Consider the following 55395-nt stretch of genomic DNA (forward strand, 5'->3'; position numbering starts at 1 on the left):
CCGCCTTCTCGGTCGGCCCGTACACCTGCCCCAACGTCTTCGTCGACGCCTGGGCGGTGCGCACCAACAACCCGCCGGCCGGCCGGATGCGCGGCGAGGGCGCCCTGCAGACCTGCTTCGCCTACGAGTCGCAGCTCGACCAGCTGGCCAAGCAGGTCGGCGTCGACCCGCTGGAGATCCGCCGCCGCAACGCCATGACCACCGGCGACCCGCTGCCCACCGGCCAGGCCGTCACCTGCCCGGCCCCGGTCGAGGCCCTGCTCGACGCCGTCACCGAACTCCCGCTGCCCGCCCTCCCGGTCGACGACCCCGAGGCCGACTGGCTGCTGCCCGGCGGGCCCGGCGGCGCCGGCGACCCGGCGGCCGTCCGCCGCGGCATCGGCTACGCCGTCGGCATGGTGCACATGCTCGGCGCCGAGGGCGAGGACGAGGTCTCCACCGCGACCGTCCGGGTCAGCGGCGACCACGCCACCGTCATCTGCGCCGCCGTCGACGCCGGCCAGGGCTTCGCCACCCTCGCCCGGCAGATCGTGCAGACCGCCCTCGGCGTCTCCGAGGTGTACGTCGCCCCCGTCGACAGCGACCAGCCGGCAGCCGGCCCCTCCGCCCGCGGCCGGCACACCTGGGTGTCCGGCGGCGCCGTGGAGAAGGCCGCGCTGATGGTCCGCCACCAGCTGCTGCAGCCGATCGCGGCCAACTTCGGCATGTCCGTCGAGCTGCTGTCCATCGCCGACGGCAAGATCACCTCCTACGACGGCGTGCTCGGCATGCCCGTCGCCGAGGCGCTGGAGGGCAAGGAGCTCTGGGCCACCGCCCAGTGCCGCCCGCACCCCACCGAGGCGCTCGACGAGAACGGGCACGGCGACGCCTTCGTCTCCATCGCCTTCTGCGCCATGCGGGCGGTCGTCGACGTGGACATCGAGCTCGGCGCCGTCCGGGTCGTCGACGTCACCGTCGCCCAGGACGTCGGCCGCGCCCTGAACCCCCGCCAGATCGAGGACCGCATCGAGGGCGCCGTCGCCCAGGGCGTCGGCCTCGCCCTGATGGAGAACCTGCGCACCGAGGGCGGCCGGCCCGCCAACGCCTCGCTCACCGGCTACCGCCTCCCCACCGCGCTCGACACCCCCGACATCCGGATCGCCGCCCTGGTCGAGGAACGCGACGTGGTCGCCACCTTCGGCGCCAAGGCGGTCAGCGCCGTCCCCGCGGTGGTCGCCCCCGCCGCGATCGCGGCCGCCGTCCGCGCCGCCACCGGCCTGCCGGTCGGCCGCCTGCCGATCCTCCCCGAGGACGCCATCGCCGCCGGCTGACGCCCGGACACCCCGACGGCTGAGGCCGAGTCAGTACACCTCCGGCCAGACGATACGATCGAAAGCGCCCTGTGCGTGCACGCGGGGGCGTTGCGACAACGTACGGGCAGCAGAAGACGACTGACGGGGTAGTGATGACGCTGACCAGGGCCATGCGGGTGCTCGGGGCCACGACATTGGCAGGGGCACTGCTACTGACGGCCGCCCCCGGGGCGTCCGCGGACCAGGTCCGGGACGGACAGTGGGCCAACCAGTACTTCAAGCTGGACAAGGTCTGGTCCGTCAGCAAGGGCGACGGCGTGATCGTCGCCGTCATCGACAGCGGCGTCGACGCCACCCACCCCGACCTCACCGGTCAGGTCCTCCCGGGGTACGACGAGAGCGGGCAGAACCTCAACACCAAGCCGACGGACGCGCACGGCACGGGTATGGCGAGCCTGATCGCCGGTCACGGCCACGGCCCGGGCAACACGTCGGGCGTGGTGGGCCTCGCGCCGGGCGCGAAGATCCTGCCGCTGTACAAAGACGACGCCACCGGTGGGGACGCCCTGCCGCAGGACATCAAGTGGGCGGTGGACAAGGGCGCGAAGGTGATCAACGTCTCGCTCGCCGGCCACTCGGGTGACAGCGACGAGCTGAAGCAGGCCATCGCCTACGCGGCGAGCCACGACGTGCTGATCGTCGCGGGCTCCGGCAACGACGGTTCGTCGGTCGCGAGCCCGGCCAGTGCCGCCGGAGTGATGGCCGTAGGCGCGGTCGACAAGGACCTGAAGCTCTGGAGCAAGTCCAACTCCGGCCCGCAGATGATGCTGACCGCGCCCGGCGTGGACATCGTGAGCGCGGGCCCGAACATGGGCACCAAGTACCGCATCGCACAGGGAACCTCGGACGCGACCGCGTACGTGTCGGCCGCTGCTGCGCTCGTCCGGGCCAAGTTCCCGAAGCTGACCGCGGGCCAGGTGGCCAACCGCCTCGTGAAGTCGGCGCAGCTGCCCGCATCGGCCGGCGGCGCAGGCCTGCCGGATTCCGGCTTCGGGTACGGCGTGATCCGGCCCTACGAGGCGCTCACCATGGATATCCCGGCGGGCAGCCCGGAGGGGCCGCTGGCCAAGCCGGCTGGCGCGGCCGCGCCGAGCGCCGCCTCGAATGCCCCGGTGTCGCAGCCCGCGGGCAAGTCCGCGGTCGGCGGCATCACCCCGCTGATGGTGTTCGGCGGCGGTGCCGTCCTGGTGGTGCTGCTCGTGATCGTGATCGCCGTGGCGACCCGCAGCCGCCGTCAGGCGCCGGCTGCCCCGGTGCCGCCGCAGGGCCAGGCGCCGTACGGTGCCGCCCCGGGTTGGCCGCCCGCGCAGCAGCCCTACGGCGGCCAGCAGCCGTACGGCACGCAGCCGCCGCCCCCCGGGCACCCCCAGCAGCAGCCGTACCAGAACCCCTACCAGGGCGGTAACCCGCCGCGATGACAGTGTGTCAGTACACGGCCTAGAGACGATACGATCGAACGCCCTGTCAGGGCGCCATGGCCCCGTGCGCGCACGGGGCGCAGCAGCAACGGGGAAGTACGGACTCCAGGGGGAGGAGTGAGATGGCCGACGGATACCGCGTCAACACGGACGAGTTGGAAGCCGTCGTGAAGCGACTGCGGGCTCTCCAGCAGGGCCTGAGCGAGTGCGGCAACAAGGCGAAGTACAACACCGTCCTCGTCAGCGACGACTTCGGCGCCAACTTCGACGAGGCGAAGCAGCTCTTCGCCGCGCACTCGCAGATGCAGCAGTTCCTGAGCCAGCACATCCAGGAACTCGACTCGCTGATCAACGACTTCGGCGACAAGACGCACTCGGTGAACACCGCCTACCGGACGCGCGAGGAAGAGTTCGTCGCGAGCACACGGTCGATGCAGTCCGGGAAGGCGTGAGATGAGCACGTTCGAACACGAGGACCTCATCCCGCTGAAGCGGATGCTGGAGCACTCCAAGCCGGAGCGCATCCACGAGGTCAGCCAGCACTGGACCAACGTCCACCAGGAGCTGGAGCAGGCCATTGCCGACCTGCAGCGGGCGGTGCAGCACGCCACCGCCAACTGGGAGGGCGCGGCCGCCGACGGCTTCACCAAGCGGGCGACCGTCCTGCAGACCAGCATGACCAACACGGCCGCGCACGCGCAGAACACCTCCGCGGCGATGAAGTTCGCCGGCGACGCCCTGCAGCAGAGCAAGGCCACCATGGCGCAGATCAAGGTGCCGAGCACCTTCGAGCGCGGCGTGAAGCTGGTCGGCGACGGCTTCGACCGCTCGGACGCCCAGTTCAAGGCGGACGTCGCGGGCGGCATGGACCGGATCAGCGCGGTCAACAAGAACTACGGCGACCTCTCCGCGACGGAGATCTCCCACCAGTACGCCATCGGCGTCATGGAGCACCTGTCGCCGCAGTACAAGCAGGCGGCGGCGTACCTGAAGGCACCTGACCGTCGCAACGTGGTGGACGATGGGCAGGAGTACCCGCCCAAGCCCGAGAACCCCATCCCGCCGAACACCCCCAGCCACCCGCCGGTCGCGCCCAAGTACCCGAACGGGGTGCCGGACGACCCGTCGGGCAAGCCGGGGCAGGTCGACCCGCAGGGGCCGAAGCAGACCGTTCCGGGTTCGCCGCACGTGCCGACCCCGCTGCCGGGCGACGTACCGCCGGGCACCATCCCGACGCCGACCCATCCCCTGGTCCCGCCCAGCACGGGGATCGACAGCCTGCCGCCGGTCGGGACGCACCCGACCCCGGGCGGCGGTGGCCTCGGCACGCTGCCGACCACCCCCGGTGGGGGCGGCGGTCTCGGCGGCGGCGGGAACCTGGGTGGTGGCGGCGGTCTCGGGGGAGGCGGCGGCTTCATCCCGGGTGGCCTCGGCGGCGGGAGCCTGCCCGGCCGGGGCGGCACGTCCGGCGCGGGCCGCGGCGGTGCCACGGGCCCGGGCGGCGGTGCCGGCGGTCGGACCGGAGGCAGCGGCGCCGGTGGCACCGGTGCCACGGGCACCGGCCGTCAGGGCGTTCCCGGCATGGGCGGCATGCCCGGCGCGGGCGGTGCCGGCGCCGGTGGCAAGGGTGCCGGCGGCAAGGGCGGCAGCGGCCTGGTCCGGCGCGGCGGCGGTGCGGTCGGCAGCGCCAAGGGCGGTACCGGCGGCCGGACCTTCACCGAGGGCGGCTCCGGGATCGGCAAGGGCCGGGCCGGCCAGAACGGCGCCCCGGGCGGCGGCCTCCACGGCGGTCCCGGTGCGGCGGGCAAGAAGAAGGACAAGAACGCCAACGGCCAGCGTCCCGACTACCTGGTCGAGGACGAGGAGACCTGGCGCGGTGGCACCGCGAACCCGCCGGTGATCGACTGACCGGCACAGAACCGGCACGCCACGGCGCGGGCCGTCCCGGACCTCCGGGGCGGCCCGCGCCTTTTCGACCGCCGAACGGGCATGGAAATGCTCTCGGCGGCGGAAATGGAAACGCCGAATTCCCGGGCGGCGGAATTTGCCGTCCGGGAATTCGGGGTGGAGGCCGTGGCGGGAATTGAACCCACGTAAACCGCTTTGCAGGCGGTCCCCTGAACCACTCGGGCACACGGCCGTGAGGTGACGGAGAAGCCCGTACGGGCCCGTCATGAGAGGGGTGGTGCGGCGCGCGGTCAGGCGCGGCGGGAACAGCGACAGCCGGGACAACAGGCGGCACAGGTGCGGGGCGTTGCGATCGCCGCCGTCTTCCTGTTCATGGCCGACTCCTGTCGTCACTGTCGTGGGCGGCGGGCCCGGTATTCGACCCCGCCGTGCTGTTGAATTCATCTTAGGGGGAGCGGGGAGGGGTGCGTCAATATTCGAGTATGAATTCCGTGTGTCGTGGTGTGTTACGTTCGAGGGGTGGCGCGACCGTGCGCCCCGGACGAGGTGCGTCGTACCCGGCAGGACAAGACGGCGCGGTACTGCGGCGGCAGCGACAGAGCTGCCGCCCTCTACTGCGGAGGTGCCGTCGTGGCGTGGCTGGTGTTGATCGTGGCGGGCGTGCTGGAGACCGTCTGGGCGGTGTCGCTGGAGGCGACCAAGGGGTTCTCGCGTCCGGTGCCGAGCGTGGTGTTCGCGGTGGCGCTGGTGCTGTCGATGGGCGGGCTGGCGTACGCGCTGCGGGCCATCCCGCTGGGGACCGGCTACGCGGTCTGGGTGGGCATCGGCGCGGTCGGGACGGCGCTGTACGGAATGGCGGCGCTGGGGGACGCGCTGACGGCCGCCCGGGTGACCTGCCTGCTGCTGATCCTCGGCGGCGTGCTCGGACTGAAGGTGCTGCACTGAGCCCCGGGTGTCATAAGGCCTAGGCCGGAGGTCGTAGCCGATCACCGACTTCGGTCAGGAGTCACCGGGCCAAGAGCGCCTTACGATGGCAGGCATGGCCACCACCTCCTCCTCGACTCCGGTCGACCGCGCTGCTCCCGTGCCCGACGCCGCCCCCGACACCGGGGGCGTGATGAGCGGCCCGTACCGCGCGCTGACGCTGGGGATCGTCTCGGTGGTGCTGCTGCTGGCCTTCGAGGCGACCGCGGTGAACACGGCGATGCCGGTCGCCGCCCGCGAGCTCGACGGGCTGGGCCTGTACGCCTTCGCCTTCTCCGGCTACTTCACGACGACGCTGTTCGCGCTGGTGGTGTCCGGCCAGTGGTGCGACCGGCGGGGGCCGCTGGCGCCGCTGTTCACCGGCATAGCGGTCTTCGGCGCGGGCCTGGTGGTGGCCGGCACCGCGGTCGGCATGTGGCCGTTCGTGGCGGGCCGGGCGATCCAGGGGCTGGGCGGCGGCCTGGTGATCGTCGCACTGTACGTGGTGGTGGGCCGGGCCTTCCCGGAGCGGCTGCGGCCCTCGGTGTTCGCCGCGTTCTCGGCGGCCTGGGTGCTGCCCTCGATCGTCGGTCCGCTGGTCTCCGGCGCGGTGACCCAGCACCTGGGCTGGCGCTGGGTGTTCCTCGCCGTGCCGGCGCTGGTCCTGCTGCCGCTCGTGGTGATGGGCCCGGCGCTGCGCCGGGCGGAGCGGGCGCAGCCGCCGCTGCGGCCGGCCCCCTTCGACCGGCGGCGGACCTGGTGCGCGGCGCTCGCGGCGCTCGGCGCCGGGCTGCTGCAGTACGCGGGCCAGCGCCTCGACCTGCTCGGTCTGGTGCCGGCCGTGCTGGGCGCGGGGCTGCTGGTGCCGGCCGTGGTGCGGCTGCTGCCGCCGGGCACGCTGCGGGCGGCGCGCGGCCTGCCGACGGTGATCCTGCTGCGCGGGGTCGCGGCGGGCGCGTTCTTCGCGGCGGAGGCCTTCGTGCCGCTCATGATGGTGACCCAGCGGGACCTGTCGCCGACCCTGGCGGGGCTGACGCTGACCAGTGGCGGCCTGTCCTGGGCGCTCGGCTCCTGGCTGCAGGGCCGGCCGTGGGCGGACCGGCACCGCGGTGCGCTGATCCGGCTGGGCTTCGTGCTGACGGCGGTGGCGATCGCGGGGGCCGCGCTGGTGCTGGTGCCGGCGGTGCCGGCCTGGACGGCGGCGGTGGCCTGGTCGGTCGGCGGCGTCGGGATGGGCCTGGCGGTGGCGAGCATCAGCGTGCTGATGATGAACCTGTCGGCGCCGGAGGACACCGGCGCCAACTCGGCGGCGATCCAGCTGAGCGACGCGCTGGGCAATGTGCTGCTGATCGGCCTGGCGGGCGTACTGTTCGCGGGCCTCGGCGGCGGCTCGGTCGCGGCCGCCGAGGGCGCCACCGCCCCGGCGGGACCGTTCGCGGTGATCTTCCTGGTGATGACCGGGGTGGCGTTGCTGGGAGCCCTCGTCTCGGGCCGCACCGGCGCCGCACGGAAGGCCGCCGGGCCGGCGGAGGCCCCGGCGCTCGCCGAGGGCTGACGCGCCGGGGCCGCGGTGCGGCGGCTCAGGAGGAGGGCGCCGCCTGCGCGGGCCCGCCGAGGAAGGACTGCCAGCCACCGGCGGGGGACTCGCCGGGCCCGAGCGACTGCAGCTTCCGCAGCACGGCCGGGTCCTGCGCCTCCAGCCACTCGATCAGCTGTCGGAAGGACACCATCCGGACCTCCGGCTTGCCGGCGATCCCCTTGAGCGCCTCCTCGACGGCGTTCATGTAGATGCCGCCGTTCCACTGCTCGAAGTGGTTGCCGATGATCAGCGGCGCCCGGTTGGTGCTGTACGCGCGCTCGAAGCCCGCCAGGTAGGAGTCGCGGGCCTGGGTCTCCCAGGCGCCGTACCGGGCGGTGTCGCCCTTGGTGCTGTTGCCGGACTGGTTGTACATGATGTTGTAGTCCATCGAGAGCACCTGGAAGCTGTGCCCGGGGAAGGGGACGGACTGCAGCGGCATGTCCCAGAGCGCGCCGCCCTGGAACTTCTGCGGCCACACCTGGAGCCCGCCGGGGCCGCTGCTGTCGTACTTCCAGCCGCGCTTGGCGGCGGTGGGCAGCAGGCCGCGCTGGCCCTCCAGGCAGGGGGTGCGGCCGCCGATCAGTTCCTTGCGGTAGTCGAAGGGCAGCGGCGGCAGGTCGGTGAAGCCGGTGTTGGTCCGCCAGTTCATGACGAAGTCCATCGCCTGCTGGATCTCGCTGTCCCACTCCTCGGGGGACCAGCGGCCGCCACCGGTCGGGCCGCAGAAGTGCCCGTTGAAGTGGGTGCCGATCTCGTGGCCCTCCAGCCAGGCGTCGCCGACCTGGCGGATCGTCTCGCGGATGTGCTCGTCGCTCAGGTAGCCGATGTCGGACGCGCCGACCGGGTGCTGCGGCGGCCGGTACATCTCCCGCTTGGACTCCGGCAGGGTGTAGATGCCGCTGAGGAAGAACGTCATCTTGGCGTCGTGGTCCCGGGCGAGTCGGCGGAACCGTGAGAACAGCCCGTTGTCGAGCTCGCCGGCGCCGTCCCAGGAGAAGACCACGAACTGCGGCGGGCGCTCGCCGAGCTCCAGCGGCACCGCCTCCGGCTGGTGCGGCTGCGGCCCGGAGTCGGAGGTCGAGCCGTCGCCGATCAGCGAGGCGGGCGGCTTGGGGGTGCCCGAGCCGCTGCCGTCGGCCGCTCCCGAGGCCTGGACGGGCGGCCCCGCCTGCTCGCCGTTCTGGCCGCGGCCGCCCGCGCAGCCGGCGGCGAGCGCGGCCGCGGTGGCGGCACCGCCGGCCAGCAGTGTCCTGCGGGAGAGAGCGTCCATGGTCGTCTCCGTTCGGGGGGTGTCTGTTCGCAACGGGACCGCATGGACTGACAGTCCGACAGTCGGATGGACGGTCCGGGGTGGGGTGCGGCCCACAGCATGGCATGTCGGAGCGTCGCCGCCGGGGAACGCCGAGTGAACCCGGCGGGGTCGGCCGAAACGCTCGCCCGTTCGGACCATCGAACCCGTCATCGAGTGGCGGGGTCCCGCTGAGCCGTCGTCAGATGAGTGGAACCGTCCCCGACGAGCCGCCTCCCGGAGGTCCCGTACGCCATGTGGCAGTCGCTGCTCGACGCGTACCGGGAGCGGATCGTCGACACCGGACGCGAGCCGCTGTTCCTGCTGCTCCTGGGACTGCTGGCCTCCTTCCTCTTCATCCGCTTCAGCGTCCGGATGATCCGCCGCGGCACCAGCTGGTGGCCCGGGAACGTCACCCCCGGCGGCATGCACATCCACCACGTGGTGTTCGGCCAGGCCCTGGTGCTGATCTGCGGCGTGGGCGCCTTCACCGTCCGCGGCAACGGCGGGCAGCTGTGGAACGTCCTCGCCGTCGGCTTCGGCATCGGCGCCGGCCTGGTGCTCGACGAGTTCGCGCTCGTCCTGCACCTGCAGGACGTCTACTGGAGCGAGCAGGGGCGCAAGTCCGTGGACGCGGTGATCCTCGCGGTCGCCGTCATCGCCCTGCTGCTGATCGGCGAGCTGCCGCTCGGCGGCTTCAGCTCCCGGGTGACGGCCGGACAGCTCGTCGGCGCCGGCATCCTGCTGCTGCTGGTCGCGATCAGCCTCTTCAAGGGCAAGATCTGGACCGGCCTGATCGGGGTGATGCTGCCGCCGCTCGCCATGGTCGGCGCCGTCAGGCTGGCCCGGCCGCAGAGCCCCTGGGCGCGCTGGCGCTACCGCACCCGGCCCAAGCGGATGGCCCGCGCGGAACGGCGGGACGCCCGGATCCACGCGCGGATCGTCGCCGCCAAGACCTCCTTCTACAACGTGCTGGCCGGCGCCCCCGACGCCGCGGCCGCGCCCGCGGGAGCCGCACCGGCCGACCCGGCCCGGCCCGCGGAGCCCGCCACCGCACCGGCTTCCGCGACGACCCCTGCCCCGATTCCCGCCCCGCCCCCGGCGCCCGCTGCGCCCGCAACCCCGCCCGCCGTGGCCCCGCCCAAGGCCCGCCAGGCCGCCCGCGACAGCGGAAAGGCACCCGCACCGGCCGCCGCCGAGCGCAGGCCCGCCCCGGCGGTGCCCGCCTGGCGCCGCCGCTTCGCCATCGGCGCCGAGTGGTACGTCCGGGTCGTCGCCCTGCTCAACCTGGTCGCCGGACTGATCGAACCCTTCCGCCAGCAGGTCCAACGGGCCAACCGAGGCGACTTCTTCACCCCCGTCCTGGTCGCCCCGGGCTTCACCGGCGCGCTCTTCGCCGGGCTGCTCGCCGTCATGCTCCGCCGCCGCAAGCGGGCCGCCTGGATCGTCACCACCGTCCTGGCGGCGCTGTACACCGCACTGTTCGCCTGGGCGCTCGCCTACCCCGAGTACAGCGAACACCCCTTCAACTGGATCTCCGCCCTCGTCACCGTCGCCCTGCTCGCCGCCCTGCTGATCGGCCGGCCCGTCTTCGCCGCCCGCGGCACCCGCGGCAACGTGGTGCTGGCCGCCATCGTCCTGGTGGCCGGCGGCGCCCTGCTCACCGTCCTCGGCGCCGCGGTCGTCCGGGCCACCTACCCCGACACCCCGCCCTCCTGGGGCGACGCCTCGCTGTACGTGCTGCTGCGCCTGCTCACCCTCTCCGGCGTCGTCCAGGTCGCCGACGTCGACGTGCCCGGCTGGGTCGACCTCGGGATCAACCTGCTCGGCGCCGCCCTGCTGCTGGTCGCCCTGCGGGTGCTGTTCCGCTCCCCGCGCGGGCACGTCGAGCAGCGCCCCGAGGACGAGCAGCGGCTGCGCGAACTGCTCACCAGGCACGGCGCCCGCGACTCGCTCGGCTACTTCGCCCTCCGCCCCGACAAGGCGGTCTGCTGGTCGCCCTCCGGCAAGGCCGCCGTGCTGCACCGGGTGGTCAACGGGGTCGCCCTCGCCTCCGGCGACCCGATCGGCGACCCGGAGGCCTGGCCGCAGGCGATCGAGGTCTGGCAGCGGCAGCTGCGCGAGCAGGGCTGGATCCCGGCCGTCACCGGCGCAGGCGAGGCCGCCGCCACCGCCTACACCCGGGTCGCCGGGCTCCGCGCCCTGGAGTTCGGCGACGAGGCGCTCGTCGAGACCGCCGGCTTCACCCTGGAGGGGCGCGCCATGCGGCCACTGCGGCAGGCCCACAGCCGAGTCCGCAAGGCCGGGTACCGCGCCGTCGTCCGCTACCACCGCGACATCCCCGACGGGCAGATGGCCGACCTGATCCGGCTCGCCGACGCCTGGCGGCACGGCCGTACCGAACGCGGCTTCTCGATGGCCCTCGGCCGACTCGGCGACCCCGCCGACGGCGACTGCCTGATGATCGAGTGCCGGGACGAGAACGACCGCACCTGCGCCCTGCTCAGCTTCGTGCCCTGGGGCGAACACGGACTCTCCCTCGACCTGATGCGCCGTGACCGGGAGTCCGACAACGGCCTGGTCGAGTTCATGGTCACCGAGCTGCTGCTGCGCGGAGCCGCCGGAGAACTGCAGGTCAGCCGGGTGTCGCTGAACTTCGCCATGTTCCGGGCGGTCTTCGAGGAGGGCGGCCGGCTCGGCGCCGGGCCCGTGCTGCGGCTGTGGCGCGCCGTGCTGCGCTTCCTCTCCCGCTGGTGGCAGCTGGAGTCGCTCTACCGGGCCAACGCCAAGTACCGGCCGGACTGGCAGCCCCGCTACCTGCTCTACGAGAAGTCCACCGAGCTGTTCGCGATCGGCCTGGCCAACGCCATGGCGGAGGGCTTCATCACCCGCCCGCGGCTGCCCGCCGTCCGCCGCCGCCGGCCGGCCGCTCACCCGGGCGGGGCAGCGGCGGATGCCCCGGGCGGCTGACGGCCCTTCACTTGAGACGGGCCGCCGACTGCGGCCCGACGGACGGGAGCACGGGTTGGGCGGACAGCACAGAAGTCCCTGGCCGGGCACCCTGGCGGCCGGCGCCGCCCTCGTGCTCGGCGCCTGGATGCTGCACGGTGGCGGCCTCGTCCTGCCCCCGCTGCCCACCGCCCAGCAGGGCGTCGACGCGCTCGGCCTGCCCATCGTCGTCGCCCCGCCGATGCCCCGCGCCGCGCCCACCCGGATCCGGATCCGCAGCGCCGGCGTCGACGCCCCCGTCACCGGCCTCGCCCTCGACGACGACGGCCGACTGCAGCCGCCGCCCGAGGACGACGCCAACCTGGCCGGCTGGTACGCGGCCGGCGCCGCCCCCGGCGAGAGCGGCACCGCCGTACTGGCCGGCCACGTCGACACCAGCAGCGGCCCCGCCGTCTTCTACCGGCTCGGCACCCTGCACCGCGGCGACCAGGTGGAGATCGTCCGGGCCGACCGCTCCACCGCGTACTTCGCCGTCGACGGCGTCGAGGTCTACCCCAAGAAGGAGTTCCCCGACCGGAAGGTCTACGCCGCCGCGCCCAACGCCCAGCTGCGGCTGATCACCTGCGGCGGCGGATTCACCCGGCAGACGGGCTACGACGGCAACGTCGTCGTCTACGCCCACCTCGTCCGCGCCGACGCGGCCTGACCGGCGGGGGGCAGCCCGATGAACCGCAGCCTCGCCGCCTGGAACCCGCTCGACTGGCCGATCACCACCGGCGTCGTCCCCTACACCTTGCTGGTCGCCGGCAGCGCCGCGCTGCTGCTGCTCGTCCTCGTCCCTGCGCCGCGCTGGTGGCCGCTGCGGCTGCCGGCCGCCGCCCTCGGGGCGGCCGCGGCGGGCGTGCTGGTCGCCCTCACCGTCAACACCTGGTGGCAGCCCTTCGCCGGCGGGCTGCCGGACGAGGTCACCGGGTGGATCGCGCTCGCCCTGTTCGGCCTCGCCCTCGCCGTCGCCCGCTTCGTCCCCACCGCCCCGCCGCGCACCGTCGGCAAGGTGCTCGTCCCGGCCGCCGCCGTCCTGGTCGCCGTCATGGCCGCCTCCCAGGTCAACCGCTTCTACGACGAGTACGGGACGCTGCGCGCGATGCTCGCCCCGGCCACCCAGGCGCTGCCCACCGGCCGCGACCCGCACACCGTCGCCGCCCCGTCCGGCGGCACGCTCGCGCAGGTCTGGCACCCGCCGCCCGGCCTGCCCGCCCGCGGCACCCTCGCCCGGACCCCGATCCCCGGCACGAAGTCCGGCTTCAAGGCCCGCGACGCCTACGTCTGGCTGCCGCCCGCCTACCGGGCCAGCCCACGCCCGCTGCTGCCCGTCCTGGTACTGATGGCCGGCCAGCCCGGCAGCCCCTCCGACTGGGTCTCCTCCGGGCAGCTGGAGACCACCATGAACGCCTTCGCCGCCGCCCACGGCGGCCTCGCGCCGATCGTGCTGATGGTCGACCAGACCGGCTCCACCTGGGGCAACAGCCTCTGCATGGACTCGCGGATCGCCCGCGCCCAGACCTACCTCGCCGAGGACGTGCCCGACTGGGCCCGCCACCACCTGCAGACCGCCGAGGGCCGCCGCGCGTGGGCCATCGGCGGCCTCTCGCTCGGCGGCACGTGCGCCCTCCAACTCGCCGTCAACGCCCCCCGCGTCTACGGCACCCTCCTCGACATCTCGGGCCAGCGGGAACCCACCCTCGGCAGCCACCAGAAGACGGTGGACACCGCCTTCGGCGGCGACGAGGCCGCCTTCGACGCCGTCGACCCGCTGCACGTGATGGCCCGGGAGAGGTTCCCGGACACCGCCGCGACCTTCGTGGTCGGCGACGCCGACGGCGAGTACGGGCCCCAGCAGCGCGAGGTGCACACCGCCGCCGTCGCCGCCGGGATGAAGGCCCGGTTCATGACCGTGCCGGGCGGCCACGACTGGAACACCTTCCGCGCCGGACTCGCCGACAACGTGACCTGGCTCGCCCAGCAGACGGGACTGATCACATGACCGAACCCACCGCCGAGACCGCTGACAAGGCCCCCGTCCGACCGCAACCGGAGTACGGCAGCCGCCCGGTGCGACTGGCCGCGGCCGCCCTCGCCCAGCTGCGCCGGGCACCGCTCAGCCTCGCCCTGATCGCCGCCCTGTGGGTGGTCGGCGCGGCCACCGGAAGCCTCGGCACCGGGCCGTCCGACGCCCTGCTGCCGTACGTCGGCGTCGGCATCCCCAGCCTCGCCGACGGCCACTGGTGGACCCCGGCGAGTTCGCTGTTCTGGTGCTCCGGCATCGGCTCGTACGTCGTCACCAGCCTGCTGCTGGCGGTGTTCGGGCCGTTCGCCGAACTGCGGCTCGGCACCGCCCTCGCCGGGGCCGTGCTGCTCGGCGGGCAGATCGCCGGCACCCTGCTCGGCACCGCCGCCGTCCGGATCGGGGTCTCCGCCGACCTCGGCTGGACGAAGGCGATCCAGGACCAGATCGCGGTCGGCCCGACCATCGGGGTGTTCGCGCTCGGCGCGGTCGTCAGCTTCCGGCTCACCGCGCTCTGGCGGCGCCGGCTGCGGCTGGTGGTCGTCCTGGTGCCGCTGGTGCTGATGCTCTACGTCGGCCACCTGCAGGGCGTGCAGCGGGTCGCCGCGGTGCTCGCCGGGCTCGCCGCCGGCACCCTGATGCACCGCCACCGCGGCCACCGCCCGCACCGCGCCTCGCACACCGAGACCCGGGTGCTGGTGGCGCTCACCCTGGCGGCCGCCGCGATCGGGCCGCTCGTCGCCTCGCTCTACCGGGACGCCATCGGCCCGTTCAACACCCTCGCCGACCTGTACTTCTCGCACGTGCCCTCCGGCGCGGAGGTCGCCGACGCCTGCGCCGAGTCGGCCAGAGCGTGCGCGCACGCCCACTCCGCCGTCCGCTACTTCGACTCGCCGGGCCGACTGATGGCCGCCCTGGTGCCCGTCCTGCTGCTGGTCCTCGCCGAGGGGCTGCGCCGCGGACTACGGCTCGCCTGGTGGATCACCGTGCTGACCGAGCTCGCCTGGGTCGGGGTGCTCTGGTGGCTGCTGGCGATCAACTACGACGAGTTCGCCAAGGACGGCGGCACCGGCCTGCTGTTCGAGCTCATCGGCGAGGCCCTGCTGCTGCCGGTGGCGATGCTGGTGCTTCAGGTGGTGACCCGGCTCAGCTTCGACCAGCGGATGGCGCCCCGGGTGCGGAACCGGCTCGCCGCGGTGGTCGGCACCGCGCTGCTGGTGTGCTGCGGCGCGTACGTCGGCATCGGCTGGCTGCTGCGCGACCAGTACGAGCCGGACGCCACCGCCGCGGGGCTGGCCGCCGGACTGCCCTCGGTGCTGCTGCCGCCCGCCTACGACGAACTGCTGCCGGACCGCCCGATCGCCTCCGGCGGCGGCGCGCAGGCGCTGGAGATCGCGGTCGGCCTGGTGTTCTGGGCGGTCGCGCTGACCGCCCTGCTGACGGCCTTCCGGCGGCCGGTCGTGCACGCGGACGCCGAGGACACGGCCCGGGCCCGCGCCCTGCTCACCGAGTACGGCGGCTCCACCCTCTCCTTCATCTCCACCTGGGACGGCAACCACTACTGGTTCGACGCGGAGGGCCGGGCCGCGGTGCCCTACCGGGTGATCGCCACGGTGGCGCTCACCACCGGCGACCCGTTCGGCGAACCGGAGGCCCGGCAGCGGGCGGTGGCCGGCTTCGCCCGGTACTGCGACACCCGCGGCTGGACGCCGTGCTTCTACAGCGTCACCGCGGACGCCCGGCAGGCCGCCGAGCGGCTCGGCTGGCGCTCACTCCAGGTGGCCGAGGACACCGTGGTGCCGCTGCCCGACCTGGCCTTCACCGGCAAGAAGTGGCAGGACATCCGCACCTCGCTCAACAAGGCCGGCAAGCAGGGCATCACCGCCGAGTGGTGGACCTACCGGGAGGCGCCGACCGGCATCCGCGACCAGATCCGATCGATCTCCGAGGAGTGGGTCTCCGACAAGGGGCTGCCGGAGATGGGATTCACCCTCGGCGGGCTGGCCGAGCTCGACGACCCGGCGGTGCGGATGCTCGTCGCGGTGGACGGCGACCGCACCGTGCACGGGCTGACCAGCTGGATGCCGGTCTACGAGGCCGGGCAGCCGGTCGGCTGGACGCTGGACTTCATGCGCCGCCGCTCGGAGGGCTTCCGCGGGGTGATGGAGTTCCTGATCGCCTCGGCCGCGCTCGGCTTCAAGGAGGAGGGCGCGCGCTGGCTCAGCCTCTCCGGGGCGCCGCTGGCCCGCTCCGACCGCGGCGAGCCGCCGACCGCGCTGCAGCGGATGCTCGACTGGATGGGCCGGGTACTTGAGCCGGTGTACGGCTTCCGCTCGCTGCTCGCCTTCAAGGCGAAGTTCCAGCCCGAGTACCGGCCCATGTACATGGTCTATCCGGACCCGGCGGCGCTGCCCGCGATCACCCGGGCGATCGGCAAGGCCTACCTGCCGCACATGACCCCGGGGCAGGGGGTGCGGCTGATGCGCAGGCTCTCCGCCTGACGGCCGTGTCAGCCCAGCAGTTCGGCGAGCGCCCGGTCGGCGTCCAGCAACAGCGCCTCCTCGCCCTCCGGCACGGCGAGGAAGGTCTCCCACAGGAAGTGCCGCAGCTTGTCGCCGTCGAACTGGAGCAGGGCAACGCCCTCGGCGGAGCGCAGCTCCAGCATGGTGCGTCCGGCCGCGGCCGGACGCAGGTGCACGTCGCCGAGGCCGCTGGGCGCGTCCAGGCCGGCCGCCAGCAGCCACCGGGCGAAGACCCACTCGACCTCAGGCGGGGCCTCGGGCAGCGGGGTGCCGTCCAGGGAGAACTCGGCGGGGAAGGCCATCCGGACGGCCAGCGGGTCGTCCGACCGGTAGCGCAGGGCGACCCGCAGTACGGCGGTGCGGTGGGTGGTGACGAAGAGGCGGGCCTGGACGATCTGTTCGACGACGATGGGCGCTGCAGTCATGGCGATTCCTCCCGATGTCGTCCTGCCCCGGAGTTCGCGGGCGGAACGTGTGACGTGTGTGGGTTCTGTGACGGCCGGGGTGCGGCCGGTCGGACGGGGAGAGCGGGGGAGGGGCCGCTTCTTACCCGGCCTGCGGTGTGAGTCCGGTCACCGTCGGAGTCGGAAGCCGCCGGCCGCCGCATCCGGGAAAGCGGCCGGTGGCAGGGTGATCACCGGGCCGGCCGTGGGGGCCGTGCGACGGCCGAGCCTGAGTGGGCCCGGTGGCGCGGGCCGGTAGGCTGGGCTGGTTGTCCGACCACTGCCCGACTGCCGGCCGGGGCCGTGAAAACCGCCCCTGACCTGCGACGATCCCCTCCGGAGCCCGTGAGTACCGCCGCCGCTTCCCCGATGTCGCCGCTGTTCTCCGACGTTGCCGCGCCGCACGCGCCCGTCCGCCCGGCCGGCACGTCGAACGCCTCGCACCACCTGTCGCCGGCCTTCCCAGGCCGCGCCCCCTGGGGCACCGCCGGAAAGCTGCGGGCCTGGCAGCAGGGCGCTCTGGACACGTACATCGAGAAGCAGCCGCGGGACTTCCTGGCGGTCGCCACCCCGGGCGCAGGCAAGACCACCTTCGCCCTCACCCTGGCCTCCTACCTGCTGCACAACCACCTGGTGCAGCAGGTGACGGTCGTCGCGCCGACCGAGCACCTGAAGAAGCAGTGGGCGGAGGCCGCGGCCCGGATAGGCATCCGGCTCGACCCCGCCTACTCCTCGGGTCCGCTCTCCAAGGACTACCAGGGCATCGTGGTCACCTACGCGGGCGTCGGCGTCAACCCGATGCTGCACCGCAACCGCACGGAGGCCCGCAAGACCCTCGTCATCATGGACGAGATCCACCACGCCGGTGACTCGAAGTCCTGGGGCGAGGCCTGCTTCGAGGCCTTCGAGCCGGCCACCCGGCGGCTCGCCCTCACCGGTACGCCGTTCCGCTCGGACACCAACCCGATCCCGTTCGTCCAGTACGAGCCGGACTCCGACGGCCTGCGCAAGTCGATCGCCGACTACACCTACGGCTACGGGCACGCCCTCGCCGACCACGTCGTCCGCCCGGTGATCTTCCTCTCGTACAGCGGCAACATGCGGTGGCGCACCAAGGCCGGCGACGAGTTGGAGGCCCGGCTCGGCGAGCCGATGACGAAGGACCTGATCGCCCAGGCCTGGCGCACCGCGCTCGCTCCGCAGGGTGAGTGGATCCCGAGCGTGCTGCAGGCCGCCGACCGGCGGCTCACCGAGGTGCGCAAGGCGATCCCGGACGCCGGCGGTCTGGTCATCGCGACCGACCAGAACGTGGCCCGCGCCTACGCCAAGCTGCTGCGCGAGATCAGCGGCGAGAAGGTCACCCTCGTCCTCTCCGACGAGGCGGAGGCCTCCAAGCGGATCTCCGACTACTCGGCGGGCACCTCGCGCTGGATGGTGGCCGTCCGCATGGTGTCCGAGGGCGTCGACGTGCCCCGGCTGTGCGTCGGCGTGTACGCCACCTCGATCTCCACCCCCCTGTTCTTCGCGCAGGCCGTCGGCCGCTTCGTGCGCGCCCGCAAGCGCGGCGAGACCGCCTCGGTCTTCCTGCCGACCATCCCGATGCTGCTCGGCTTCGCCAACGAGATGGAGCTGCAGCGGGACCACGTCCTCGACCGACCGAAGAAGGAGGGCGACGGTCTCTTCGACGAGGAGGACCGGCTGCTCGCCGAGGCCGAGAAGGCCAACGACGGTCCGGACACCGCGGGCGGCGAGGAGTTCTCCTACGAGGCGCTGGGCAGCGATGCGGTCTTCGACCGGGTGCTGTACAACGCCATGGAGTTCGGCATGCAGGCGCACCCGGGCAGCGAGGAGGAGGAGGACTACCTCGGCATTCCGGGCCTGCTGGAGCCGGACCAGGTGCAGATGCTGCTGCAGAAGCGCCAGCACCGGCAGATCCAGCGCTCCAAGGCCAAGCCGGCCGAGGAGGCCGACCTGATCGAACTGCCCGCCGAGCAGCGGCCGGTGGTCACCCACCAGGAGCTGCGCGAGCTGCGCAAGGAGCTGAACGCGCTGGTCGCCGCCTGGCACCACCGCACCAGCCAGCCGCACGGCACCATCCACAACGAGTTGCGCCGCCAGTGCGGCGGGCCGCTGACCGCGCAGGCGACGGCCAATCAGCTGAAGGCGCGGATCGAGCGGATCCGGGAGTGGGCCAAGGGCTGACGCCCGTTCGGGCGGCGGCGATTCGGCGGCGGCGATTCGGGCCGGCGGTGGTGTGCTGACGGCGGTTCGGGAGGAGTCTCCCGACTTGGCAAAGAAACTGTGGAGACACGCGGTCCGATGATCGGTTAATCTTCCGCGTGCCCGCGTCGGGACGGACCTTCACACCGTGTCGACCCGACGCATGTCCCACATGCCGAGACACCGCCGTCCCGCACGGCGGGCCGGTCATGCACCCGAACGAGGAGCCCACGTGGCGTACACCGCCAACAACCCCGAGCTGTCCGACAAGTCCAAGGTCGTCGCAGGTCTCCTGCAGATCTTCCTCGGCGGCTTCGGCATCGGCCGTTTCTACACCGGCCACGTCGGCATGGGTGTCGCCCAGCTGCTCACCTGCGGCGGTCTCGGCGTCTGGGCCCTGATCGACGGCATCATCTTCCTGGTCAGCGACACCCGCACCGACGCCCAGGGCCGCAAGCTGCGCGCCTGACCGTGCGTCCGGTCCTGACCCGGCAGCACCCCCGCCCCGCGAGCAGTAGGGGCGGGGGTGTCCGCCGTTGTGCCTCGGCCCTGCGGCACCCCGCGGCCGCTCCGCTCGGCCTGCTCGCGGCCGGCCTGGTCGGCGCCGCCTGGCTGTGGACCCGCGACCCGCACCTGCCCGGGCAGGCGCTGCCCTTCTGTCCCTGGTACCGGCTGACCGGCCTGCGCTGCCCCGGCTGCGGCGGCACCCGGATGGCCTGGGACCTGCTGCACGGCGACCTGCTCGCCGCCTGGCACGACAACGCCGCCCTGCTGCTCGCACTGCCCTTCGTCGCCGCGTGGTGGCTGACCCGCCTGCGGCACGGCCTGGCCGGCCGGACCTGGCGGCTGCGCCTCGGCCCGCGGACCGTCGCCGCGCTGCTGGCCGCGGCCGCGCTCTGGACGGTCGGCCGAAACCTGCTCTGAGGCCGCACCCCGAGTGTCCGGAGTCCGGTCAGATATCGAACATGAGATCGGTTTGCCCCGGAATTATGGGCTTAATGCCCCATTTTACGCCACGACTTTGCATCGATGCTGACCGAATTTTGGACAACTACTTCCGCAGCGCGCCGAGCGGCCACTACTTTCTCCCCACGCTCGCTCGAACGACCACCCCCCACCCGAGTCGAGTACCGCGGAGCCGTTCCCTCGTCGATGGTGCCGAGACCTGCTCCAGCGCGGACACCCACCTGCGCGTGACACCTCCGTCCCGGCCCGTGCCCCCACGCCCGGCGCCGGTACCCGCCGCGGAAAGGACTTGCGCGTCATGACTGCAGAAACCTCCCAAACCCTGGACCGCGGTGTCCGGGTCCTCAAGCTCCTCGCCGACTCCGAGCGCGGGCTCACCGTGACCGAGCTCGCCGCCCGGCTCGCCGTCAACCGCACCGTCGTCTACCGCCTGCTGGCCACCCTCGAACAGCACGGACTCGTCCGCCGCGACATCGGCGGCCGCGCCAGGGTCGGCCTCGGCGTGCTGCGCCTCGCCCACCGCGTCCACCCGCTGCTCCGCGAGGCCGCACTGCCCGCCCTGCGCAGCCTCGCCGAGGACCTCGGCGCCACCGCCCACCTCACCCTGGTGGACGGCAACGAGGCGCTCGCCGTCGCCGTGGTCGAGCCGAGCTGGACCGACTTCCACGTTGCCTACCGCACCGGCCTGCGCCACCCGCTCGACGAGAGCGCCGCCGGCCGCGCCATCCTGGAGGCCCGCGGCTTCCCCAGCCAGCGCCGCCCCGAGCAGGGTTTCGTGATCACCCGCGCGGAGGAGCAGTCCGGTGCGAGCGGCGCGGCCGCCGCCCTGGTCGGCCTCAGCGGCATCGAGGGCAGCGTCGGCGTGGTGATGCTCAACGGCCTGGTGCCCGAACGGGTCGGCCCGCGGGTCGTCGAGGCCGCCACCGAGGTCGCCGACGCGCTGCGCTGACCCGCCGCCCGGCCACGCCCCGGGCCACGGGTGTGGTTCGATGCGGGATGTGTCCTCTGCGAAGCTGTCCACGGCCCTGACCGCCCCCAAGACCCGCGCCCTGGCGCTGTGCGCCGCCCTGGTGCTCGCGCTGTTCGGGGTCACGGCGTTCGTCCCGCTGCCGTTCACGCTCACCCAGCCCGGCGTCACCGCGGACACCCTCGGCAGTTACAACGGGGTGCCGGTCATCACCATCACCGGCAGCCCCGTGCGGACCACCAGCGGGCAGCTGCTCGCCACCACCATCTCCGCCACCAACGCCGGAGAGAAGATCAGCTTCCGTACCGCCCTGCAGGCGTGGGTCCGCGAGGACGAGGCGGTGCTGCCGACCGAGGCCGTCTACCCCGAGGACAACCCCGGCAAGGCCGAGCAGGAGACCGCCCAGCAGATGGCCGAGTCGCAGGACAGCGCCACCGCCGCCGCCCTCTCCTATCTCCACCTGTCGCCCTCTCAGGTCACCGTGAAGATCGACCTGGGCGACATCGGCGGGCCCAGCGCCGGCCAGATGCTCAGCCTCGGCATCATCGACAAGATCGCCGGGAACGGCCGCGGCGGCGACCTCACCGGCGGCCGGGTGGTGGCCGGCACCGGCACCATCGACGACCAGGGCGTGATCGGCGCCGTCGGCGGCGTCGCCCTCAAGACCCGGGCGGCCGCCCGGGACGGCGCCACCGTCTTCCTCGTCCCGGCCTCGGAGTGCTCGGACGCCAAGGTCGACACCCCGAAGGGGCTGCGGCTGATCCCGGTCGCCACCCTCGCCTCGGCGGTCGCGGCGCTCGACGCCCTCGACACCGGCGGTGCCGTGCCCACCTGCTGATCCCCCCCACGCGCCGGCCGCTCGGAGCCGGCCGGGCCTCACTCCCGGGCGGCCTGCTCCACCAGCGGCAGGATCCGGTACGGCACCGGGTTCTCCAGGGCGATCGCCGTGGACGCCCGGACGATCCCGTCGAAGCCCACCACCCGGTCGATCACCCGCTGCAGGTCCGCGTTCGACCGGGCGACGATCCGCACCAGCATGTCGCCCTGCCCGGTGATCGTGTGCAGCTCCAACACCTCCGGCACCGCCGCCAGATGGGCCCGCACATCACTGCCCTGGCCCTGCGAGATCTCCAGCGTCGCGAAGGCCGTCACCGGGTAGCCGAGCGCCGCCGGGTCGACCTGCGGCCCGAAACCGCCGATCACCCCGCGCGCCTGCAGCCGGTCCAGCCGGGCCTGCACCGTGCCGCGCGCCACCTGCAGCCGGCGCGAACACTCCAGCACGCCGATCCGCGGCTCCTCGCTCAGCAGCCGGATCAGCTTTCCGTCGAGGGCGTCGATCGAGTCGTTGGGGGAGTGCACGGCCGCTCCGTCCGCCGGCCGGTCCGACGGTCGGTCGTTCCGGTGGGCAATCTGTCCAGTGGGTGCCGCCATTGTCCGGCCGCCGGGGGCACCTTGCCCAGGAGGAAACGGAACAGTTGCGCGGCCCCGTCGGCCGGGCCACCCTCCTGCACACCCCGGCGGGCGGCTCCGCACCACCCCCGCACCGTCCCCGGGGCGACCCGGGGAGGCCATGCCATGACCGTGCACACCGCCAACACCCGCTACGCCGCCCATCCCGGCGAATCGCCGGACGCCACGCCGCAGGCCGGCGCGGGCCCGGTCGCCGCCACCGACGCCCTCGTCCTCGCCGTCCGCGACGCCCGCCGGGCCGCCCACCACTACCGCTCCGCCCTCGGCATGCGCTGCACCGCCTACACCGGACCGGAGACCGGCAACCCCCACCTGCGCTCCTACGTCCTGGAGGCGGCCGGCGCCCGGTACGTGCTCAGCTCCGCCGCCCACGCCCGCGGCCGGCTCGCCCGCCACCTCGCCGAACACGGCGAGGGCGTCCTCGAAGTCGCGCTGCGGGTGCCCGACGTGCACTGGGCCTTCGACTACGCCGTCGACCGCGGCGCCCTCGCCGTCACCGAGCCCTACGAACTGAGCGACCGTCACGGCACCGTCGTGCTCGCCGTCATCGGCACCGCCGGACCCGTCCGCCACACCCTGGTCGACCGGACCGGCTACACCGGCCCCTACCTCCCCGGGTACGTCGTACCGCCGGCCCCGGTCCTCGCACCGGAACGGCCGGCCGGGCCCGAGGTCAGCGGACCACGGTCTGGACGTCCGGCGGATGGCCGTTCCAGGTGACGAACACCGAGTTCGCCTTGTCGTCCTTGGAGAAGTCGATCCGCATCCAGTGGTCGCCGTTCCAGACCTGCATCTGCCAGCCCGCGTCCGGTGTCGCCGAGACCAACTCGGCCCGGTCCGGGTGGATGTCCAGCGCCACCCGGCCGCCCGGCACCAGATAGCTGCGCACCGAGGACGGCGAGGCCGACTTCACCGGCGAGGCCGTCCGGATCGGGCTCGGCAGCGTCGGCGCCGCCGAGGGGGAGGGCGGCGCCGACGACGGGGAAGGAGAGGGGGAGAGCGGCTCGCCGGTCGCCGCCGCGGAGGTCGCCGCCGGCAGGCTCGCCGGCGCCTCCGCGGTCGCGGACGGCAGCGGCACCGCCTGCGGCCGCTCGAAACCCGCCTCGGTCAGCACCGTGTGCACGCCGTACCAGGACAGCGCCACCGCCGCTCCGGTGGCCACCGCCCAGGCGCCGATCTGTACCAGTCCGCTCCGCATCGTCCGCACATCCTGCCGCATCCGGAGCGACCGCAGCGCCCCGGGCCCGGCAATCCTGTGAAAGGTTGCGGCAACGCTGTGAAACGTGCCCGCCGGAGCCCGGTCAAACAGCGCATAACGCCCGAGGTACAGACCAATAGGGGGCCCATGCCGTACCCTGCAGGGCCATGGCAACAGTGCTCGTGGTCGAGGACGACCCCTTCGTACGCTCCGCGCTGATCCGACACCTCGCCGACACCGGCCATGCGGTGCGCAGCGTCGGTACCGCGTTGGAGGCGCTGCGCGAGGTCGCCCAGGTCGGCTGCGACCTGGTGATCCTCGACCTCGGCCTGCCGGACCTCGACGGCAGCGAGGCGCTGAAGATGATCCGCGGCCTCACCAACGTGCCGGTCATCATCTCCACCGCCCGCGACGACGAGGCCGAGATCGTCCGCCTGCTCAACGCCGGCGCCGACGACTACCTCGTCAAACCGTTCTCCCCCGAACACCTGACGGCCCGGATGGCCGCCGTGCTGCGCCGGCTCGGCGGCGGCAGCGCCCCCGCCCCGCAGGTGCTCCGGGTCGGCGGCCTCGCCATCGACGTGCAGCGCCGCGAGGCCGCGCTCGACGGCCGGCCCCTCGACCTGACCCGCCGTGAGTTCGACCTGCTCGCCTTCCTAGCCGCCCGGCCCGGCGTCGTCGTACCGCGCAAGGAGATACTCGCCGAGGTCTGGCGCCAGACCTACGGCGGCGACCAGACCATCGACGTGCACCTGTCCTGGCTGCGCCGCAAGCTCGGCGAGACCGCGTCCCGGCCCCGCTACCTGCACACCGTCCGCGGCGTCGGGGTCCGGCTGGAGGCCCCGAGCGGCACGGTCGCCGACCCGGTGGGCCGCCTGACATGAGGCCCTCCGGCACCGGTCCGGCCCCGGGGGACGCGCCCGCCGCGGACAGACCCCCCGGCCGGCGGCCCCGCTTCACCCGCTCGCTGCGCTGGGCCCTCGTCAAAGCCGCGGTCGCGGGCACCACGATGGTCGCGCTGGCCTTCCTCATCCCGCTCGGCCTGATGGTCCAGCAGACCGCCAGCGACCGCGCCTTCACCGCCGCCGAACGGCAGGCCGCCGCCCTCGGCCCGGCCCTCGCCATCACCACCGACCAGGACCCGATCGCCCGCGCCGTCGCCTCCACCGACGCCGGCGCGCACGACCGGATCGCCGTCCACCTGCCCTCCGGCGTGCTGGTCGGCGAGGGCCGCGCCACCCCCTCCGACCTCGCCACCGCGGGCGGCGACGGCGGCGACGGCAGCGTCCGCTCCTTCACCGTCCGGGTCGCCGGAGGCTTCGCCCTCCTCCAGCCGGTCGCCGTCGAGGGCGGCCGGATCGCCGTCGTCGAGGTGTACGTCGCCGAGGCCGACCTCAGCCGCGGCGTCGGCACCGCCTGGTTCGTGCTCTCACTCGTCGCCCTCGCACTGGTGACGATCGCCGTCCTGGTCGCCGACCGGCTCGGCGCCCGGATCGTCGGCTCGGCCCGCAGGCTCGCCGCCGCCGCCCGTTCGCTCGGCACCGGCAACCTCACCGTCCGGGTTCCCGTCGACGGCGCCCGGGCCAAGGGCGCCCCCGAAGAACTCCGCGAGGCCGGCCAGGCCTTCAACGCGATGGCCGACCGGGTCGTCCACCTGCTCGCCGCCGAACGCGAACTCGCCGCCGACCTCTCGCACCGGCTGCGGACCCCGCTCACCGTGCTGCGCCTCAACGCCGCCTCCCTCGGCGACGGGGACGCCGCCGACGCCACCCGGCACGCCGTCGCCCAGCTGGAACGCGAGGTCGACCAGATCATCCGCTCCGCCCGGCGCGGCCGCGAGGAGACGCCCGCCGTCCACTTCGGGTGCGACGCCGCCGAAGTGATCCGCGAACGGGTCGGCTTCTGGTCCGCGCTCGCCGAGGACGAGGGACGGCCCTGGCAGCTCGCCGGCGCCGACGCGCCCGTCCTCGTCCCGGTGCAGCGCGGCGACCTCGCGGCCGCCGTCGACGCCCTGCTCGGCAACGTCTTCCGGCACACCGCCATGGGCACCGCCTTCTCCGTCGACGTCCTCGCCACGGACAGCTCCGTCATCGTGCTCGTCGGCGACGCCGGGCCCGGCTTCACCGACCCCGAGGCCGCCATCGAACGCGGCTCCGGCCACGGCGGCGAGGGCTCCACCGGCCTCGGCCTCGACATCGCCCGCAAACTCACCGAGGCCACCGGCGGCGACCTCGCCCTCGGCCGCTCGGCCGGCCTCGGCGGCGCCGAGATCCGGCTGCGCCTGCAGACCCGCCCGGCCGACGACACCCGGCGGACCGGCCGGCGCCGTCGGGTGCGGCCCGGCCGCCGCCGCACCGCCGACGTCGACTGACGGGCCGGCAAGCCGCGGGGACCCGCGTCTCCTTAAGAGCTCCCTAAGAGAGGCTCACCCCTTCCTGAGCAGCGGGTTTGCCGCTGTTACGGGCCGGTAGCGTCGGCGGCGCCCGGGTCGGCAGGACCCGGCCCGACCCTCTCAGCGGAGGTACCCGACCATGCCGAGCCAGCCCGCCCGCCGCCAGGGCCACCGCCGTCGCAGCCGCAAGGGCGCGATCCTCGGGGCCTCCGCGATCGCCACCGTGATCGTCGCGGGCGGCGTGGTCGCCCTCGCCTCGTCCGCCAGCGCCGCCTCGCTCGGCGCCGTGTACAGCCGCAGCAGCACCTGGGACAGCGGCTACACCGGCCAGTACGTCGTCAGCAACCCCACCTCCACCGCGATCGACGGCTGGACGCTCAGCTTCGACCTCCCGGCGGGCGCCAAGATCTCCTCGTTGTGGAACGCCAGCTACACCGCGTCCGGGCAGCACGTCACCGTCAAGCCCGAGTCCTGGAACAAGCGGATCGAGCCCGGCCGCACGGTCGACGTCGGGTTCGTCGTCCAGGGCTCCGGCGGCGCCCAGGCCGAACCCGGGCACTGCCTGATCAACGACGTCTCCTGCAGCAGCGGCACCGGACCAGCCCCCACCCCCTCCGGCCGGCCCACCGGCACCGCCACCCCGAAGCCGACCCCGACCCCCACCGCGACCAGGACCACCGCGTCCCCGACCCCCACCGCGACGAAGACGACCGCCTCGCCGACCCCCACCAGCACCGGCACCCCCGGCGGCGGCCGCTTCGCCCCCTACGTCGACACCTCGCTCTACCCGGCATTCGACCTGGTCGGCACCGCCAAGGCCAGCGGCGTGAAGCACTACACCCTCGCCTTCATCGTCTCCGGCGGCGGCTGCACCCCGAAGTGGGGCGGCGTCAGCGACCTCTCCAACGACGCCGTGGCCGCCCAGATCGGCGCGCTCCGCGCCGCCGGCGGCGACGTCCGGGTCTCCTTCGGCGGCGCCAACGGCAGCGAGCTCGCCACCGCCTGCTCCTCCGCCGCGGACCTCGCCGCCGCCTACCAGAAGGCCGTCGACGCCTACGGCCTCACCAAGGTCGACTTCGACGTCGAGGGCGGCGCGCTCGCCAACACCGCAGCCAACACCCGGCGCGCCCAGGCCGTCGCCCAGCTCCAGCGCACCGCCGCCGGCAAGGGCAAGGCCCTGGACGTCTCCTTCACCCTGCCGGCCCTGCCCAGCGGCCTCACCCAGGACGGCATCAACCTGGTCGCCAACGCCAAGGACAACGGCGTGCAGGTCGGCGCCGTCAACATCATGGCCATGGACTACGGCGACGGCGCCGCCCCCAACCCGCAGGGCCGCATGGGCAAGTACGCCATCGACGCCGCCACCGCCACCCAGGCCCAGATCAAGAGCGTCCTCGGCCTCTCCGACAGCGCCGCCTGGGCCAAGACCGCCGTCACCCCGATGATCGGCGTCAACGACGTCGCCAGCGAGGTCTTCACCGTCGCCGACGCCACCCAGCTCGCCGACTTCGCCAAGACCAAGCACCTCGCCTGGCTCGCCATGTGGTCCGGCACCCGCGACAAGGCCTGCCCCGGCGGCGCCAAGGCCTTCGCCGACGCCACCTGCAGCAGCATCGACCAGCAGCCGCTCGCCTTCACCCGCGCCTTCGGCGCCTACACCGGCTGACCCGACCCCGCGGCAGCGCGCGGCGCCCGTCCGCCCGCGCACGGCCGCGGAGCACGGCGGCACCCTCCGGAGCACGGGGCCGGAGGGCGCCGCCGTCCTGCTGCGTCGGCTGCACCACCGGCCGCTGCTCCGACCTGTGGAGCGGCGGCCGTCCGACGTCGTGGCCCGGGGGTGCGCGCCGCACGTCGGGTAGTGTCGCTAGCTGGTTCACCGGCGGACGGAGCGGAATGTGACAGCGGTGCGAGAGGCCGACCGGACGGCCGGCCGGCAGCCCGAACGGCCGTCGCGGCCCACCCCCGACCCCGGACGGCGGCAGCTCCCGGCCCCGCTGCGGGCCCCGATCGACGCCCTGCGCGCCGCACCGCGCGGCCCGCTCACCGCGGCCGCCGCCCTCGCCGTCGTCTCACTGCTCGCCTACGCCACCGTCCGGCACTTCGTCGGCACCTCGATGGTCGACATGATCGTCTACCGGGCGGAGGGCGGCGCCGTCGCCCACGGCGGCGACCTCTACGCGCTGCGGGTCACCGAGTGGAACCTGCCCGCCACGTACCCACCGTTCGCCGCGATGCTCTTCGTCCCGACCACCTGGTTCGGCATCGGCGTGCTGCGGGTGGCCGTCACCGCCGGCAACATCGCCCTGCTCGGCCTGCTCGCGCACCTCTCCTTCCGGCTCGTCGGCTGGCCCCGCCGGGAGCTGCGCCCGATCGGCATCCTGCTGGTCACCGGCCTCGGCGTCTGGCTCGAACCGGTCTTCACCACCCTGCGCTACGGCCAGATCAACCTGGTCCTCGCCTGCCTGATCCTCTGGGACCTCAACCGGCCCGACGCCCCCGCCGCGCACGGCCTGCTGCGGCGCCTCCCCAAGGGCGTCGCCATCGGCATCGCCGCCGGCATCAAGCTCACCCCCGGCCTCTTCGCCGTCTACCTGATGATCACCGGGCGGGTCCGCTCCTCCCTCACCGCCGGCCTCACCTTCCTCGGCACCGTCGCCCTCGGCGCCCTGCTGCTCCCCGACGCCACCTGGGGCTTCTGGACGAAGTACCTGTACGACTCGACCCGGGTCGGCAAGACCGAGATCGTCGACAACCAGTCCGTCCGCGGCGCCGTCGCCCGCCTGCTGCACACCGCCGACCCCGGCACCCTGGCCACCCTCGCCGGAGCCGCCGTCGCCGTCGCCGGACTCGCCACCGCCGCCTGGGTCCACCGCAGCGCCCGCTGGCTGCCCCGCGGCGAGGCCTGGGGCATCTGCTGCGCCGCGGTCACCGCCGTCCTCATCTCGCCGATCAGCTGGACCCACCACTGGGTGTGGTGCGTGCCGGTGCTCGTCCTGCTCGCCGCCGAGGCCGCGCACGAGCGCTCCCGGCCCGCCGAGGTCCGGCGGCTGCGCTGGCGGCCGATCTTCGGCGCCACACTGCTCGCCTTCCTCTCCTTCGCGATGTGGGTCGTGCCGCACAAGGGCGACCTCGACCTGCACCTCGCCCCGCTCGCCCTGATCCCCGCCGCCGTCTACCCCCTCGTCGGGGTGGGCTTCCTGGCCGCCGCCGCGGCCCGGGTCGCGGCGCGCCGCCGGGCCGCCGGGGAGCCGCTGCTGCGCCTGCCCGAACAGCGCCTCGGCTCCTGGGCCGAGTCCCGGCGCTCCGAGGGACGCGTCCGCGCGTAGCCGCCCGGCCGGGCGGCGTCGGCGGGCCCCCGCGGCGCGCCGAAGCCGTCCTTGCAGTCCCGGCCGTTCCGATCGTTCGGGCCGTTCCGATCGTTCGGGCCGCCCGGGCGGGCCGGTTCGCCCGGGAACGATCGGCCGCGTTCACGCGGGCGTGAAGCACGGCGGCCGGGTGCCCGTTCACTCGGGGGTGGAACCGCTTGCGCCCGCCGCTCACGCCAGCAACTCGGCCAGGCAGTGATCCATGTCCAGCGCCGCCAGCTCACCACCCGGCGGCACCAGCCGGTGCGCCCGCTCCAGCCACCCCGCGACCGGCGCCAGCGGCGCCTCCAGCAGTGCGTCCCCCGCCGGCGAACTCAGCGCCAGGCACAGCACAGCGCGCCGCCCCGACCGCTTCGGCCAGATCCGCACATCGCCCTGCCCGCACGGCCGGAACGTCCCCTCCACCAGCAGTTCGCGCGAGAACACCCAGGTCACCGGGTTGCCCGTGTCCAGGTGGAAGGCCACGTGCACCGCCAGCGGGTCGTGGCTCCCGTACGACAGCCGGGCCGGCACCGGCACGCTCCGCTCCGGCGACAGCACCAGCTCCATGTCCAGCTCCAGCTCCACCACGCTCGGGGACTGCTCCATGACCGGATCCTCTCCGCTCGACCGGGCCGCCGTCCGGCCCCTCCGGGAGAAGAGAGCGACCTCCCCGCGTGCTCTTACACGGGTTCGGGAAGGAGTGTTTTCCCGAGAACGCACGGGAAGGGCGGGGCGGAAGTACTACCCTTTGTGACTGCCTGGCGACTGTACGCCTGCGCTCCAAGCGCCATCGGCGCTGCCACGAAAGAAGAACCGCATGACGGACCGACCCAACGGCGGCACTGCGGACACCGCCGTCGGCCCCATGCCGGGCTACTACCCAGACCCGTCCATTCCGGGCTTCGTCCGCTACTGGGGTGGCACCGGGTGGGTCCCCGGCACCACCCGCCCCGCACCGGCCGAGGGCGAGATCCTGGAGCCGCCGCGCATCGTCAGCCGGCAGGTCCCGCCACTCGTGCCGCCCACCGCGGCGCCGCCGCCGGCGGGTCCCGGCCCGTCCGCAGGCCCGTCCGCCGGGTCGTCCGCAGGCCAGCCCGCAGGGCCGTCCGCAGGTTCGTCCGGCGGGATGGCCGCCGGGACTCCGGTTCCCACGCCCGAGGTGCCGTCCCTGCCGGACTGGCCCTCGCCGCCGCCGTCGGCCTCGGAGACCCAGACCGGACCGGTGTACTTCGACGAGACGTCCGCCGGGGCCTCGTTCGTGATGGCCGCCCACGCGGAGGTCGAGCTGCGCCCGCGCGCGGACGTCGAGCCGCTGCGGGTCGAGCAGCCCGCGCTGCGCCCCGTGCCGCCGACCTCGGTGCCCCCGGTGCCCCCGGTGGGTTCCGTCGCCGTCCCGCCGGCCCGGTCGGCGGCGCCCGGGGCGGAGCCGCTCGTGGAGCCGGTCGCGGTCGCCGCACCCGCGGAGCGCGTCCTCGCCGCCCGGGCGGGCGGATCCGGATGGCAGGCGGACCCGCTCGCGCAGCACGGCCTGCTGGAGACCGGATCGGCGCCGCGCTGGGTGTCCTGGGGTGTCCTGCCGGCCGGTGCCGAGGCGGCCCCCGACACGGTCGGCCGGGCGCACCCGGCGGCACCCCCGTCCTTCCCGGCGCCGGCCCCCGTGCGGGCCGCGCAGCAGGCCCACGCCGCGACCGCCGTCCGGGAGGCCGGGGCGCTGTCCGCGGCGCCGTCCGAGTCGTCGACGGCCGAACCGGCTGCCGTCGAGCCGGTTGCTCTGGAACCGGCTGCCGGCGAGTCGACTGGTGACGAGCCGGGTGCTCTCGAGTCGCTTGCTGTCGAGGGGGTTGCTGCCGGGCCGGTTGCCGGTGGGCCGGTGCCGGTCGCGGAGGAGTCCTCGGCAGTGGCCGGGCGGGAGCCCGCCGAGGCTCGGCCGGTCGAGTCGAACCGTCCCGACCGTACGGTCGAGGCGAAGCCCGAGGTGCCCGCCCCGGCGCCGGAGGCCGCCTCATCCGCGGCCCCGTCCGGCCGGTCGGCCCCCCGGAGTGCAGAACCGCCGCGCGCGGCGGCCCCGGCGGACCGCGGCCGGTCCCAGAGGTCGCCCGCGGCGGCGCGCCCGTCCGGCCCCCGTACCGTCGAGCAGCCCCGACCGGGTACCCGGACCGCGGCGCCCAAGCCGCCCGCGCCGCGCGGTGCGGAGCCCGCCGCATCGACCCGGCGCTCCTCCGAGCAGCGCCCGGCCGCGGCGCGCAAGGCGGTGCCGAAGCCGACGCCGCCCGCCGGGCTGGGGCGGCGGCTGGCCGCGCGGATCGTGGACTCGCTGGCCGTGCTCGTGGTGGCGGCCGCCGCCGGGGTGCCGCTGGGTACGGCGGTCGTGGCACACATCCGGGAGAAGCTCGACCAGGCGCGGACGGTCTCCGCACTGGCCGGCCACGAGGTCCGGGTCTGGCTGGTCGACGGCGTCGTCCTCGGCAAGGTGGGCGTGCTGCTGGGTGTCCTGGTGGTGTTCGGCCTGCTGTACGAGGTGCTGCCGACGGCCCGGACCGGCCAGACCTTCGGCAAGCGGCTGGCCCGGGTCCGGGTGGTCGACGCCCGCGGGGTGGCCGGTGGGCGCCGGACGCCGCCGTCCTTCGGTCGGTCGCTGGTGCGATGGATCGTCAGGCAGGCGGCCGTGCTGATGCCGGTCGGCCTGCTGTGGCCGCTGTTCGACCGGCGGACCCGCCGCGGCTGGCAGGACAGGGCGGCCGCCACCCGCGTCGTCAAGGGTTGATCCGCAGTCACCGTGGGGGCTCACGCCGTTGCGGGCCCGTCCGGTCGCCGCGGACCGGCTCCGCCACCGTGGGCCGGGTGGTCCCGCAACCCTGCCAAAACGAACTGGATATGCCGATTTCGTGGCATTTGCGATGTTCTACTCGGTGCATGAGCACCAGTGACCCCTCAGAGCAGGAGCCGGAAGGGGGCGGCAAGCCCTCCTTCGACAAGCAGCCCCCGCAGGAGGGCACGCCGTCGGGTGCGCCGTCCGACCCGTACGGTGCGCCTCCACCGCCCCCGCCGCCGGCGGGCAGCCCGTACGACACCCCCGGCGAGTTCACCGGGACGTACGGCGCCCCGCCGCCCAGCTTCGGCAAGGGCCCAGGCCCAGGCCCAGGAGCCGGTCCCGGCGCGGCACCGCCCCCGTCGCCCGGCACCCAGCCCAGTGGCGGCCCGGTGCCCGGCATGCCCCCGCTCGGCACGTGGCCGAACCGGATCCTCGCCCGGCTGGTGGACTTCGTGCTGGTCGAGGCGGTCGCGGTGGCCCTGGTCGTCCCGTTCGCCAGCTTCGGCAAGCAGGACGGTTGGGTCGGCGCCACCTGGCTCGGCTACCTGCTCTGGCTGGTCTACGACGGCCTGATGCTCAGCCGGGACGGCCAGACGTTCGGCAAGAAGCTGATGAAGGTGCGGGTCGCGATGCTCTCCGACGGGAGCGTCCCCAACGCCGCCGCCGCCTGGACCAGGTCCGCGGTCTTCATCGTCCCCGCGCTGATCTGCTGCGGCGGACTCTGGTGGCCGATCGACGGCCTGTTCGGCGTCTTCGACAAGCCGTACCGGCAGTGCATCCACGACAAGGCGGCCAAGACCGTCGTCGTGTCCAGCGCCGCCTGACGCCCGCTCGGATCGGCGGAAGCGGCGGCGCCCGGAAACGATCCGCGGGCCGCCGCCGGCGTCAGGCACGGCCACGGCCCGCGGAGCCCAATGGTCAGGACCGGCCGGCGTACTCCGGCCGCGGCCCCGGCACGGTCGAGGCCGCGGCGACCGCGGCCGCAGGAAGTTCGCGCCCCCGATCGGCGCGCCGCTGCGCGGAGAGCGTCATCAGCAGCGCCGTGGCGAGCGTCCCCAGTGCCACGGCGAAGGCCACGAGCACCGCGACCTCGAACACGCCGGTGGACCCTGAGACGGCCAGCAGCGCGACGGCCGACGCGACGACAGTGAAGGTGCCGGTGCAGATCTGGGGGAGAGTCGGGCGCGGCATGGCGGTCAGTCCTTCACACGAAGTCGGCGGGGAAATCCGGTCGGTGGGGCCCTGGGAAGGTCTACCCAGCGCGGCGGGCTGCTACGTCCAGCGTAATCCCGCATATGCCGGGCATGAGGGGCGCACGGGTTCACGCCGGGCCGCCCGCGAGGCCACGGCGCTGCGCCCCTGCCCGGACGCGGTCGGTACGGTGATCGTCCGACCACCGTCACAACACCTGGGGGAGACTGTGAGCGTTCCCGCCGACTGGCCCGTGGACGAGACCGAGGCACTCGCCGTCCAACAGCGCCTGCGGCCACTCGTCTCCATCACCGGACCGGCGCCCGCGACCGGCGCACTGGTCGCCGGGGTCGACGTCGCCTACGACGACGAGCGCGACGTGGTCGCCGCCGCGGCCGTCCTGCTCGACTACGCCACCCTCACGGTCGTCGACGAGACCACCGCGGTCGGGCCGGTCGCCTTCCCCTACCTCCCCGGCCTCCTGGCGTTCCGTGAACTCCCCGCCGTCCTGGAGGCGCTCGCCGGACTCGACCACGAGCCCGACCTGGTGGTCTGCGACGGCTACGGAATCGCCCACCCGCGACGGCTCGGCCTCGCCAGCCACCTCGGCGTCCACACCGGCCTGCGGACCATAGGCGTCGCCAAGACCCCCTTCACCTTCACCTACGAATCGCCCGGCCCGCAGCGCGGCGCCTGGTCGCCCCTGATGGACGCCGGCGAGGAGGTCGGCCGTGCCGTCCGCACCCGCCAGGGCGTCAAACCGGTGTTCGTCTCCGCCGGCCACCGCATCGGCCTGGCCGAGGCGGTCGAGACCACGCTCGCCCTGACCCCGTCCTTCCGGCTCCCCGAGACCACCCGCCGCGCCGACTCCCTCTGCCGCCGCGCACTCGCCGCCGCCACCGCCTGACGAACCGCCAGTTCGCATACCGGGGAGCCACCGCAGGTCAGGCCCGAGACCGTGCCCACCCTGCGAGGGGCAGGTTTTGGCCTGCCGCGCCATGTGTTAGACATAAGGGTCAGGCCCGGGTCATGACAGCAGGATGTACGGGGGAGGCACGAAAGACGTGAGCACGGGGAGCGGTTCCGGCTACCGCGTGGAAGTGGACAGCCTGCGCGCATTCGCGTCGCAGGTTCGGGGACTGTTGAGCGAATTCGAGAGCGCCGCCGGCGGCTCTCGGGTGCACGGTCAGAGCGGGGTCAGTCGCTCCGCGTTCGGCACCTTCCCGGAGGCCGAGGCGCTGCACGCCAAGTACGAGGACATGCGAAATAGCCTGCGCGAGGTTCTCGACGCGCTGCAGCAGGCGATCGACGAAGCCCAGCACAAGGCCGAGCTGACGGCGCGGAACTACGAGGAGCAGGAGCAGGAGACCTCCCACTCCTTGAGGGTCAACTCCGACGGCTGGTCGGTGGGCAGCACCGCCACACCGATGACCGCGTCGTACCGGTCGAACAGCGCCGCCGGTCCGGCGGTGGGGCCGAAGGGGCCCACCGGCAGTTCGCCCGCAGGAAGCGGAGACCCGCAACCGTCGTGGTAGTGAACGATGTCCTGAACAGGGACAGCCAGCTTGAGGCCGATTTCGGGACGGGGACGGAAGGCGTCCGAGCATGAGCGGATACACCAACTTCAACGGCTACAGCCACGGCGACATGCGGGGCATGGTCCAGTCGATGGACAGCGGCGGAGTCATGGCGGCCAGCGACCCCTGGCGCAAGGCCTCCGACACGCTCAAGCAGATCCGCACTGCGCTGAACACCGCGTCGGCGGATGCGACCTCTTCGTGGGAGGGCGAGACCAGTGACGCCTTCTACACGAAGATGACCAAGCTCGCCAACGCCGTCAACAACGCGGCGGCGTACGCCAACGATGCTGCACAGACCATGCAGATGATGTCCGAGGCGATCGACACGGCGAAGCGGGACATGCCCGAGGAGCCGAGCTTCTGGGACAAGGCGGGCGACGCGCTCAGCGACACCGCCAAGTCCACGGTCGGTGTCGACGACGAGGACACCCGCACCGCCGTCACGGACGAGAAGAAGGCCCAGGCGGTGGCCGTCATGCAGACGCTGGCTGCCAAGTACCGAACGGCGACGGCCAACCTGAAGCCGCCGCCGCGCGGACAGGAAGACATCGAGGACCTTCCGGCGCCGGATTCATCCGCGGCGTCTGCGATCAGCGGAATGCTGGTCGGCGGCGGCCTGGGGCTTGCAGGCAGCACCGGCTCCGGCACGGGATCGGGCAGTTCGGCCCCGCGCCGCTCCTCCTCGACGGCTTCGCCGCAGTCGCCCAAGACCTCCACTGCCCGCATCACCGACAGTGGCATCAGCGGTGGCACGGCCAACCCCACGCCCAAGCCCAAGACTCCGACCCCGGTCGGACCCGGCACCGGCATTGACGGCGCGACCGTGGTCAACCGGCCGCCCGCCACGAGCGGCCCCGGCAGTGGTTCCGGCCACGTCGGTCCGGGCGGCACCGGCGGCGGCGGTCAGCACGGGGGCGGCGGCGTCATCGACACCGGCCTCGGTGGTGGCGGCGGACGCGGGGGCACGGGCGGCGGTGGCTCGGGTCTGGGACGCGGTGGTGCCGGCGGATCCGGCAGCGGCCTTGGACGGGGCGGTAACGCCTTCGGTTCAAGCGGCATGGGCGGCGGCAGTGGCTCCGGCTCCGGCGGCCGGTCGGCCGGCAGCGGAGCGGGCGGCAGCCTCGCCAAGCGTGGTGGCGGCGTGGTCGGTGAGGCCGCCACGGGCGGCGCCGGACGCGGCTCGTTCACCGAGGGCGGTTCCGGTCTGGGGCGTAACCGTCCCGGGCAGGGTGCGGCCGGCGCGGGCGGCCAGGGCCACGGCATGCCGGGGTCGCAGACCGGCAAGAAGAAGGACAAGAAGGACGACAAGCGGCGCCCCGATTACCTCGTCGAGGACGAGGAGACCTGGGCGTCGGGGGAGCGCGCCAACCCCAACGTGGTGGAATGATCCCCAGCGCACCGAGGTGCGCCCACAGCTGATCGGGCGTCTCGTCACCACAGTGGTGACGAGACGCCCACCTGACGGATGAGGTGACGACGGCTTGACGACCAACCGACCGATGCGGGGTATGGCCGTACTCGCTGCGGGCGCCCTCGTGTGGGGGATCAGCGCCGCACCGGCGAGCGCGGACAGCATCCGCGAAGGCCAGTGGGCCCTACGCAACTACCACGTCACGACCGATGTCTGGCCCATCAGCCAGGGGGACGGCGTCACCGTGGCCGTCATCGACACTGGTGTCGCCGACCACCAAGACCTTGCTGGTCAGGTCCTACCGGGAGCCGACTTCTCGGGCGAGGGTGTCGACTACAAGACTGACAAGGTGGGCCACGGAACGGGTATGGCCAGCCTGATCGCTGGGCGGGGCCACGGAGACCAGGCAGGGATCATTGGTCTCGCGCCCAAGGCCAAGATCCTTCCCATTCGCATCGGAACGTTTGATGTCGACAGTGGAACCGCCGGCAGCGGAGACTTTGCCAAGTCCCTCCGGTATGCCGTCGACAACGGCGCCAAGGTCGTCAATATGTCCTTCGTCGGTAGCGGAAGCTCCGACCTAGAGATGCGGGAAGCCGTCAACTACGCCGCACAGAAGGACGTTGTGATGGTAGGCGCCGCCGGAAACTTCGGCGCCGACCGTCCGGTGATCTATCCGGCGGCCTTCCCTGGCGTGGTGGCAGTTACGGCTGTCGATCAGCAGGGCAACATCTGGTCCAAGGCGAACAACGGTCCAGAGGTCACCCTGGCCGCGCCCGGAATAGACATTTACAGTGCGACCGCCAAGTCGTCCTCCAGCTACGGCAAGGGCAATGGCACTTCGGGTGCGGCCGCCTATGTCTCCGCCATCGCCGCGCTCGTCCGGGCCAAGTACCCGGACCTCTCGGCCGGGCAGGTCATCAACCGGATGATCAAGTCGGCGGTTGCTCCGCCGGACAAGTCGCCCGTCCCGAACAACAAGTACGGCTACGGCATCGCCTCGGCCAAGGGCGCGCTCGCGCCGAACCCGGCGGTCGACAACGGGCCGAAGGAGAATCCGCTCCTCACCCGGACCGAGTCGCAGGCCGACCCGACGGACAAGCCGTCCTCCGCAGCGTCGAAGCCGGCGCCGGGCAGTACCGCGCCCGACAGCAGCGCCGCCGCGAAGGACGACAGCGGGATCCCGGTGTACGTGCTGGCCATCGTCGGCGTGCTGGCGCTGGTGGTGATCGGCGGTGTGATCGTGCTCGTCAGGCGCTCGCGCGGCAATGGCAACGGCAGCGGTGGTGGCGGCAATGGTGGTGGCGGTGGCGGCTTCGTCCCGCCGGGCCCGCCGCCGTACGGTCCGGGTGCGCAGCAGTTCCCGCCGCAGCAGCAGGCGCCGCACGCCGGCCAGGGGCAGCCGCAGCAGTCCTCGTACGCGGGCGAGGGCCAGGGGCAGCCGCAGGCGTACGGCACTTCGCAGCCGTACCAGCAGTACCCGCCGCAGCAGCCTCCGGCGGGTGGCACGCCCTACCGCTGACACGCCTACGAACGGCGGAAGGTTCGCAGACCGGGACGGCCCTTCGGGTACTGGTGGACTACTTGTCCCCACGTGATCCGAAGGGCCGTCACATGTTCAAGAAGATCTGCGCCGTCCTCGCGCTCTCCGCTGCCGCCACCGTCTTCGCCGCCCCGTCTCCGGCATTCGCGGACGGCCCCAAGACGCCCGAGGAGGCGGCGGTCTGCGAGGCGACGCTGTCCTCGGTCTTCCCCGGCCTGGGCCAGGCCACGATCGACGCGATCTGTGCGGTCCAGACCGACGACACCAGCCGCTGAACCGACTGACTCACCGGGACCGTTCCGTTCTCAGCCGCCGGCGGCTGCCGTCGCTTCCCGGGTACTAGGCTCGGCGACGTGGACTGCTACACCTGTGCGCGCACCGGCGACCCGGCCGATCTGCCCCCGCGCGAGCTGATCGGCGGGGACGACCACTGGCGGGTCGCCCATGCGTTCGGCACCGCCCTGCCGGGCTGGCTCGTCCTGATACCTCGACGGCACGTCACCTCGATCGCCGAGCTGACCGACGAGGAGGCCGCCGGCCTCGGCCGCTGGCAGGTCCGGGTGTCCCGGGCGCTCGGCGAGGTGACGGGCTGTGCGAAGACGTACGTGGCGCAGTTCGCCGAGGCGGAGGGCTTCGCGCACGTGCACTTCCACATCGTGCCGCGCAGCTCCGACCACCCCGAGGAGCTGCGCGGGCCGCGGGTGTTCGGCCTGCTCGACAAGGGCGCAGGCACCCCGGTGATGCCGGAGGAGATGGACCGCCTGGCGCTCCTCCTCCGGGCCGCCCTCGCCGACCGCTGAGGTCTCCGCAGCGGTCGCCTCCGGCCGCCGCGCGGTGGCCGGAGGTCAGAGCTTGAGGTACATGACCAGCAGGTCGACGTAGCCGAGTTCGGCGTGCCGGAAGCCCTCGGGCACGGTGCCGATGACCTCGAAGCCCAGCGACTTCCACAGGGCCACGGCCCGGCTGTTGGTGGCGACGACCGCGTTGTACTGGATGGCGCGGTAGCCGTCGGCGCGGGCCTGGGCGATCACGTGCTCGCCGAGGGCCCGACCCACGCCGCGCCGCGAGTGGCGCGGGTCGACCATGAAGCCGGCGTTGGCGATGTGCGAGCCGGGACCGCCCTGGTTGGGGTGGGTCTCGGCGGTGCCGAGGACGGTGCCGTCCGCGTCCACGGCGACGACCGTGCGGCCGGGCGGCCGGTGGAGCCACATGTCGCGGGCGTCGGACTCGGCGATGTCCCGGGGCCAGGTGTAGGTGTCGCCAGCGGCCACGATGTCCCGCAGGAACGGCCAGATGGCGGGCCAGTCGGCTGCGGTCGCGGCACGAATGGCGAGGCCCGGCAGGGCGCTCCGCTCGGCCTGCGCCGTGCCACCGGATTCGATCATCAAAGCTCCTTCGACAGCCATACCTCGGCGTACGGGTCGTCGCCGTAGGGATCGGTCGGGTGGTACCCCAGGCTCGCGTAGAGCGCGATCGCCTCGGTGAGGTCGCGGCGGGTGTTGAGCAGCATCCGTGTCAACCCGCGCGCCCGCGCGGCGTCCTCCGCGGCACCGACCAGCCGCCGCCCGGCACCGCCGCGGCGGGCCGAGCGCGTGACGAACACCCGGGTCAGCTCGCCGGTGTCCGCCGAGAGCCAGCGGACTCCCGCGCAGGCCACCGGCGAACCCCCGGCTCTGGCGAGCAGGAAGACGCCGCGGCCGTCGCCCAGATCGGAGCCCTCTCCGGCCTCGTGGGCGATCTCAGCGGTCTCGGCCGGCCTCCCGTAGTACCGGCTGATCAGCTCGTCCAGGTACGCGTGCAGCACCGAGCGCGCGTCGGGATCGTCGAGCGGTGCGGGCGCGATGGACCAGGTGTCGGGGGCAGGCACGTTCACCTCGCCATTCTGGGCGGACGCCCTCGGTCGAGTGCAACGCATTTTCGCCGCCCGGACCGGAGCCGCTGCCCCGCCGCGACAGGCTCCGGTGCCCGCGGGGCACGCGCCCTTTCACTCGAACGAGGGGCGGGAGCGAGGGTTATCCACAGGCAGCGGGACAGGTTCGGCCGGCGCGCTCGGACCGTGCTGCCATGGGGGCCATGAACGCACACCGTGTACGGCCGTACCCCTCCTCGTCCCTCGGCGCGGGGCACCGCGCTGCTGCCGGGTTCGGCGCACGCTCCGGCGCCGCGCCCTCGACCACCCGCGGACGGGCGGGGCCGAGCGCCCCCGACCGGCCACCACCGGGCCGGCCTCGACACGTCGTCAGAACGGCTGCGGAGACCGGCGCGACCGACCCTCGTGTTCCTCGCCGGCATCCGCACCGGCACCCGCACCGGCACGGTCTGCGCCTACGCCCAGACGCTGACCTGCTCGCGGTGGTGGGCCGGCCGGGTCACCTCGTCCACGACGGCAAGGGCGAGGTCGGCGTGCGAGATCCAGCCGCCGCCCTCGGGCAGGACGGGGCCTCCGATCCGGTAGCGGCCGGTCCGGGCGCCGTCGTGCCCGAGCTCCATCGGCGGGGTGACCACCACCCAGTCGAGCGTCGACGGGGCCTCGGAGAGGACCTCCAGAGCGGCGCTGTGTCCGAGCGAGAAGGCCCGGTACTCGGCCGGGAACCCGGTCCCGTCGTGCACCGGCACACCGGGCGCGGTCGCCAGTGTGGTGGCCACCCCGACGGAGACCAGCCGGCCGACGCCGGCCAGGCCGAGACCGGCCACCAGCCCGGTCGTGGTGGCGCGGTAGAAGTCGACGGACGGCACATCGGCCCGGTACAGCGACCCGACGGCCGCATCGTGCCCGGCTGCGACGGCGGCGACGGCCTCCCTGTCCGCGGCGTCGCATGCGGCCAGTGCGACTCCGGGGCCGGCCAGGTCGGCGTGCCGTCCCGGCGAGCGGACGGCGGCGGTCACCTCGATGCCCCGCGCAACGGCCTCCGCCACCACGGCCCGCCCTACCCGACCACCGGCTCCGAACACCACGACACGCACCACGACCACCCCTGTCCGAGTCCGCGGCCGACGCGGTCGCCGGCCCCGGCGGTGACGGTAGGACAGGTGGTACCGGTTACTTCAACGGAACCGGCGCCGCCCTCAGTACGGTCGGAGCATGACCTCCGGCCACTCCTCGGTTTCCACTGCGTCCTCGCCGTCCTCGGTCGCGCCTGGTGCGCCTGGTGCGCCTGGTGCGCCACCCGCGCCGCCAGCGCCGGGCTCGTCGGACGGACGGTCTCCGGTGCTTCCCCCGCTCTCGGCGGACTTCTTCGGCGACTGCGGCGACGGCGATGCGCGTCCGCCGATCCGCGGCACCGAGAAATGGGGCTGGAAGATCATGCGCTGCCTGGAGGCAGGGCCGCGCCGGTTCTCCGAGCTGAAGGTGCCCCTGGTCGGGATCACCCCCAAGGTGCTGGCCGAGTCGCTGCGCGCCCTGGAGCGCGACGGAGTGGTGGCCCGTACCGCCTACGCGGAGCACCCGCCCCGGGTGGAGTACGCCCTCACACCGCTCGGCCGGTCCCTCTTCGGGCCGATCGACGCCGCCTGCGCCTGGACGCGCGAGCACCTGCACGAGATCCGTGCGGCCCGTGCGGCGTACGGCGCGGCGGATGGCAGCATCTTGGCGCCCACTGGCGTTCCCGCCTCTGGTGGGGCGGGAACGGCGGGCGGCATCCTGGGTGCATGATCACTCCTGACACCAAGGACTGGACCTGGGTCCTCGAGCGTTCCTGTGACGACTGCGGGCTGGACACCCCGGCCGTGGTCCGCGAGGACGTTCCGGGCATGGTGCGCGCCAACGCCGCCGAGTGGCAGCGGCTGCTCGCCGCGGACCCGGCCGGGCTGCGGCGCCGCCCGCAGCCCGACGTCTGGTCCACGCTGGAGTACGCCTGCCACGTCCGGGACGTCTTCCGGCTCTTCGAGCGCCGGCTCGACCTGATGCTCACCCAGGACGCCCCGGCCTTCGCCAACTGGGACCAGGACGAGACCGCAATCGCCGAGCGCTACGCCGAGCAGGACCCGGCCACCGTGAGCGTCGACCTGGCCGCCGCGGCCGAACAGTTGGCGCAGTCCTTCGCCCAGGTGTCGGGCGAGCAGTGGCAGCGAACCGGGCTCCGGAGCGACGGCGCCCGCTTCACGGTGGAGACGTTCGCGCAGTACCTGATCCACGACCCGGTGCACCACCTGTACGACGTCACGGGTATCCGCCTCTGACTCACCCGACCACCTGTGGCCGGCCTCGACCACAGTCGGACCGCGGCCTGGCCGGCCCGGTCTGGCCAGCCCGGTCCGGCCGCCTCAGCCCAGCTTCCAGCCGGGTTCGGCGGGCCAGGCGGGCAGTCCGTGCGGGACGGCCTCGGCGAGCACCTCGACCGGGCCCTCACCGTCGCGGACGGCGAGGACGAACCGGTGCGCACCTTCGATCCGCCGTGGTTCGAAGGCGATGTGGACGAAGGGCGCCGTGGGGGAGGAGGACGCGGCCAGTCGCGCCAACTCCGCCTCGACCCGCGCCCATTCCTCCGCCGGGACGTACTGGCGCATGATCGAGTGCCAGACCACGGTGAGTGCCCCCTCCGCGACCTCCGCGCCGGCCAGGAACTCACCGGCGCCCATCGCCTCGACCCGGGTGGGCACCTCTGCCGCCAGCCGGAGCGCGCCCTCCAGGCGGGCCGTCCGGGCCGGCTGGTCCGCCCATACATAGGCGCGCAGCGCGAGCGAGCCGTCCGCCGACCGGGGGTCGATCGGCGTGAGGTCGCAGCCCCGGCGTTCGACGAAGGTGAGCGGCTCGGCCCGGGCGGGCAGCCAGACGGGCGGCGCGTCGCGCCAGGCGTCCGGCAGCTGCACCGGCGAGTCGGCGGGTCCGCAGGAGTATCCGGGGGAGGAGCAGTGGAAGAGGTCAGCCAGCTGGTTGAGGCCGGCGCTGGAGCCCAGCTCGAGCAGCCGGACCGGCATGCGGCGCTCGCCCAGGGTGTGCAGCAGACCCGCGATCAGGAGGTTGGACCGGCCGACCTCGTTGGTCTGCGGCGGCCGGGTGAGCCAGTCCCGCACCCACGGCAGGTTCTCCGCCACGACCTGCCGGAATGCCGGCCAGGCGGCGTCCGGCCGCGCGGGATCGGTGCTGCCACCGGCGCTCGGGTAGTGCACGGCGAGGGCCGGTGCCCGGCCGGTGAGGACCAGGGCGTGGACCCCGCCCATCAGGCGCAGCGCGACGGCCTGCGGCCCGGCCACGTCCTCGTGGCCGGCGGCGGCGGCCGCGCAGGGCCCGCCGTCGCGGATGTCGGTCGCGGCGTGCCGCAGCAGGGCGGCGTACAGCGGGGAGCCGAGTTCGGCGCAGGCGGTGGCCTGCCGTTCGAACACGGCTACGGTGTGCTCGATGGACACGTGGGTTCTCCGTCCGGTCGACTGGAGATCATCATTCGCCCGGACCGCACCGCCCGGCAGTAGGTCCACCGGTGATTCGGATCACCGGGGTCGCGCAGCGCCGGCGGTCACCACTCCTGGGGCATCCGGCGCAGCGCGTGGCGGAGCTGCCCGGCGACGCTGGCGGTCTCCGCGCCCACCACGTCGGCGATCTCCGGCGCTGCCAGGCCCACCACGTAGTGCAGGATGGCCAGATCCTCGTCGGCCGGCGCGGGACGGTGCTCGGCGAGCGGCTCGCTGTTCGGGCGCTCGCACTCGGCGACCGTGCTCCGCAGGATCTGCCAGGCGATCGCGGTCGGATTGGAGCTGCCCAGGACCTCGGGCCACACCTGGGCGAGCGTGCGGAACGCCTGGTCGACCACCCGGCCGGCGGTACCGGGCTCGTGGAACCAGACCCGCGCAAAACTCAGATAACGAGGGCGGTGCAGTTCGCAGAACGCCGTGAATTCCAGAGGCATGGCGGCCAGACCGGTGTCGGCTGCGGGGCTGATCGATGCTACGGCAGGGACATGACGATCAGTCACATCAGCCTCTCGATCTGGTTGCGTCGGAAGGGTAGCCCGGTGCTCACTCTAGGCCCTCGCGCGGCTGCTTTGGGTGACAAGTCCCGTCGAGATGTGGGGAACGGGCCTGGCCGTCCGGCGATGTGACGGTCAATCAGTCAGCCGCTCGGGGTGTCCGGCAGGTGCGAGGGTATCGCACCTGGTCAGGGAGGGTAGGACGGTAGTGGCTGCAGCGGGGTTGATGTGCGACCGTGGGGCGCATGACGGATCTGGCGCATCCATCCGATCACCCGCACACTTCGCGGGACGCGCGCTCCCGCGACACGCACGGGAGCGGAACGGCCCCCGAAGGCCACACGCACGATCACGGCCACGACCCAGGCCACCCCCACGAGCACCACCGCCACCCCGAACACCACCAGGACGATCACCGGCACGACGAGCATCACCACAGTCACGACCACGACGGCCGGCACCACCACACCCACGGCCACACCCACGGCCACACCCACGGCCACACGCGAGGCCGTCCCCACGGCCGGGACGGCGTGCTCGCCCGGCTCGGCCATCTGCTGCGTCCGCACTCCCACCACGCCTCCGACAAGGTCGACGAGGCGATGGAGACCTCGGCCGACGGACTGCGGACCCTGTGGATCTCTCTCCTCGTCCTCGTCGCCACCGCCGCCCTGCAGGCGGGCGTGGTGATGCTCTCGGACTCGGTCGCACTCCTCGGTGACACCGTGCACAACGTCGCGGACGCGCTGACCGCCGTTCCGCTCGGTCTCGCCTTCCTCCTCGGCCGCCGTGCCGCGAACCGCAGCTACACCTATGGCTACGGACGGGCCGAGGACCTCGCAGGCGTGGCCGTGGTGGCCACCGTCGCGGCGTCCGCCGTACTGGCCGCCGTGACCGCCGTCGACCGGCTGCTCCACCCACAACCGGTCAGCCATGTCTGGGCGGTGGCGGTTGCGGCGGTGGTGGGCTGCCTGGGCAACGAGTGGGTGGCACGTTACCGCATCCGCACCGGCCGCCGGATCGGTTCGGCCGCGCTGGTCGCGGACGGCATCCACGCACGCGCCGACGGCCTCACCTCGCTGGCCGTCCTGCTCGGCGCGGGCGGCTCCGCACTGGGCTGGCGGGCTGCGGATCCGCTGGTCGGGTTGGTGATCACCGCCGCGATACTGGCGGTACTGCGCAGCTCCGTCCGGGAGGTCGGCCGCCGGTTGATGGACGGCGTCGAGCCCGCGCTGGTGGACGCCGCCGAGCGCGGGTTGCGGGACGTGGAGGGCGTGCGCGCGGTCGGCGCGCTGCGGATGCGCTGGGTGGGCCACGCCCTCCGGGCGGAGGCGGACGTGGCCGTCGACGGGACGCTCACCGTGGCCGAGGGCCACCGGGTCGCGGAGGCCGCCGAACGAGCACTGAAGCGGGCCGTGCCCCGGCTCGTCGCCGTCACCGTGCACATCGACACCGTCGAGCCCGAGACGGCGACGGCCGACCCGGAGCTACGGGCCGCCCTGCCCTGATCCTGCCCACCCTGACACCCGCGCGCCCTGACACCCGCCCGGCGGGCGCCCGCCGTGGCCTCCGCCGCGGCGGGCGGAGGCCGAAAAAAATCCCTGATCGTGTATCAGGGTGGCGTCCGGGCAAGGTCCGGGCTCTCACCGATGTCGGCCGAAATTTTCGCGCGGCAGGCTGGCCGACATGGAAATCGACGCCACCACCATGCCGCGCACCGACCACCGATGCCCCTCGGACCCCGTCGGGACGGTTGCCGTCGGGACGGGCCGTGCGGGCCGCGGCCGGACCCGCCGCGCCGGGCTCGCAGCCGTCGCCGCCCTCGCGGCCACCGGGCTCGCCCTGGCCGTCCCTGCCGCGGCCCACGCCGCCGACGCCGCACCTTCCGGTCCGTCCGGCGCTGCCACGGCCACCGTCAGGGCCAGCGCCGCCTCCGCGGCCCGGACCCCGGAGGCGGAACTGGCCGCGCTGGAGGCCGGCTACGCCGACTGCCCCGAACTCCCGCAGGGCGTCGACCCGGCCCGCTGGCGGTGCGAGGTGCACCTGGCCACCCCGCGGCTGCGCCTCGGCGCCGCCGACCTGCCCGTCCTGCACCCGATCCTGATGGTGCACGCCGAGGGCCCGTTGGCGGACGGCACGCCCGGGCAGGTCTGGGGCGGCTGGCACAGCGGCGGCCCGACCGCGGTGCCGGGCGGCTTGACCGGCACCCCGGCGGGCGACCGCAGCCCACTGCTGGGTCTGGCCGTGGAGGCCGAGTACGGCGGTGCCTCCGACTTCTACACCGGCACCATGGACATGCGCTTCCGGCTGTCCGGGCCGCTGCTGCCGCACGGCTGCACGGTCGGCCGGAGCACCCCGGTGTCGATGCACTTCCAGCGGGCGGGTTCCTCGGAGTGGGTCTCGCGGAACCCGCCGCTGATCCACTTCTCGGCGTACGACGACACGTTCGCCGTCCCCGCGCCGGAGGGCTGCGGCCCGCTCACCGGGCTGCTGTCCCGTCGGCTCGGCCTTCCGGTGGCGGGCGGCAACCTGCTGTCCTACGACGCGAGTTACACCTTCAGGACGTACGACCGGCTGCACTGACGCCGGCCCCGGCGGTCCGCCGGCCGTGGCCGCCGCCGACCCGCTGCCCCGCGGCCGCCGGGACACCGGACCGCTCGCGGGCCGCCGACCCAACGCCGACCGCTCCCACGCCGACCGCTCCAACAACGGCCGCCCCGGCACCGACCGCCCCGGCGCCGGCCGGCGCCGCACCGGCCGGGCCCGGGACGGTGGCCTGTGCGGCCGCCGCGGAGGCAGCCGCCACGGAGGCGGCCGTGCCCGTGGCGCCCGCGGTGTTCGCCGCCAGTGCGGCCGCACCGGCCGCGGCCGCCGCTGCCGCCGCCGCGGCGACCGGGGCGGCGGCCTCGCGGCACGCCTGCTCCGGGATGGGCACCGCGCCCGCGGGAGCCGCCGGGACACCGTCGGGACGGGCCGCCGAGCCGTCGCCGCCCGCCGCCGGGGTCCGTCCGGTGGCCGGCTCGGTGGCCGATCCGGCGGCGCGGGTGCGGCCGAGTTCCTCGAAGGCCTCCCGGGCGGCCAGGTAGGCCTGGACGGCGGCGATGCCGTAGACCGGCTGGATCAGCTGGTGACCCTTGAAGAACGGTCGGGCGGGGGCGAACCCGGCGGCCATCACCAGGTCGCGGATCTCCGTTATCTCGGCTTCCGTGCGGGCGGTGAAGCGGACCTCCCACCCCTTCTTGTACGTGTGGCCGTCCGCGCTGCTGCGGCGGGCGAGGTCGGGCCGGCGGACGTAGCCGGGTAGACGGCCGAGGCGCAGTTGGGCGGCGCGCAGGCCGGGGATCTCGTCACGTGGCATGAGCCGATGGTAGGCAATCGGGCGGGTGCCGGTGGTCGGCGGGTGGTGCTTCACCGTATGGCCTTGGTCACGCTCGGTCAGTAAGCGCTGATCACCGGGGTGCACTCATTCCATGATCGTTGATGTACCGATTCGATGAAAAACGGATCGTCATGCCCCAAGTCCCACCTAATCCGGCATTCGAGTGAACGTCCTATACGTCGAACGGGTGAGGGTATGGGGACTTTAGGACGGAGCCGTCCCGTTTTCGCGACGGTTAGGTAACGGGTCGTCAAGTCAGGCGTGCGATTGCGGCGGCGTTGGGGAGGGTGTTCGCATGAGCTACCGGATTCCCTCCCAGCCGCTCTCGCTCGAAGAGCTGGCGCGGCGTCAGCAGAACGTGGTCACGGCGAGCCAGCTGCGGGCGCGCGGTGTGCCCTCCCGGGTGGTCACCGAGCACTGCCGCCGCGGCGGTCCGTGGCAGCGGCTGCTGCCGCGGGTCTACCTCCTCCAGGACGGCGACCCGACGCCGGAGCAGCGGATGTGGGCGGCCCTGCTCTACGCGGCGCAGAACGGTCGGGACGAGAGCGGCCGCGAGGGCGCCGTGATCACCGGCGCGGCGGCGCTCGCCCTGTACGGCTTCGCCTCGGTGCCCCGGTTGCCTGCGGTCACCGGCGTGGAGGTGCTGGTGCCGCGGCAGCGGCGGCTGAAGGACGCGGGCGCGGTCCGCATCCTGCGCACCGGGCGGGCGCTGGTGGCGCGGTCGGTGCACGGGCTCGCCTGCGCGCCGGTGGCGCGCGCGGTGGCCGACGCCGTGCGCGAGTGGACGGACACGGGGGCGTTCGACGACGGCGTGGTCCGCCCGGCGCTGCTGCGGGCCCTGCTCCGCGAGGCGGTGTCCCGCGCAGAGGGCGGCTGCACCCTGCGGGAGCTGGTGGAGGAGCTCGGCGAGGCCGGGCTGCTCGCCGAGCCGCGGGTCCGCGCCGCGCTGGACGAACTCCTCGCCGCGGAGCGGGAGTCGGTGCTCGGCCGGATCGGCGAGCTGGTGGACGAATGGCTGCTGCCCGTCCCGCTGGCCGGCCCCGAGCTGCGGATGCGCGGTGGCACCTACGTCGCGGTGCCGGACCTGTACTGGCCGGAGGCAGGCGTGGCGGTGGCCGTCGACTCCGAGCTGCGCTGCGTCAGCGAGGGCGAGGCGGCCTGGGTGCGCGGCGAGCAGCACCGGATGGAGTACCTGGGGGTGCGGGTGGTGTACGTCTCCGGTGCGCGGGTCGCCGCAGAGCCGGACGAGGTCGGCGGCGAGCTCCGCGAGGCCTTCCGGGCCGGCGGGGCGGACGTCGTCGAGCTGGTCGTCACGGACCGCTGACCGCCCCGGTCTGCCCGGCAGCCCCGGCCGCCGCGCGGCCCCGGTCAGTGCAGCACCGGAGTGCCGTTCAACTCGACACCGGCAGTGCGCAGTTCGCCAAGGGCGGCCTCGGTGGTGCCGGCCGCGACACCGGCCGTCAGGTCGAGCAGCACCCGGGTGGCGAAGCCCTCGCGGGCGGCGTCGAGCGCGGTGGCCTTCACGCAGTGGTCGGTGGCGATGCCGACCACGTCCACCTCGGTCACGCCCCGCTCGCGCAGCCAGGCGGCCAGCGTCCCGCCGTTCTCGTCGATGCCCTCGAAGCCGCTGTACGCGGCCGAGTGCGCGCCCTTGTCGAAGACCGCCTCGATCGCGCCCGAGGTGACCGAGGGCGCGAAGTTGGGGTGGAAGCCGACGCCCTCGGTGCCGGCCACGCAGTGCACGGGCCAGGAGGTGACGTAGTCCGGATCGTCGGAGAAGTGCGCCCCGGGGTCGATGTGGTGGTCGCGGGTGGCGACGATGTGCGCGTAGCCGGGGGCGGCGTCGGCGATCAGGTCGGTGATGGCGGCGGCCACTTCGGCGCCGCCGCCGACGGCCAGACTGCCGCCCTCGCAGAAGTCGTTCTGCACGTCGACGACGATCAGGGCCCGGTGCATGGCTGGCTTCTCTCGCTGTGGGGCGGTCCGCGGTGGCGGCCGCCGTCGGGGGTCGGGCGGTAGGAGGCGGTACGAGGCGGTGCGGGCGGTACGGGTGGGACGTGCGGGCGGTGTGGCGGCCGTGGTGGTGCCGAGAAGACTGTAGGGAGTGGCGCGCACGGGCGGAAGGCCCGGCGGGTGCACCCGGCGGGTTCACCCGGCGGCGGTCGCGCCGCTCAGCAGCTCGGTCACGATCACGGGCTCGCCCTTCGACAGCTGGGTGGCCGACATCGGGAGCGTGGCGCGGGCGCGCCGGTGGCGCTCGCGCGCCGCCTCCAGCGGTTCGCGCCCCACGACCTCGCCGTCGCGCACCAGCGGCACGTGCAGCAGCTGCGGCTCCAGCGGGGCGGGCACCGGGCCGGTGCCGACGACCTCGGCCTCGGCGACGCCGTCCGCGTCGGTGCGCCGGGCGGCCCACTTGCGGCCGCCGGTGCTGGTCTTGCCGCCGGCCGAGCGCTTGGCGACCGGCACCAGCGGACCGCCGGGCACGCTCTCCCGGGCGACCAGCTTGTAGACCATCGCGCAGGTCGGGTGGCCGCTGCCGGTGACCAGGCTGGTGCCCACTCCGTAGCCGTCGACCGGTGCGGCAGCGAGCGCGGCGATGGCGTACTCGTCGAGGTCGGAGGTGACGATGATCCGGGTCTTGTGCGCGCCCAGGTCGTCGAGCTGGCGGCGCACCCGGTGGGCGAGCAGCGTCAGGTCGCCGGAGTCGATGCGGACCGCCCCGAGGTCCGGCCCGGCCACGTCGACGGCGGTGCGGACGGCCTCGGCCAGGTCGTAGGTGTCGATGAGCAGCGTGGTGCCGCGGCCCATCGAGTCGATCTGGGCGGTGAAGGCCTCCCGCTCGCTGTCGTGCAGCAGGGTGAAGGCGTGTGCGGCGGTGCCGGTGGTCGGGATGCCGTGGGTGAAGCCGGCCTCCAGGTCGGAGGTGGCGCTGAAGCCGGCGATGTAGGCGGCGCGGGCGGCGGAGACGGCGGCGGCCTCGTGGGCCCGGCGGGCGCCCATCTCGATCACCGGGCGGTCGCCGGCGGCGGCGGTCATCCGGGAGGCCGCGGCGGCGATCGCCGAGTCGTAGTTGAGGATCGAGAGGATCAGCGTCTCCAGGATCACCGCCTCGGCGAAGCTGCCCTCGACGGTCAGCAGCGGCGAGCCGGGGAAGTACACCTCGCCCTCCGGGTAGCCGTGGATGTCGCCGGTGAAGCGGTAGTCGGCGAGGAAGCGCAGGGTCGCGTCGTCGACCACCTTCTGGTCGGCCAGCCAGTCCAGTTGGGGGCCGGTGAACCGGAAGTGCTCCACGGCGTCGAGGACCCGGCCGGTGCCGGCGACCACGCCGTAGCGGCGGCCGTTCGGCAGGCGGCGGGTGAACACCTCGAAGACCGATCGGCGGTGTGCGGCACCGCTGCGCAGGGCGGCCTGCAGCATGGTCAGCTCGTAGCGGTCGGTGAGCAGCGCGGTGGAGCGGTGCGCGGTGATGGCGTCCATGGTGATGATGCTACTACCACTTAGCGTCAGAGTGACGATTTCTCTTGTGTGATGTTGACCCGGATTCGCTCCGAAGTCCCCCGGATGGAAGCATGAGGGCAGGGGGAGACGCGCCTTCACCCCGGTCAGCCGCAGAGGAGAGAGCCAGTCGTGAGTGTCGCGCCGGTCGAGATCGAGCGCCCGGAGGTCGAAAGTCTGCCGGCGGTGGAACCGGACACACCGTGGGTGACGATCGTCCACAACGACCCGGTGAATCTGATGAGCTACGTCCAGTACGTGTTCCAGGCCTACTTCGGCTACCCGAAGGACAAGGCCAGGGAGCTCATGATGGAGGTGCACACCAAGGGGCGTGCCGTCGTCTCCAGCGGCACCCGCGAGGAGATGGAGCGCGACGTGCAGGCGATGCACGGCTACGGGCTCTGGGCCACCCTCCAGCACGACTGACCGCCCGGGCGGGCATCGTGCGTCCGGCCGGCGGGGCCCTGGCCCCGGCGCGTACGGCGACACCGATCGACACCAAGACCGAAGACCAATGCGGACGGGGCTGATTCAGGACTCATGGCTGGCTTGTTCGAGAGCGCCGGCGAGGGCGCCGCGGCGATCGCGCTCGACGAGGTGGAGGCATCCATCCTCCGATCGCTGGAGGTGCAGATGCTGGAGCTGATCGGCCCCGGCCCGGGGGGCGTCTCCGAGGACCCGCTGGCCGCGCTCTTCGCCGACGGGCCGACCGAGGCGCCGGCCGACCCCGCGCTGGCCCGGCTCTTCCCCGACGCGTACGGCGAGCCGGGCGAGCCCGCCGACACGGAGACCCGGGCGATGGCGGGCGAGTTCCGCCGCTACACCGAGCTGGACCTGCGGGCCCGCAAGCGCGAGGACGCGCTGAGCGTGGTCCGCGCGCTGGACGGGCTCGGCGGCGACGGCGGCGTGCTGACCGTCCCGGCCGCGGACTGCCCGCGCTGGCTCGGCGCCCTCAACGACCTGCGCCTCACCCTCGGTTCCCGGCTGGACGTCACCGAGGACGACGAGGAGGGCCTGTACGGCCTGCCCGACAGCGACCCGCGCAAGCCGCTGGTGATGGCCTACCTCTGGCTGGGTGGCATGCAGGAGTCGCTGTTGGAGGCCATGGCCGGCTGACTCCCCGGCTGACTCCCCGGCGGTCCCCGGCCCTTCTCCGGCGGTTCCCCGACCGGCCCGGGCGTCCCGAGCCCCCGTGTCCATCATGTGGACACGGGGGCTCGGCATTTCGGTCATAGGTGTCGGAATCCGGACATGGCATGCTCAATTAACGCTCAGATGGACACCGGTATCCGGGCGTGGCGTGGTACGACTTCACCCTCCCCACGAACCCGAGGACGGTACGCCCATGGCCGATCAGCGCTACGACGAGGTGATCGACACCGAGCCGGACGAGGAGGGCTACGCCCGCGGGCTGGGCAGCCGCCAGATCCAGATGATCGCCATCGGCGGCGCGATCGGCACCGGCCTCTTCCTCGGAGCCGGCACGGCGATCTCCAAGGCCGGCCCCAGCCTGATCCTCAGTTATGCGGTGGCCGGCCTGGTGATCTTCGTCATCATGCGTGCGCTCGGCGAACTCCTCACCTACCGCCCGGTCTCCGGCAGCTTCTCGGAGTACGCCCGGGAGTTCCTCGGCCCGTTCGCCGGCTTCGTCACCGGCTGGACGTACTGGCTGTTCTGGGTGGTCACCGGCATGGCCGAGACCACCGCGGCCGCCGTCTACGTGCGGTACTGGGCTCCCGGTGTCCCGCAGTGGGCCAGTGCGCTGGCCTTCCTGGTGCTGCTCTACGGCGCCAACCTGATCTCGGTGAAGCTCTTCGGCGAGATCGAGTTCTGGTTCTCGATGGTCAAGGTCACCGCCATCCTCGGCATGATCCTGATCGGCGTCGGCGTGCTCACCCTCGGCTTCTCGGACGCCGGCGACACCGCCTCGGTCACCCACCTGTGGGCCGACGGCGGCTTCTTCCCCAAGGGCGTCGGCGCAACCGTGATGACCCTTCAGATCGTCATGTTCGCCTACCTCGGCGTCGAACTGGTCGGCGTCACCGCCGGCGAGAGCGAGGACCCGGCCCGCACCCTGCCGCGCGCCATCAACACCCTGCCCTGGCGGATCGCGCTGTTCTACATCGGCGCCCTGGTGATCATCCTCTCGCTCGTCCCGTGGCAGGAGTTCGCGCCCGGCGTCAGCCCGTTCGTCGCCGCCTTCGAGAAGGTCGGCATCCCGGCCGGCGCCTCCGTCATCAACTTCGTGGTGCTCACCGCCGCCCTCTCCTCCTGCAACTCCGGCATGTACTCCACCGGCCGGATGCTCCGCGACCTCGCGCTGCGCGGCCAGGCCCCCGGCCGGCTCACCACGCTCAACTCCCGCCGCACCCCTGCCGCCGCGATCACCGTCTCCTGCCTGCTCATGGGCGTCGGCGTGGTGCTCAACTACCTCGCCCCGGCGAAGGCCTTCGAGTACGTGACCTCGGTCGCCACCGTCTGCGGCCTGTGGACCTGGGCGGTCATCCTGGTCGCCCAGATCCGCTACCGCCGCGCCTGGCAGGACGGCCGGCTGCCCGCCCCCACCTTCAAGGCCCCCGGCGGCAGCTGGCCGAGCCGGCTCGCGCTCGCCTTCCTCGTCCTGGTCGTCGTCCTGATCGGCTTCGACGAGGACGCCCGGATCTCGCTGTACGTCTTCCCGGTCTGGGCCGCCCTGCTGACCGCCGGCTACCTGGTGCTCGCCCGCATCCGCCCCGAGGCCGTGCAGGGGCAGGGCCGCGAGCATCTGGACGCGGGCGTCGGACGCTGACCGCGAGGCGTCCGCCGGGCTGCCCACGAGGCGTCCGCCGGGTGTCCGGCAGTCGAGACGTCGGTCGGTCCCGGGCCCTGGCCCGGGACCGGCGCTGGCTATCCTGGCCCGCATGCTGACCATCACCCGAGAACTGCGCGACCGCATCGTGGCCCACGCCCGCGCCGACCACCCGGACGAGGCCTGCGGCGTGGTCGCAGGGCCCGAGGGCAGCGGCCGTCCCGAGCGGTTCGTCCCGATGCTCAACGCGGCCCGCTCGCCCACCTTCTACGAGTTCGACTCCGGCGACCTGCTCAAGCTGTACCGCGAGATGGACGACCGCGACGAGGTGCCGGTGATCGTCTACCACTCGCACACCGCCACCGAGGCCTACCCCTCGCGCACCGACGTCAGCTACGCCTCCGAGCCCGAGGCGCACTACGTGCTGGTCTCCACCGCCGAGGGCAACGGCGAGGACGACCCCTACGAGTTCCGCTCGTTCCGCATCGTGGACGGTGTGATCACGGAGGAAGACGTGCAGGTCGTGGAGGAGTACCCCGCCTGACCGGCGGCTCCGGCGCCGAACCCGCCGACCGGCCGCGACCGGCCGGCGACGGGGTGCCGTCTCGGCATGGGAAACGAAACCATCCGGATCGCGAGACGTGGATGCCGTAGCGGGGGCGGGAATCTATACGATGAGCCCATGCGTTCCGTCGATGTGACCAACCAGGCCCCAGGCATCCGCCTCGTGGCGCGCCTGCACGTCGACCTGTGCCGGCTCGCCAGCGCGATCTGTCCCGGTACCGCCGACGCCCACTGACTCGGCACCGCCAGCCCGCCCCGGCCGCCCCGGGGCCCACCCCTGCCGCGCCGCGTGCGGCGGCCCACCCGACCCACTCCACAGGAGCGCAGCCATGGCCATCGAGGTCCGCATCCCGACCATCCTCCGCCCGTACACCGACGGCGCCAAGGCCGTCGAAGGCACCGGCAACAACCTCGGCGAGCTGTTCCAGGACCTCGACAGCCGCCACCCCGGCATCGCCGAGCGCCTCCTCGACGCCGGCGAGCTGCGCCGCTTCGTGAACGTCTACCTGAACGACGAGGACGTCCGCTTCCTCGAGGGCATCAGCACCGCCGTCGCCGACGGCGACAGCGTCACCATCCTCCCCGCCGTCGCCGGCGGCATGAAGTAATGCGCTACGACAGCCCCCTGGAGGCCGTCGGCAACACCCCGCTGGTACGGCTGCCGCGCATGTCGGCAGCCGTGCCCGGCAACGCCGACGGCCTGGTGAGCCTGTGGGCCAAGCTGGAGGACCGCAACCCCACCGGCTCGATCAAGGACCGTCCGGCCCTGCACATGATCGAGCGCGCCGAGGCCGACGGCAGGCTCACCCCGGGCTGCACCATCCTCGAGCCCACCAGCGGCAACACCGGCATCTCCCTCGCCATGGCGGCCAAGCTCAAGGGCTACCGCATGGTGTGCGTCATGCCGGAGAACACCAGCGAGGAGCGGCGCGAGCTGCTCCGCATGTGGGGCGCCGAGATCATCCCCTCGCCGGCCGCCGGCGGCTCCAACACCGCCGTGCGGATCGCCAAGGAGATCGCCGCCGAGCACCCCGACTGGGTCATGCTCTACCAGTACGGCAACCCCGACAACGCCGGCGCGCACTACGCCGGCACCGGCCCCGAGATCCTCGCCGACCTGCCGACCGTCACCCACTTCGTGGCCGGCCTCGGCACCACCGGCACCCTGATGGGCGTCGGCCGCTACCTGCGCGAGAAGGTCCCCGGCGTGCAGATCGTCGCCGCCGAGCCCCGCTACGACGACCTCGTCTACGGCCTGCGCAACCTCGACGAGGGCTTCGTCCCCGAGCTCTACGACGCCAAGGTGCTCACCACCCGGTTCAGCGTCGGCTCCGCGGACGCCGTCCGGCGCACCCGCGAGCTGCTCCAGCACGAGGGCATCTTCGCCGGCGTCTCCACCGGCGCCATCCTGCACGCCGCGATCGGCGTCGCCCGCAAGGCCGCCAAGGCCGGCGAACGGGCCGACGTGGTGTTCGTCGTCGCCGACGGCGGCTGGAAGTACCTGTCCACCGGCATCTACACCGCCGAGTCGACCGAGGCCGCGGTCGAGGCGCTGCAGGGCCAGCTCTGGGCCTGACACCCCGAGGGGGGGGGGCCCCCCCCCCGGGGGGGCCCCCCCCCCGGCCCCCCCCCCCGCCCCCCCCGCCCCCCCCCCCCCCCCCCCCCCCCCCCCCCCCCCCCCC

Annotated in this window: 55 protein-coding genes, 1 tRNA gene and 1 riboswitch (1 of these 57 cut by a window edge); of the genes, 40 read left to right on the forward strand and 16 right to left on the reverse strand. The window is 73.7% G+C overall.

The features are described 5' to 3' along the window. The 4 genes from AB0P35_RS21225 to AB0P35_RS21240 form a co-directional block, all read left to right on the forward strand. Positions 1-1310, forward strand: the 3' portion of a protein-coding gene (locus tag AB0P35_RS21225; RefSeq protein WP_363512651.1) for a xanthine dehydrogenase family protein molybdopterin-binding subunit. 961 nt of this gene lie to the left of the window's left edge; 1310 of the gene's 2271 nt are visible here — the last part of the coding sequence; the start codon falls outside the window, past its left edge; its stop codon occupies positions 1308-1310. Between the two features lie 134 nt (positions 1311-1444). Continuing rightward, complete coding sequence (locus AB0P35_RS21230; protein ID WP_363512653.1) at positions 1445-2770, forward strand: S8 family serine peptidase; 1326 nt, start codon at positions 1445-1447, stop codon at positions 2768-2770. 122 nt (positions 2771-2892) lie between these two features. Continuing rightward, the gene (locus tag AB0P35_RS21235) at positions 2893-3222 is read left to right on the forward strand and encodes a hypothetical protein (RefSeq protein ID WP_363512655.1); all 330 of its coding nucleotides are present in this window, start codon (positions 2893-2895) and stop codon (positions 3220-3222) included. 1 nt (position 3223) lies between these two features. Further along, positions 3224-4678 carry a hypothetical protein gene (locus AB0P35_RS21240; RefSeq protein ID WP_363512657.1) on the forward strand — a complete coding sequence of 485 codons (1455 nt, stop codon included), beginning with the start codon at positions 3224-3226 and terminating at the stop codon, positions 4676-4678. 157 nt (positions 4679-4835) lie between these two features. Here the strand turns inward: AB0P35_RS21240 and AB0P35_RS21245 are convergent. Continuing rightward, positions 4836-4910: transfer RNA gene (locus AB0P35_RS21245), tRNA-Cys, on the reverse strand. Positions 4911-5195: 285 nt separating this feature from the next. Then, positions 5196-5258, forward strand: a riboswitch (guanidine-III (ykkC-III) riboswitch). Between the two features lie 50 nt (positions 5259-5308). On the opposite strand from AB0P35_RS21245, the gene AB0P35_RS21250 reads away from it, so the two are divergent. Together AB0P35_RS21250 and AB0P35_RS21255 are read left to right on the forward strand one after the other, a co-directional pair. After that, positions 5309-5623 (forward strand): SMR family transporter, encoded by a 315-nt coding sequence (locus tag AB0P35_RS21250; RefSeq protein ID WP_363512659.1) that lies wholly within the window; start codon positions 5309-5311, stop codon positions 5621-5623. 94 nt (positions 5624-5717) lie between these two features. After that, positions 5718-7196 carry an MFS transporter gene (locus tag AB0P35_RS21255; RefSeq protein WP_363512661.1) on the forward strand — a complete coding sequence of 493 codons (1479 nt, stop codon included), beginning with the start codon at positions 5718-5720 and terminating at the stop codon, positions 7194-7196. 25 nt (positions 7197-7221) lie between these two features. On the opposite strand, the gene AB0P35_RS21260 is transcribed toward AB0P35_RS21255, so the two are convergent. After that, positions 7222-8490 (reverse strand): hypothetical protein, encoded by a 1269-nt coding sequence (locus AB0P35_RS21260; protein ID WP_363512663.1) that lies wholly within the window; start codon positions 8488-8490, stop codon positions 7222-7224. A gap of 228 nt (positions 8491-8718) precedes the next feature. Between AB0P35_RS21260 and AB0P35_RS21265 the strand changes: the two genes are divergently transcribed. Genes AB0P35_RS21265 through AB0P35_RS21280 form a run of 4 tightly spaced genes read left to right on the forward strand, consistent with a single transcriptional unit; the run spans position 8719 to position 16023 of the window. Continuing rightward, the gene (locus AB0P35_RS21265; RefSeq protein WP_363512665.1) at positions 8719-11478 is read left to right on the forward strand and encodes a phosphatidylglycerol lysyltransferase domain-containing protein; all 2760 of its coding nucleotides are present in this window, start codon (positions 8719-8721) and stop codon (positions 11476-11478) included. Positions 11479-11533: 55 nt separating this feature from the next. Then, complete coding sequence (locus AB0P35_RS21270; RefSeq protein ID WP_363512667.1) at positions 11534-12163, forward strand: class F sortase; 630 nt, start codon at positions 11534-11536, stop codon at positions 12161-12163. Between the two features lie 18 nt (positions 12164-12181). Then, a complete protein-coding gene (locus AB0P35_RS21275) occupies positions 12182-13501 on the forward strand; it encodes an alpha/beta hydrolase-fold protein (RefSeq protein ID WP_363512672.1) in 1320 nt (439 codons plus the stop codon). Continuing rightward, complete coding sequence (locus tag AB0P35_RS21280) at positions 13498-16023, forward strand: DUF2156 domain-containing protein (RefSeq protein WP_363512674.1); 2526 nt, start codon at positions 13498-13500, stop codon at positions 16021-16023. The genes AB0P35_RS21275 and AB0P35_RS21280 overlap by 4 nt, the downstream gene beginning before the upstream one ends. Before the next feature lie 8 nt (positions 16024-16031). Here AB0P35_RS21280 and AB0P35_RS21285 read toward each other — a convergent pair whose 3' ends face one another. After that, positions 16032-16469, reverse strand: coding sequence for an SsgA family sporulation/cell division regulator (locus AB0P35_RS21285; RefSeq protein ID WP_363512676.1), 438 nt, complete (start codon positions 16467-16469; stop codon positions 16032-16034). A gap of 387 nt (positions 16470-16856) precedes the next feature. Between AB0P35_RS21285 and AB0P35_RS21290 the strand changes: the two genes are divergently transcribed. The 5 genes from AB0P35_RS21290 (at position 16857) to AB0P35_RS21310 (ending at position 21478) form a co-directional block, all read left to right on the forward strand. After that, positions 16857-18689, forward strand: a complete 1833-nt coding sequence (locus tag AB0P35_RS21290; protein WP_363512762.1) for a DEAD/DEAH box helicase — start codon at positions 16857-16859, stop codon at positions 18687-18689. Between the two features lie 250 nt (positions 18690-18939). Beyond that, positions 18940-19176, forward strand: coding sequence for a TM2 domain-containing protein (locus AB0P35_RS21295; protein WP_257019178.1), 237 nt, complete (start codon positions 18940-18942; stop codon positions 19174-19176). 80 nt (positions 19177-19256) lie between these two features. After that, the gene (locus tag AB0P35_RS21300) at positions 19257-19631 is read left to right on the forward strand and encodes a DUF2752 domain-containing protein (protein ID WP_363512765.1); all 375 of its coding nucleotides are present in this window, start codon (positions 19257-19259) and stop codon (positions 19629-19631) included. A gap of 340 nt (positions 19632-19971) precedes the next feature. Continuing rightward, positions 19972-20622, forward strand: a complete 651-nt coding sequence (locus AB0P35_RS21305; RefSeq protein WP_095874675.1) for a helix-turn-helix domain-containing protein — start codon at positions 19972-19974, stop codon at positions 20620-20622. 64 nt (positions 20623-20686) lie between these two features. Then, positions 20687-21478, forward strand: a complete 792-nt coding sequence (locus AB0P35_RS21310) for a hypothetical protein (RefSeq protein ID WP_363512768.1) — start codon at positions 20687-20689, stop codon at positions 21476-21478. Between the two features lie 38 nt (positions 21479-21516). Here the strand turns inward: AB0P35_RS21310 and AB0P35_RS21315 are convergent, their stop codons facing one another. Beyond that, on the reverse strand, positions 21517-21999 hold the full coding sequence (locus AB0P35_RS21315; RefSeq protein WP_095874676.1) for an Lrp/AsnC family transcriptional regulator: 483 nt from the start codon (positions 21997-21999) through the stop codon (positions 21517-21519). Between the two features lie 216 nt (positions 22000-22215). On the opposite strand from AB0P35_RS21315, the gene AB0P35_RS21320 reads away from it, so the two are divergent. After that, positions 22216-22830: a VOC family protein gene (locus AB0P35_RS21320; RefSeq protein ID WP_363512679.1), complete on the forward strand. Its 615-nt coding sequence runs from the start codon at positions 22216-22218 to the stop codon at positions 22828-22830. Here AB0P35_RS21320 and AB0P35_RS21325 read toward each other — a convergent pair. After that, complete coding sequence (locus tag AB0P35_RS21325; protein WP_363512681.1) at positions 22784-23308, reverse strand: hypothetical protein; 525 nt, start codon at positions 23306-23308, stop codon at positions 22784-22786. The two genes, AB0P35_RS21320 and AB0P35_RS21325, sit on opposite strands and share 47 nt — an antisense overlap. Positions 23309-23475: 167 nt before the next feature. Between AB0P35_RS21325 and AB0P35_RS21330 the strand changes: the two genes are divergently transcribed. The 4 genes from AB0P35_RS21330 (at position 23476) to AB0P35_RS21345 (ending at position 29026) form a co-directional block, all read left to right on the forward strand. After that, the gene (locus AB0P35_RS21330) at positions 23476-24192 is read left to right on the forward strand and encodes a response regulator transcription factor (RefSeq protein ID WP_095874679.1); all 717 of its coding nucleotides are present in this window, start codon (positions 23476-23478) and stop codon (positions 24190-24192) included. An 83-nt stretch (positions 24193-24275) separates the two neighbouring features. Then, a complete protein-coding gene (locus tag AB0P35_RS21335) occupies positions 24276-25679 on the forward strand; it encodes an ATP-binding protein (RefSeq protein ID WP_363512771.1) in 1404 nt (467 codons plus the stop codon). A 160-nt stretch (positions 25680-25839) separates the two neighbouring features. After that, positions 25840-27366: a cellulose binding domain-containing protein gene (locus AB0P35_RS21340; protein ID WP_095874680.1), complete on the forward strand. Its 1527-nt coding sequence runs from the start codon at positions 25840-25842 to the stop codon at positions 27364-27366. Positions 27367-27595: 229 nt separating this feature from the next. After that, positions 27596-29026 carry a glycosyltransferase 87 family protein gene (locus AB0P35_RS21345; protein WP_363512684.1) on the forward strand — a complete coding sequence of 477 codons (1431 nt, stop codon included), beginning with the start codon at positions 27596-27598 and terminating at the stop codon, positions 29024-29026. A 210-nt stretch (positions 29027-29236) separates the two neighbouring features. Here AB0P35_RS21345 and AB0P35_RS21350 read toward each other — a convergent pair whose 3' ends face one another. Next, on the reverse strand, positions 29237-29653 hold the full coding sequence (locus AB0P35_RS21350; RefSeq protein WP_095874682.1) for an SsgA family sporulation/cell division regulator: 417 nt from the start codon (positions 29651-29653) through the stop codon (positions 29237-29239). Between the two features lie 211 nt (positions 29654-29864). On the opposite strand from AB0P35_RS21350, the gene AB0P35_RS21355 reads away from it, so the two are divergent. Continuing rightward, positions 29865-31811, forward strand: a complete 1947-nt coding sequence (locus AB0P35_RS21355) for an RDD family protein (RefSeq protein WP_363512686.1) — start codon at positions 29865-29867, stop codon at positions 31809-31811. Between the two features lie 149 nt (positions 31812-31960). Next, positions 31961-32683 (forward strand): RDD family protein, encoded by a 723-nt coding sequence (locus AB0P35_RS21360; protein WP_363512688.1) that lies wholly within the window; start codon positions 31961-31963, stop codon positions 32681-32683. A gap of 94 nt (positions 32684-32777) precedes the next feature. Here AB0P35_RS21360 and AB0P35_RS21365 read toward each other — a convergent pair whose 3' ends face one another. Continuing rightward, positions 32778-33050 carry a hypothetical protein gene (locus AB0P35_RS21365; protein ID WP_363512690.1) on the reverse strand — a complete coding sequence of 91 codons (273 nt, stop codon included), beginning with the start codon at positions 33048-33050 and terminating at the stop codon, positions 32778-32780. A 229-nt stretch (positions 33051-33279) separates the two neighbouring features. On the opposite strand from AB0P35_RS21365, the gene AB0P35_RS21370 reads away from it, so the two are divergent. From AB0P35_RS21370 to AB0P35_RS21395, 6 genes are all read left to right on the forward strand, one after another. Beyond that, a complete protein-coding gene (locus tag AB0P35_RS21370) occupies positions 33280-33957 on the forward strand; it encodes an endonuclease V (protein WP_363512692.1) in 678 nt (225 codons plus the stop codon). 157 nt (positions 33958-34114) lie between these two features. Beyond that, complete coding sequence (locus tag AB0P35_RS21375; RefSeq protein WP_363512694.1) at positions 34115-34585, forward strand: hypothetical protein; 471 nt, start codon at positions 34115-34117, stop codon at positions 34583-34585. 70 nt (positions 34586-34655) lie between these two features. After that, the gene (locus AB0P35_RS21380) at positions 34656-36017 is read left to right on the forward strand and encodes a hypothetical protein (RefSeq protein ID WP_363512696.1); all 1362 of its coding nucleotides are present in this window, start codon (positions 34656-34658) and stop codon (positions 36015-36017) included. A 94-nt stretch (positions 36018-36111) separates the two neighbouring features. Beyond that, on the forward strand, positions 36112-37563 hold the full coding sequence (mycP, locus tag AB0P35_RS21385) for a type VII secretion-associated serine protease mycosin (RefSeq protein WP_363512698.1): 1452 nt from the start codon (positions 36112-36114) through the stop codon (positions 37561-37563). Positions 37564-37655: 92 nt separating this feature from the next. Continuing rightward, positions 37656-37859 (forward strand): hypothetical protein, encoded by a 204-nt coding sequence (locus tag AB0P35_RS21390; protein ID WP_363512700.1) that lies wholly within the window; start codon positions 37656-37658, stop codon positions 37857-37859. 78 nt (positions 37860-37937) lie between these two features. Further along, entirely contained in the window at positions 37938-38384 is a 447-nt protein-coding gene (locus AB0P35_RS21395; RefSeq protein WP_363512702.1) for an HIT family protein, read from the forward strand. 45 nt (positions 38385-38429) lie between these two features. On the opposite strand, the gene AB0P35_RS21400 is transcribed toward AB0P35_RS21395, so the two are convergent. From AB0P35_RS21400 to AB0P35_RS21410, 3 genes are all read right to left on the reverse strand, one after another. Continuing rightward, a complete protein-coding gene (locus AB0P35_RS21400; protein WP_363512704.1) occupies positions 38430-38969 on the reverse strand; it encodes a GNAT family N-acetyltransferase in 540 nt (179 codons plus the stop codon). Beyond that, complete coding sequence (locus AB0P35_RS21405; RefSeq protein ID WP_363512706.1) at positions 38969-39457, reverse strand: GNAT family N-acetyltransferase; 489 nt, start codon at positions 39455-39457, stop codon at positions 38969-38971. The genes AB0P35_RS21400 and AB0P35_RS21405 overlap by 1 nt, the downstream gene beginning before the upstream one ends. A gap of 452 nt (positions 39458-39909) precedes the next feature. Further along, positions 39910-40557 carry an NAD(P)H-binding protein gene (locus AB0P35_RS21410; protein ID WP_363512708.1) on the reverse strand — a complete coding sequence of 216 codons (648 nt, stop codon included), beginning with the start codon at positions 40555-40557 and terminating at the stop codon, positions 39910-39912. 298 nt (positions 40558-40855) lie between these two features. Between AB0P35_RS21410 and AB0P35_RS21415 the strand changes: the two genes are divergently transcribed. Both AB0P35_RS21415 and AB0P35_RS21420 read left to right on the forward strand, forming a co-directional pair. Continuing rightward, a complete protein-coding gene (locus AB0P35_RS21415) occupies positions 40856-41236 on the forward strand; it encodes a helix-turn-helix domain-containing protein (protein WP_257019331.1) in 381 nt (126 codons plus the stop codon). Next, the gene (locus tag AB0P35_RS21420) at positions 41233-41763 is read left to right on the forward strand and encodes a DinB family protein (RefSeq protein WP_095874696.1); all 531 of its coding nucleotides are present in this window, start codon (positions 41233-41235) and stop codon (positions 41761-41763) included. The genes AB0P35_RS21415 and AB0P35_RS21420 overlap by 4 nt, the downstream gene beginning before the upstream one ends. A gap of 84 nt (positions 41764-41847) precedes the next feature. On the opposite strand, the gene AB0P35_RS21425 is transcribed toward AB0P35_RS21420, so the two are convergent. From AB0P35_RS21425 to AB0P35_RS21435, 3 genes are all read right to left on the reverse strand, one after another. Then, entirely contained in the window at positions 41848-42930 is a 1083-nt protein-coding gene (locus tag AB0P35_RS21425; protein WP_363512711.1) for a DUF2332 domain-containing protein, read from the reverse strand. A gap of 107 nt (positions 42931-43037) precedes the next feature. Continuing rightward, on the reverse strand, positions 43038-43427 hold the full coding sequence (locus AB0P35_RS21430; RefSeq protein ID WP_144298692.1) for a hypothetical protein: 390 nt from the start codon (positions 43425-43427) through the stop codon (positions 43038-43040). 248 nt (positions 43428-43675) lie between these two features. Beyond that, positions 43676-44041 (reverse strand): hypothetical protein, encoded by a 366-nt coding sequence (locus AB0P35_RS21435; RefSeq protein WP_363512714.1) that lies wholly within the window; start codon positions 44039-44041, stop codon positions 43676-43678. Here AB0P35_RS21435 and AB0P35_RS21440 point away from each other — a divergent pair. Both AB0P35_RS21440 and AB0P35_RS21445 read left to right on the forward strand, forming a co-directional pair. Beyond that, complete coding sequence (locus AB0P35_RS21440) at positions 44021-44995, forward strand: cation diffusion facilitator family transporter (RefSeq protein WP_363512717.1); 975 nt, start codon at positions 44021-44023, stop codon at positions 44993-44995. The genes AB0P35_RS21435 and AB0P35_RS21440 overlap by 21 nt on opposite strands. 178 nt (positions 44996-45173) lie before the next feature. Next, positions 45174-46070 carry a hypothetical protein gene (locus AB0P35_RS21445; protein ID WP_363512720.1) on the forward strand — a complete coding sequence of 299 codons (897 nt, stop codon included), beginning with the start codon at positions 45174-45176 and terminating at the stop codon, positions 46068-46070. Here AB0P35_RS21445 and AB0P35_RS21450 read toward each other — a convergent pair. Continuing rightward, on the reverse strand, positions 46045-46845 hold the full coding sequence (locus AB0P35_RS21450) for a hypothetical protein (protein WP_363512723.1): 801 nt from the start codon (positions 46843-46845) through the stop codon (positions 46045-46047). The genes AB0P35_RS21445 and AB0P35_RS21450 overlap by 26 nt on opposite strands. Positions 46846-47161: 316 nt before the next feature. Here AB0P35_RS21450 and AB0P35_RS21455 point away from each other — a divergent pair, with 316 nt between their 5' ends. Beyond that, positions 47162-48190, forward strand: coding sequence for a hypothetical protein (locus tag AB0P35_RS21455; RefSeq protein ID WP_363512726.1), 1029 nt, complete (start codon positions 47162-47164; stop codon positions 48188-48190). A gap of 44 nt (positions 48191-48234) precedes the next feature. On the opposite strand, the gene AB0P35_RS21460 is transcribed toward AB0P35_RS21455, so the two are convergent. Both AB0P35_RS21460 and AB0P35_RS21465 read right to left on the reverse strand, forming a co-directional pair. After that, positions 48235-48822 carry a nicotinamidase gene (locus tag AB0P35_RS21460; protein WP_363512729.1) on the reverse strand — a complete coding sequence of 196 codons (588 nt, stop codon included), beginning with the start codon at positions 48820-48822 and terminating at the stop codon, positions 48235-48237. Between the two features lie 192 nt (positions 48823-49014). After that, positions 49015-50343 carry a nicotinate phosphoribosyltransferase gene (locus AB0P35_RS21465; RefSeq protein WP_363512732.1) on the reverse strand — a complete coding sequence of 443 codons (1329 nt, stop codon included), beginning with the start codon at positions 50341-50343 and terminating at the stop codon, positions 49015-49017. Between the two features lie 150 nt (positions 50344-50493). On the opposite strand from AB0P35_RS21465, the gene clpS reads away from it, so the two are divergent. The 7 genes from clpS (at position 50494) to AB0P35_RS21500 (ending at position 55289) form a co-directional block, all read left to right on the forward strand. Further along, positions 50494-50787, forward strand: a complete 294-nt coding sequence (clpS, locus tag AB0P35_RS21470) for an ATP-dependent Clp protease adapter ClpS (protein WP_363512735.1) — start codon at positions 50494-50496, stop codon at positions 50785-50787. Positions 50788-50901: 114 nt separating this feature from the next. Further along, a complete protein-coding gene (locus AB0P35_RS21475) occupies positions 50902-51477 on the forward strand; it encodes a DUF2017 domain-containing protein (protein ID WP_363512738.1) in 576 nt (191 codons plus the stop codon). Positions 51478-51706: 229 nt separating this feature from the next. Then, a complete protein-coding gene (locus AB0P35_RS21480; RefSeq protein WP_363512741.1) occupies positions 51707-53149 on the forward strand; it encodes an amino acid permease in 1443 nt (480 codons plus the stop codon). Positions 53150-53261: 112 nt separating this feature from the next. After that, on the forward strand, positions 53262-53693 hold the full coding sequence (locus AB0P35_RS21485) for a M67 family metallopeptidase (RefSeq protein WP_095874707.1): 432 nt from the start codon (positions 53262-53264) through the stop codon (positions 53691-53693). Between the two features lie 138 nt (positions 53694-53831). After that, positions 53832-53948, forward strand: coding sequence for a putative leader peptide (locus AB0P35_RS21490; RefSeq protein WP_344626806.1), 117 nt, complete (start codon positions 53832-53834; stop codon positions 53946-53948). Between the two features lie 94 nt (positions 53949-54042). Then, positions 54043-54321, forward strand: coding sequence for a MoaD/ThiS family protein (locus AB0P35_RS21495; RefSeq protein ID WP_095874708.1), 279 nt, complete (start codon positions 54043-54045; stop codon positions 54319-54321). Continuing rightward, on the forward strand, positions 54321-55289 hold the full coding sequence (locus tag AB0P35_RS21500) for a cysteine synthase (RefSeq protein WP_363512746.1): 969 nt from the start codon (positions 54321-54323) through the stop codon (positions 55287-55289). The genes AB0P35_RS21495 and AB0P35_RS21500 overlap by 1 nt, the downstream gene beginning before the upstream one ends. Positions 55290-55395: the final 106 nt, after the last annotated feature.

It is taken from the genome of Kitasatospora sp. NPDC085879, from assembly GCF_040686255.1.
Lineage (GTDB): Bacteria > Actinomycetota > Actinomycetes > Streptomycetales > Streptomycetaceae > Kitasatospora.

What these genes read in the sequence shown, in the direction of transcription:
- AB0P35_RS21435 (WP_363512714.1), bottom strand. Translation starts at nt 44,041, where the DNA reads ATGGCCGAGCCGGGCGAGCACGCCGTCCCGGCCGTGGGGACGGCCTCG.
- AB0P35_RS21365 (WP_363512690.1), bottom strand. Translation starts at nt 33,050, where the DNA reads ATGCCGCGCCCGACTCTCCCCCAGATCTGCACCGGCACCTTCACTGTC.
- AB0P35_RS21355 (WP_363512686.1), top strand. Translation starts at nt 29,865, where the DNA reads ATGACGGACCGACCCAACGGCGGCACTGCGGACACCGCCGTCGGCCCC.
- AB0P35_RS21485 (WP_095874707.1), top strand. Translation starts at nt 53,262, where the DNA reads ATGCTGACCATCACCCGAGAACTGCGCGACCGCATCGTGGCCCACGCC.
- AB0P35_RS21475 (WP_363512738.1), top strand. Translation starts at nt 50,902, where the DNA reads ATGGCTGGCTTGTTCGAGAGCGCCGGCGAGGGCGCCGCGGCGATCGCG.
- AB0P35_RS21255 (WP_363512661.1), top strand. Translation starts at nt 5,718, where the DNA reads ATGGCCACCACCTCCTCCTCGACTCCGGTCGACCGCGCTGCTCCCGTG.
- AB0P35_RS21240 (WP_363512657.1), top strand. Translation starts at nt 3,224, where the DNA reads ATGAGCACGTTCGAACACGAGGACCTCATCCCGCTGAAGCGGATGCTG.
- AB0P35_RS21230 (WP_363512653.1), top strand. Translation starts at nt 1,445, where the DNA reads ATGACGCTGACCAGGGCCATGCGGGTGCTCGGGGCCACGACATTGGCA.
- AB0P35_RS21495 (WP_095874708.1), top strand. Translation starts at nt 54,043, where the DNA reads ATGGCCATCGAGGTCCGCATCCCGACCATCCTCCGCCCGTACACCGAC.
- AB0P35_RS21420 (WP_095874696.1), top strand. Translation starts at nt 41,233, where the DNA reads ATGATCACTCCTGACACCAAGGACTGGACCTGGGTCCTCGAGCGTTCC.
- AB0P35_RS21340 (WP_095874680.1), top strand. Translation starts at nt 25,840, where the DNA reads ATGCCGAGCCAGCCCGCCCGCCGCCAGGGCCACCGCCGTCGCAGCCGC.
- AB0P35_RS21455 (WP_363512726.1), top strand. Translation starts at nt 47,162, where the DNA reads ATGAGCTACCGGATTCCCTCCCAGCCGCTCTCGCTCGAAGAGCTGGCG.
- AB0P35_RS21500 (WP_363512746.1), top strand. Translation starts at nt 54,321, where the DNA reads ATGCGCTACGACAGCCCCCTGGAGGCCGTCGGCAACACCCCGCTGGTA.
- AB0P35_RS21490 (WP_344626806.1), top strand. Translation starts at nt 53,832, where the DNA reads ATGCGTTCCGTCGATGTGACCAACCAGGCCCCAGGCATCCGCCTCGTG.
- AB0P35_RS21445 (WP_363512720.1), top strand. Translation starts at nt 45,174, where the DNA reads ATGGAAATCGACGCCACCACCATGCCGCGCACCGACCACCGATGCCCC.
- AB0P35_RS21390 (WP_363512700.1), top strand. Translation starts at nt 37,656, where the DNA reads ATGTTCAAGAAGATCTGCGCCGTCCTCGCGCTCTCCGCTGCCGCCACC.
- AB0P35_RS21460 (WP_363512729.1), bottom strand. Translation starts at nt 48,822, where the DNA reads ATGCACCGGGCCCTGATCGTCGTCGACGTGCAGAACGACTTCTGCGAG.
- AB0P35_RS21235 (WP_363512655.1), top strand. Translation starts at nt 2,893, where the DNA reads ATGGCCGACGGATACCGCGTCAACACGGACGAGTTGGAAGCCGTCGTG.
- AB0P35_RS21360 (WP_363512688.1), top strand. Translation starts at nt 31,961, where the DNA reads ATGAGCACCAGTGACCCCTCAGAGCAGGAGCCGGAAGGGGGCGGCAAG.
- AB0P35_RS21450 (WP_363512723.1), bottom strand. Translation starts at nt 46,845, where the DNA reads ATGCCACGTGACGAGATCCCCGGCCTGCGCGCCGCCCAACTGCGCCTC.
- AB0P35_RS21320 (WP_363512679.1), top strand. Translation starts at nt 22,216, where the DNA reads ATGACCGTGCACACCGCCAACACCCGCTACGCCGCCCATCCCGGCGAA.
- AB0P35_RS21465 (WP_363512732.1), bottom strand. Translation starts at nt 50,343, where the DNA reads ATGGACGCCATCACCGCGCACCGCTCCACCGCGCTGCTCACCGACCGC.
- AB0P35_RS21400 (WP_363512704.1), bottom strand. Translation starts at nt 38,969, where the DNA reads ATGATCGAATCCGGTGGCACGGCGCAGGCCGAGCGGAGCGCCCTGCCG.
- AB0P35_RS21290 (WP_363512762.1), top strand. Translation starts at nt 16,857, where the DNA reads ATGTCGCCGCTGTTCTCCGACGTTGCCGCGCCGCACGCGCCCGTCCGC.
- AB0P35_RS21430 (WP_144298692.1), bottom strand. Translation starts at nt 43,427, where the DNA reads ATGCCTCTGGAATTCACGGCGTTCTGCGAACTGCACCGCCCTCGTTAT.
- AB0P35_RS21285 (WP_363512676.1), bottom strand. Translation starts at nt 16,469, where the DNA reads ATGACTGCAGCGCCCATCGTCGTCGAACAGATCGTCCAGGCCCGCCTC.
- AB0P35_RS21350 (WP_095874682.1), bottom strand. Translation starts at nt 29,653, where the DNA reads ATGGAGCAGTCCCCGAGCGTGGTGGAGCTGGAGCTGGACATGGAGCTG.
- AB0P35_RS21305 (WP_095874675.1), top strand. Translation starts at nt 19,972, where the DNA reads ATGACTGCAGAAACCTCCCAAACCCTGGACCGCGGTGTCCGGGTCCTC.
- AB0P35_RS21330 (WP_095874679.1), top strand. Translation starts at nt 23,476, where the DNA reads ATGGCAACAGTGCTCGTGGTCGAGGACGACCCCTTCGTACGCTCCGCG.
- AB0P35_RS21325 (WP_363512681.1), bottom strand. Translation starts at nt 23,308, where the DNA reads ATGCGGAGCGGACTGGTACAGATCGGCGCCTGGGCGGTGGCCACCGGA.
- AB0P35_RS21480 (WP_363512741.1), top strand. Translation starts at nt 51,707, where the DNA reads ATGGCCGATCAGCGCTACGACGAGGTGATCGACACCGAGCCGGACGAG.
- AB0P35_RS21380 (WP_363512696.1), top strand. Translation starts at nt 34,656, where the DNA reads ATGAGCGGATACACCAACTTCAACGGCTACAGCCACGGCGACATGCGG.
- AB0P35_RS21260 (WP_363512663.1), bottom strand. Translation starts at nt 8,490, where the DNA reads ATGGACGCTCTCTCCCGCAGGACACTGCTGGCCGGCGGTGCCGCCACC.
- AB0P35_RS21275 (WP_363512672.1), top strand. Translation starts at nt 12,182, where the DNA reads ATGAACCGCAGCCTCGCCGCCTGGAACCCGCTCGACTGGCCGATCACC.
- AB0P35_RS21280 (WP_363512674.1), top strand. Translation starts at nt 13,498, where the DNA reads ATGACCGAACCCACCGCCGAGACCGCTGACAAGGCCCCCGTCCGACCG.